The organism is Psychroserpens mesophilus, assembly GCF_050617655.1.
GTDB lineage: Bacteria > Bacteroidota > Bacteroidia > Flavobacteriales > Flavobacteriaceae > Psychroserpens > Psychroserpens mesophilus_A.
In genome coordinates this window covers 346,029-403,699 of record NZ_JBODQC010000001.1, presented here as the reverse complement: position 1 = coordinate 403,699, position 57,671 = coordinate 346,029, and the positions used below count along the sequence as shown (strand labels likewise).

The 57,671-nt window shown below is 32.9% G+C and carries 53 protein-coding genes and 2 tRNA genes (2 of these 55 cut by a window edge); 33 read left to right on the top strand and 22 right to left on the bottom strand.

The genetic code is table 11. The features are described from left to right. On the bottom strand, positions 1-290 hold the 5' portion of the coding sequence (locus ACRHNM_RS01775; RefSeq protein WP_431133038.1) for an ATP-binding protein. 3,187 nt of this gene lie to the left of the window's left edge; 290 of the gene's 3,477 nt are visible here — the first part of the coding sequence; it begins with the start codon at positions 288-290; its stop codon lies off the left edge, out of view. A gap of 120 nt (positions 291-410) precedes the next feature. On the opposite strand from ACRHNM_RS01775, the gene ACRHNM_RS01770 reads away from it, so the two are divergent. Together ACRHNM_RS01770 and gltX are read left to right on the top strand one after the other, a co-directional pair. Next, positions 411-1,454, top strand: a complete 1,044-nt coding sequence (locus ACRHNM_RS01770; RefSeq protein WP_431133036.1) for an alkane 1-monooxygenase — start codon at positions 411-413, stop codon at positions 1,452-1,454. Positions 1,455-1,543: 89 nt separating this feature from the next. Then, on the top strand, positions 1,544-3,121 hold the full coding sequence (gltX, locus tag ACRHNM_RS01765) for a glutamate--tRNA ligase (protein WP_431133034.1): 1,578 nt from the start codon (positions 1,544-1,546) through the stop codon (positions 3,119-3,121). A gap of 96 nt (positions 3,122-3,217) precedes the next feature. On the opposite strand, the gene ACRHNM_RS01760 is transcribed toward gltX, so the two are convergent. Further along, on the bottom strand, positions 3,218-3,901 hold the full coding sequence (locus ACRHNM_RS01760; protein WP_431133032.1) for an outer membrane beta-barrel protein: 684 nt from the start codon (positions 3,899-3,901) through the stop codon (positions 3,218-3,220). A 76-nt stretch (positions 3,902-3,977) separates the two neighbouring features. On the opposite strand from ACRHNM_RS01760, the gene ACRHNM_RS01755 reads away from it, so the two are divergent. Continuing rightward, complete coding sequence (locus ACRHNM_RS01755; RefSeq protein WP_431133030.1) at positions 3,978-4,904, top strand: SPFH domain-containing protein; 927 nt, start codon at positions 3,978-3,980, stop codon at positions 4,902-4,904. A gap of 31 nt (positions 4,905-4,935) precedes the next feature. Here ACRHNM_RS01755 and ACRHNM_RS01750 read toward each other — a convergent pair whose 3' ends face one another. The 4 genes from ACRHNM_RS01750 to ACRHNM_RS01735 all read right to left on the bottom strand — a co-directional run bounded on the left by ACRHNM_RS01750 (position 4,936) and on the right by ACRHNM_RS01735 (position 9,076). After that, on the bottom strand, positions 4,936-5,139 hold the full coding sequence (locus ACRHNM_RS01750) for a hypothetical protein (RefSeq protein WP_431133028.1): 204 nt from the start codon (positions 5,137-5,139) through the stop codon (positions 4,936-4,938). A 79-nt stretch (positions 5,140-5,218) separates the two neighbouring features. Continuing rightward, positions 5,219-6,379 (bottom strand): GNAT family N-acetyltransferase, encoded by a 1,161-nt coding sequence (locus tag ACRHNM_RS01745; RefSeq protein ID WP_431133026.1) that lies wholly within the window; start codon positions 6,377-6,379, stop codon positions 5,219-5,221. Between the two features lie 66 nt (positions 6,380-6,445). After that, positions 6,446-6,928 (bottom strand): DUF1761 domain-containing protein, encoded by a 483-nt coding sequence (locus tag ACRHNM_RS01740; RefSeq protein ID WP_431133024.1) that lies wholly within the window; start codon positions 6,926-6,928, stop codon positions 6,446-6,448. 144 nt (positions 6,929-7,072) lie between these two features. Continuing rightward, positions 7,073-9,076, bottom strand: coding sequence for a glutamine--tRNA ligase/YqeY domain fusion protein (locus ACRHNM_RS01735; RefSeq protein ID WP_431134003.1), 2,004 nt, complete (start codon positions 9,074-9,076; stop codon positions 7,073-7,075). A 66-nt stretch (positions 9,077-9,142) separates the two neighbouring features. On the opposite strand from ACRHNM_RS01735, the gene folB reads away from it, so the two are divergent. The 3 genes from folB (at position 9,143) to ACRHNM_RS01720 (ending at position 10,869) form a co-directional block, all read left to right on the top strand. Beyond that, complete coding sequence (gene folB, locus ACRHNM_RS01730; RefSeq protein WP_431133022.1) at positions 9,143-9,505, top strand: dihydroneopterin aldolase; 363 nt, start codon at positions 9,143-9,145, stop codon at positions 9,503-9,505. A 68-nt stretch (positions 9,506-9,573) separates the two neighbouring features. Then, positions 9,574-9,644 (top strand) — tRNA-Cys (locus ACRHNM_RS01725). Positions 9,645-9,819: 175 nt separating this feature from the next. Continuing rightward, positions 9,820-10,869 carry a T9SS type A sorting domain-containing protein gene (locus ACRHNM_RS01720; RefSeq protein ID WP_431133020.1) on the top strand — a complete coding sequence of 350 codons (1,050 nt, stop codon included), beginning with the start codon at positions 9,820-9,822 and terminating at the stop codon, positions 10,867-10,869. A gap of 6 nt (positions 10,870-10,875) precedes the next feature. Here ACRHNM_RS01720 and ACRHNM_RS01715 read toward each other — a convergent pair whose 3' ends face one another. From ACRHNM_RS01715 to ACRHNM_RS01700, 4 genes are all read right to left on the bottom strand, one after another. Further along, positions 10,876-11,550: a LysE family translocator gene (locus ACRHNM_RS01715; RefSeq protein WP_431133018.1), complete on the bottom strand. Its 675-nt coding sequence runs from the start codon at positions 11,548-11,550 to the stop codon at positions 10,876-10,878. A gap of 66 nt (positions 11,551-11,616) precedes the next feature. Beyond that, a complete protein-coding gene (locus ACRHNM_RS01710; protein ID WP_431133016.1) occupies positions 11,617-12,291 on the bottom strand; it encodes a head GIN domain-containing protein in 675 nt (224 codons plus the stop codon). 93 nt (positions 12,292-12,384) lie between these two features. Next, on the bottom strand, positions 12,385-12,681 hold the full coding sequence (locus ACRHNM_RS01705; RefSeq protein WP_431133014.1) for a YbjQ family protein: 297 nt from the start codon (positions 12,679-12,681) through the stop codon (positions 12,385-12,387). 166 nt (positions 12,682-12,847) lie between these two features. Further along, a complete protein-coding gene (locus ACRHNM_RS01700) occupies positions 12,848-15,094 on the bottom strand; it encodes a ribonuclease R family protein (RefSeq protein ID WP_431133012.1) in 2,247 nt (748 codons plus the stop codon). Positions 15,095-15,972: 878 nt separating this feature from the next. Between ACRHNM_RS01700 and rpiB the strand changes: the two genes are divergently transcribed. The 3 genes from rpiB to ACRHNM_RS01685 all read left to right on the top strand — a co-directional run bounded on the left by rpiB (position 15,973) and on the right by ACRHNM_RS01685 (position 17,848). Further along, positions 15,973-16,407, top strand: a complete 435-nt coding sequence (rpiB, locus tag ACRHNM_RS01695) for a ribose 5-phosphate isomerase B (RefSeq protein ID WP_431133010.1) — start codon at positions 15,973-15,975, stop codon at positions 16,405-16,407. Continuing rightward, a complete protein-coding gene (locus ACRHNM_RS01690) occupies positions 16,408-17,319 on the top strand; it encodes a cation diffusion facilitator family transporter (protein WP_431133008.1) in 912 nt (303 codons plus the stop codon). It abuts the gene before it with no gap. A gap of 85 nt (positions 17,320-17,404) precedes the next feature. Beyond that, a complete protein-coding gene (locus tag ACRHNM_RS01685) occupies positions 17,405-17,848 on the top strand; it encodes a GNAT family N-acetyltransferase (protein WP_431133006.1) in 444 nt (147 codons plus the stop codon). On the opposite strand, the gene ACRHNM_RS01680 is transcribed toward ACRHNM_RS01685, so the two are convergent. The 7 genes from ACRHNM_RS01680 to ACRHNM_RS01650 all read right to left on the bottom strand — a co-directional run bounded on the left by ACRHNM_RS01680 (position 17,845) and on the right by ACRHNM_RS01650 (position 26,061). Continuing rightward, positions 17,845-18,693: an OmpA family protein gene (locus tag ACRHNM_RS01680; RefSeq protein ID WP_431133004.1), complete on the bottom strand. Its 849-nt coding sequence runs from the start codon at positions 18,691-18,693 to the stop codon at positions 17,845-17,847. The genes ACRHNM_RS01685 and ACRHNM_RS01680 overlap by 4 nt on opposite strands. Positions 18,694-18,759: 66 nt before the next feature. Further along, positions 18,760-20,397: a S41 family peptidase gene (locus tag ACRHNM_RS01675; protein ID WP_431133002.1), complete on the bottom strand. Its 1,638-nt coding sequence runs from the start codon at positions 20,395-20,397 to the stop codon at positions 18,760-18,762. A 12-nt stretch (positions 20,398-20,409) separates the two neighbouring features. Further along, on the bottom strand, positions 20,410-20,787 hold the full coding sequence (gene rnpA, locus ACRHNM_RS01670) for a ribonuclease P protein component (RefSeq protein ID WP_431133000.1): 378 nt from the start codon (positions 20,785-20,787) through the stop codon (positions 20,410-20,412). Further along, positions 20,788-21,588: an XRE family transcriptional regulator gene (locus ACRHNM_RS01665; protein ID WP_431132998.1), complete on the bottom strand. Its 801-nt coding sequence runs from the start codon at positions 21,586-21,588 to the stop codon at positions 20,788-20,790. It lies immediately after the preceding gene. A 97-nt stretch (positions 21,589-21,685) separates the two neighbouring features. After that, positions 21,686-23,563, bottom strand: coding sequence for a M1 family metallopeptidase (locus tag ACRHNM_RS01660; RefSeq protein WP_431132996.1), 1,878 nt, complete (start codon positions 23,561-23,563; stop codon positions 21,686-21,688). A 22-nt stretch (positions 23,564-23,585) separates the two neighbouring features. After that, complete coding sequence (locus ACRHNM_RS01655; protein WP_431132994.1) at positions 23,586-25,199, bottom strand: S8 family peptidase; 1,614 nt, start codon at positions 25,197-25,199, stop codon at positions 23,586-23,588. A gap of 1 nt (position 25,200) precedes the next feature. Next, a complete protein-coding gene (locus ACRHNM_RS01650; protein WP_431132992.1) occupies positions 25,201-26,061 on the bottom strand; it encodes an MBL fold metallo-hydrolase in 861 nt (286 codons plus the stop codon). 140 nt (positions 26,062-26,201) lie between these two features. Between ACRHNM_RS01650 and ACRHNM_RS01645 the strand changes: the two genes are divergently transcribed. The 3 genes from ACRHNM_RS01645 (at position 26,202) to ACRHNM_RS01635 (ending at position 30,423) form a co-directional block, all read left to right on the top strand. Beyond that, positions 26,202-26,546 (top strand): DUF202 domain-containing protein, encoded by a 345-nt coding sequence (locus ACRHNM_RS01645; protein WP_431132990.1) that lies wholly within the window; start codon positions 26,202-26,204, stop codon positions 26,544-26,546. 21 nt (positions 26,547-26,567) lie between these two features. After that, a complete protein-coding gene (locus ACRHNM_RS01640; protein WP_431132988.1) occupies positions 26,568-28,346 on the top strand; it encodes an SLC13 family permease in 1,779 nt (592 codons plus the stop codon). A 241-nt stretch (positions 28,347-28,587) separates the two neighbouring features. Next, positions 28,588-30,423: a cation:proton antiporter gene (locus ACRHNM_RS01635; protein ID WP_431132986.1), complete on the top strand. Its 1,836-nt coding sequence runs from the start codon at positions 28,588-28,590 to the stop codon at positions 30,421-30,423. A gap of 54 nt (positions 30,424-30,477) precedes the next feature. Here the strand turns inward: ACRHNM_RS01635 and lepA are convergent, their stop codons facing one another. Beyond that, positions 30,478-32,274, bottom strand: a complete 1,797-nt coding sequence (lepA, locus tag ACRHNM_RS01630) for a translation elongation factor 4 (protein ID WP_431132982.1) — start codon at positions 32,272-32,274, stop codon at positions 30,478-30,480. Between the two features lie 153 nt (positions 32,275-32,427). Here lepA and ACRHNM_RS01625 point away from each other — a divergent pair, with 153 nt between their 5' ends. Further along, positions 32,428-34,842, top strand: coding sequence for a TonB-dependent receptor domain-containing protein (locus ACRHNM_RS01625; RefSeq protein WP_431132980.1), 2,415 nt, complete (start codon positions 32,428-32,430; stop codon positions 34,840-34,842). Between the two features lie 66 nt (positions 34,843-34,908). Here ACRHNM_RS01625 and ACRHNM_RS01620 read toward each other — a convergent pair whose 3' ends face one another. After that, positions 34,909-36,021 (bottom strand): TolB family protein, encoded by a 1,113-nt coding sequence (locus tag ACRHNM_RS01620; RefSeq protein ID WP_431132978.1) that lies wholly within the window; start codon positions 36,019-36,021, stop codon positions 34,909-34,911. 88 nt (positions 36,022-36,109) lie between these two features. Here ACRHNM_RS01620 and ACRHNM_RS01615 point away from each other — a divergent pair, with 88 nt between their 5' ends. Continuing rightward, entirely contained in the window at positions 36,110-37,345 is a 1,236-nt protein-coding gene (locus ACRHNM_RS01615; RefSeq protein ID WP_431132976.1) for a M28 family peptidase, read from the top strand. Positions 37,346-37,375: 30 nt separating this feature from the next. Next, on the top strand, positions 37,376-38,371 hold the full coding sequence (gene dusB / locus ACRHNM_RS01610; RefSeq protein ID WP_431132974.1) for a tRNA dihydrouridine synthase DusB: 996 nt from the start codon (positions 37,376-37,378) through the stop codon (positions 38,369-38,371). Between the two features lie 107 nt (positions 38,372-38,478). Here the strand turns inward: dusB and ACRHNM_RS01605 are convergent, their stop codons facing one another. Both ACRHNM_RS01605 and rbfA read right to left on the bottom strand, forming a co-directional pair. Then, on the bottom strand, positions 38,479-39,684 hold the full coding sequence (locus ACRHNM_RS01605) for an ABC transporter permease (protein WP_431132972.1): 1,206 nt from the start codon (positions 39,682-39,684) through the stop codon (positions 38,479-38,481). Between the two features lie 24 nt (positions 39,685-39,708). After that, positions 39,709-40,107 (bottom strand): 30S ribosome-binding factor RbfA, encoded by a 399-nt coding sequence (rbfA, locus tag ACRHNM_RS01600; protein ID WP_431132970.1) that lies wholly within the window; start codon positions 40,105-40,107, stop codon positions 39,709-39,711. A gap of 190 nt (positions 40,108-40,297) precedes the next feature. Between rbfA and mce the strand changes: the two genes are divergently transcribed. The 6 genes from mce to ACRHNM_RS01570 all read left to right on the top strand — a co-directional run bounded on the left by mce (position 40,298) and on the right by ACRHNM_RS01570 (position 46,546). Continuing rightward, positions 40,298-40,702, top strand: coding sequence for a methylmalonyl-CoA epimerase (gene mce, locus ACRHNM_RS01595; protein WP_431132968.1), 405 nt, complete (start codon positions 40,298-40,300; stop codon positions 40,700-40,702). A gap of 57 nt (positions 40,703-40,759) precedes the next feature. Beyond that, positions 40,760-40,833, top strand: a tRNA-Ile gene (locus ACRHNM_RS01590). Between the two features lie 578 nt (positions 40,834-41,411). Beyond that, positions 41,412-42,140, top strand: a complete 729-nt coding sequence (locus ACRHNM_RS01585) for a hypothetical protein (RefSeq protein ID WP_431132966.1) — start codon at positions 41,412-41,414, stop codon at positions 42,138-42,140. 116 nt (positions 42,141-42,256) lie between these two features. After that, on the top strand, positions 42,257-45,304 hold the full coding sequence (locus ACRHNM_RS01580) for a ligand-binding sensor domain-containing protein (RefSeq protein ID WP_431132964.1): 3,048 nt from the start codon (positions 42,257-42,259) through the stop codon (positions 45,302-45,304). Position 45,305: 1 nt separating this feature from the next. Continuing rightward, positions 45,306-46,055: a LytR/AlgR family response regulator transcription factor gene (locus ACRHNM_RS01575; protein WP_431132962.1), complete on the top strand. Its 750-nt coding sequence runs from the start codon at positions 45,306-45,308 to the stop codon at positions 46,053-46,055. Positions 46,056-46,342: 287 nt separating this feature from the next. Further along, positions 46,343-46,546, top strand: coding sequence for a PID-CTERM protein-sorting domain-containing protein (locus tag ACRHNM_RS01570; RefSeq protein ID WP_431132960.1), 204 nt, complete (start codon positions 46,343-46,345; stop codon positions 46,544-46,546). Here ACRHNM_RS01570 and ACRHNM_RS01565 read toward each other — a convergent pair. After that, positions 46,543-47,142 (bottom strand): riboflavin synthase, encoded by a 600-nt coding sequence (locus tag ACRHNM_RS01565; RefSeq protein ID WP_431134001.1) that lies wholly within the window; start codon positions 47,140-47,142, stop codon positions 46,543-46,545. The genes ACRHNM_RS01570 and ACRHNM_RS01565 overlap by 4 nt on opposite strands. 125 nt (positions 47,143-47,267) lie before the next feature. On the opposite strand from ACRHNM_RS01565, the gene pdxA reads away from it, so the two are divergent. From pdxA to ACRHNM_RS01505, 12 genes are all read left to right on the top strand, one after another. Beyond that, positions 47,268-48,314: a 4-hydroxythreonine-4-phosphate dehydrogenase PdxA gene (pdxA, locus tag ACRHNM_RS01560; protein WP_431132958.1), complete on the top strand. Its 1,047-nt coding sequence runs from the start codon at positions 47,268-47,270 to the stop codon at positions 48,312-48,314. Between the two features lie 73 nt (positions 48,315-48,387). Beyond that, entirely contained in the window at positions 48,388-48,930 is a 543-nt protein-coding gene (locus ACRHNM_RS01555) for a YceD family protein (RefSeq protein WP_431133999.1), read from the top strand. Positions 48,931-48,938: 8 nt separating this feature from the next. After that, positions 48,939-49,142: a 50S ribosomal protein L32 gene (gene rpmF / locus ACRHNM_RS01550; RefSeq protein ID WP_204344563.1), complete on the top strand. Its 204-nt coding sequence runs from the start codon at positions 48,939-48,941 to the stop codon at positions 49,140-49,142. 178 nt (positions 49,143-49,320) lie between these two features. Further along, entirely contained in the window at positions 49,321-50,316 is a 996-nt protein-coding gene (locus ACRHNM_RS01545; RefSeq protein ID WP_431132955.1) for a beta-ketoacyl-ACP synthase III, read from the top strand. Positions 50,317-50,351: 35 nt separating this feature from the next. Next, positions 50,352-50,831: an acetyl-CoA carboxylase biotin carboxyl carrier protein gene (gene accB / locus ACRHNM_RS01540; protein ID WP_431132953.1), complete on the top strand. Its 480-nt coding sequence runs from the start codon at positions 50,352-50,354 to the stop codon at positions 50,829-50,831. Between the two features lie 83 nt (positions 50,832-50,914). Beyond that, entirely contained in the window at positions 50,915-52,267 is a 1,353-nt protein-coding gene (gene accC, locus ACRHNM_RS01535; RefSeq protein ID WP_431132952.1) for an acetyl-CoA carboxylase biotin carboxylase subunit, read from the top strand. Between the two features lie 217 nt (positions 52,268-52,484). Next, the gene (locus ACRHNM_RS01530) at positions 52,485-53,600 is read left to right on the top strand and encodes an NAD(P)/FAD-dependent oxidoreductase (protein WP_431132950.1); all 1,116 of its coding nucleotides are present in this window, start codon (positions 52,485-52,487) and stop codon (positions 53,598-53,600) included. 3 nt (positions 53,601-53,603) lie between these two features. Next, positions 53,604-54,311, top strand: coding sequence for a monofunctional biosynthetic peptidoglycan transglycosylase (gene mtgA / locus ACRHNM_RS01525; RefSeq protein ID WP_431132948.1), 708 nt, complete (start codon positions 53,604-53,606; stop codon positions 54,309-54,311). Beyond that, positions 54,295-54,756 (top strand): 3-oxoacyl-ACP synthase, encoded by a 462-nt coding sequence (locus ACRHNM_RS01520; RefSeq protein ID WP_431132946.1) that lies wholly within the window; start codon positions 54,295-54,297, stop codon positions 54,754-54,756. The genes mtgA and ACRHNM_RS01520 overlap by 17 nt, the downstream gene beginning before the upstream one ends. A 54-nt stretch (positions 54,757-54,810) precedes the next feature. Beyond that, the gene (locus ACRHNM_RS01515) at positions 54,811-55,950 is read left to right on the top strand and encodes an NAD(P)/FAD-dependent oxidoreductase (protein ID WP_431132944.1); all 1,140 of its coding nucleotides are present in this window, start codon (positions 54,811-54,813) and stop codon (positions 55,948-55,950) included. An 8-nt stretch (positions 55,951-55,958) separates the two neighbouring features. Then, positions 55,959-56,666, top strand: coding sequence for a methyltransferase domain-containing protein (locus tag ACRHNM_RS01510; RefSeq protein WP_431132942.1), 708 nt, complete (start codon positions 55,959-55,961; stop codon positions 56,664-56,666). After that, positions 56,663-57,671, top strand: partial view of a type III polyketide synthase gene (locus ACRHNM_RS01505; protein WP_431133997.1) — the 5' portion only. Its footprint extends 44 nt past the window's final position; only the first 1,009 of its 1,053 coding nucleotides appear in the window; it begins with the start codon at positions 56,663-56,665; its stop codon lies beyond the right edge, outside the window. The genes ACRHNM_RS01510 and ACRHNM_RS01505 overlap by 4 nt, the downstream gene beginning before the upstream one ends.

The window sequence follows — 57,671 nt, the reverse complement described above, 5'->3', positions numbered from 1 at the left end:
ATAAAGGACGCTTCTTCATGGTCAATTCCTTTTTGAAGCTTAAATAATTTAGCCAGAGGAAAAACAATAAATTTAGCAAATAAGGCTAATTCAACAGCTATAAACACCCAAAACAAAATAGTTCTTGCCGTAGGATTTAACCATAAGACATACTCAACTAATAATGTCACAATTAAATACAGAAAGCCAATGGCAAAAAATAAAATAGCGCCTTTAACTAATTCATTAGTATAGTATCGTCTAATGAATTGCTCTAATTTAGATTGTATGGTTTTGAAATTATTCAACATTAACTATTTAACTCACTAAACTACAATTTTATTTTAACCTGCAAATGCCTAAATTTGGTAAGATTCTGTTAATTTCGAGGAGTTGCGTTAAAATAAAGACAAACTCGTAATATTATTTTTATGAAAGATCTTAAATATCTCACTGCATTCTCGATTCCTGCAGTTGCCTTTATTGGACTATTTTTAAAAGGAAATTTTGTGTTTCTAACACCTGTTTATGCATTTGTAATGATTCCTTTACTTGAGCTTATTTTTCCTGTAAGTACCGATAACTTATCTACGGAAGACGTCGAAGACAAACTAAAAAAAACTGTTTTTGACTGGATGCTGTATCTTAATCTACCTGTTGTTTACGGATTAGTATTCTTTGGAATATATCAGGCATCGATAACAACCGTTGAAACTTATGAACTTGTCGGAATGATTCTGTCTGTTGGTATCGTTTTAGGTGTTAATGGTATCAATGTAGCACATGAACTCGGTCACAGGCAAACCACAAATGAGCGTTTTATTGGAAAGGCATTACTTTTACCTGCGCAATACATGCATTTTTATATTGAACATAATTTTGGTCACCATTTGCATGCTGCAACACCTGAAGATCCAGCTACAGCCAGATATAATCAAAGTGTGTATTCATTCTGGTTTACGTCCATTTTTCGCCAATATGTGAACGCATGGAAAATTCAAAAAAAACTATTAAAAAACAGCAAAAAAGGATTTCTTTCTTTAAAAAATGACATGCTTTGGTTTCTTTTATTCCAAATTAGCTATCTATTAGCCATTTTAGTTGTTTTCGGCACGATTGGATTACTTTTCGCTTTTTCATCTGCAATTGTTGGAATTTTACTCCTGGAATCTGTAAATTATATTGAACATTATGGTTTAGTAAGATTAAAAACCAAGTCTGGTCGATATGAACGCGTAAAAGAAATGCATTCCTGGAATTCTAATCATGTTATAGGAAGAATTGTGCTTTACGAATTAACACGACATAGTGATCATCATTTTAAATCCTCAAAAAAATATCAGATTTTAGATTGCCATGATGAGAGTCCGCAAATGCCATTTGGGTATCCAACCTCAATGGTTTTGGCTATGATTCCACCATTATGGTTTCGCATTATGAATAAACGGATACCAAAGGAAATGATTTTATGTTGAGATAAACGTTCAAACCATTTCGTCTTTGTCCTATTTTCTTTGTTCTTTCCTTAACTCTATTCTATCTTTGCACCTTCAAAACAAAAACCATGACCACAGACGTTCGCGTGCGATTTGCACCAAGCCCAACAGGACCCTTACATATTGGAGGTGTTAGAACAGCACTTTTCAACTATTTATTCGCAAAAAAACATAATGGAACCTTCGTGCTTCGTATAGAAGATACTGATCAAACCCGCTATATTGAAGGTGCTGAAGATTATATCGTTGAGTCTTTAGATTGGTGCAATATACCATTTGACGAAGGACCGAATAGAAATGAAAAATTTGGACCATATAGACAAAGCGAACGTAAACACTTGTATAAAAAATATGCGGACGAACTTATTGAAAAAGGGCATGCCTACTATGCTTTTGATACTTCTGAAACTCTTGATTTCCACAGAAAAGATCATGAAGCTAAAGGAAAGACCTTTATCTACAATTGGCACAACCGATTAAAATTGAGTAATTCTTTGTCACTTTCTAAAGACGAAGTAAACGCTAAATTAGAAGCTGGTGACGATTATGTAATTCGGTTTAAATCACCTCAGGATGAAACATTGCACCTTACAGATATTATTCGTGGTGATATCAAAATAGACACTAATATTCTTGATGACAAAGTACTGTTTAAAAGTGATGGGATGCCAACCTATCACTTGGCAAATATTGTAGATGACCATTTAATGGAAATTTCTCATGTAATTCGTGGTGAAGAATGGTTACCATCTTTAGCATTACACTTTCAGTTATATGCCGCTTTTGGTTGGGAAGCACCTCAATTTGCGCATTTACCTTTAATATTAAAACCCACAGGAAAAGGGAAGTTAAGCAAGCGTGATGGAGATAAATTAGGCTTTCCTGTATTTCCTTTAGAATGGAAAGACCCTAAAACAGGAGATATTTCAAGAGGTTACAAAGAAGATGGGTATTTTCCTGAAGCCATGGTTAATTTCTTATCCTTTTTGGGCTGGAATCCAGGAACAGAGCAAGAAATTTTCAGCTTAGAAGAACTTGTTAATGCTTTCGACTTAGAGCGTGTTAATAAAGCTGGAGCACGATTTGATCCTGATAAAATTAAATGGTTTAACCATCACTACATGCAAGAGCAAGACAATTATAGTTTGGCAAAACAATTTAAGTCAATTGTTGATGATAAGTTAAATGTCATTCAGGGCAAAACCGAAGAATCTAATAATAAAATTGTCACGTCGCAAGCTCCTCACAATGACATCGATGTTAATTTTGTTGAAATGGTAGTTGCTTTAATTAAGGAACGTACCACATTTGTTAGCGATTTTTGGGAACTGAGTGGTTTTTTCTTCGTTGCTCCATCTAAGTATGATGAAAAAGCACTTAAAAAAGCTTTAAAAGATGACACTGCTGAGATTTTAACTAAGGTTAAAGAGCTTGTTGATGGCGTTGAGGATTTTACAGTGAAAAACCTTCAGGATGCTGTTAAAAATTGGATAACCTCCAACGAAATTGGTTTTGGAAAAGTAATGATGCCTTTACGTTTAGCACTTGTTGGAGCATTACAAGGTCCTGATGTCTTTGATATTATTTATATGATTGGAAAGGCGGAAACCATTTCACGTATTGATAATTTGATTGCTAAAGCTTAAATAGTGTTGTTCAGAGTTATAACGAAGAGTCTATTTTTATTATGAGATTCTTCAGTCATACCGCCTTCTGAATGACAACAAAGCATTTAAACATATTTAAAACGTAATCATTAAAGCAACAGCCAACATTGTTTGATTGCCTTCAAACTTTTTAGAAGTAGGTGTGGTAATTAAGTCTTCGTCGTTAAGTTTTCTAAATATATTAGTAAACCCATAACTATACGTCGCTCTTAACTTAAAACTCCCTATTCCTGCTGATGCGCCTACTACTCCATTGACATTAAAAGGAGAGATATCACTTATGTCTTCTGCTAGTAGAGTATCGTAACCATTAATTAAAAATCCTTCTTGATTACTGCTTTTAAGATCTAATTGACCATTATACTGTAATTGTGGTCCAACATCCAAAGTGATATGATTACCAAGTAGTTTCACGTGGAGCATAAATGCCAATTGTACTGCCATTAGGTCATATTCTAATTGTTCAACTTGAAGAGGGTTTGTTAACGAACGACCTTCAATTTCAATAGAATTTTGCGACAATTGTAAGCCGTAACTCACTGTAAACCATTTCTGAGGAATATCAACAGTTGCAATCATGCCGCCTAGAAAACCTGAACCGCTTTTAGTTTTAAAATTATCGGTTGTAATATCGTATTGGGTAAGACCTCCTACAAGTCCTATTCCATTTTTAATGGTATATCGCTTATGCTGCGCTGAAGATATTGTCATAAAAGCAACACAAAACACTGCTAATAGTATAAACTGTTTTTTTTGCATCTTTAAAGTATGTGATTTGAACAAATATAACTTAATTTAGTAACTCATTATTTTCTTAACCATTTAAAAAACTGTCATGGGTTCATTCGTTTTTATTCCAATTCTATTTTTCGGCTTAATTATTTTAATTTCGTCTTTCTTCGTTGTTAAACAACAAACCGCAGCAATTGTTGAGCGTTTTGGTAAATTTCATAGCATTAAACAGTCTGGTCTTAAGCTTAAAATCCCTTTAGTTGATAAAATTGCAGGCAGACTAAGCCTTAAAATTCAACAATTAGACGTCATCATTGAAACAAAAACTTTAGATGATGTATTTGTACGATTAAAAGTATCTGTTCAGTATCGCGTTATTAAAAGTAAGGTCTATGATGCTTTTTATCAATTGGATTATCCTCATGACCAAATTACCTCTTATGTTTTTGATGTGGTTCGTGCAGAAGTGCCAAAAATGAAGCTGGATGATGTCTTTGTTAAAAAGGATGATATTGCATTAGCGGTTAAAGCAGAGCTTAATGACGCTATGCTTGAATATGGATTTGATATTATTAAAACCTTGGTCACAGATATCGATCCTGATGCTCAGGTGAAATCAGCAATGAATAGAATTAATGCGGCTGACAGAGAAAAAACTGCTGCGCAATACGAAGGTGATGCCGCTCGTATTTTAATTGTTGAAAAAGCCAAAGCGGAAGCCGAAAGCAAACGTCTACAAGGACAAGGTATTGCTGACCAGCGACGTGAGATTGCTCGTGGTTTAGAAGAGTCTGTTGATGTATTAAACCGTGTTGGAATTAACAGTCAAGAAGCATCAGCTTTAATTGTAGTGACACAACATTATGATACGCTACAAGCTATTGGTAGTGAAACCAATAGTAATTTAATTTTGTTACCTAATTCACCTCAAGCTGGAAGTCAGATGTTAAATGATATGGTTGCTAGCTTTACGGCAAGTAATCAAATTGGTGAAGCCATGAAAAACGCAAAAAAGAAAAGCGATGAATAATTGAATTTGTGATTGATAACATTTAAGCTTTTTAATGTTTTTCTTTGTATTTGTTAATCATTTCTTTTAAACTGTTTAAATAATTTTGAAGTTCTTTCTCTGTAGAATCGGCATTATAAGGCTTAGGTAGTGTGCTTCTGGTTTCATCCAGATATTTTTGAAGTTCTGGATGATTCTCCTGTATATCTCGTGTAACTTCAGATATTTCGGTAAGAATTTTACTTGTATTTTCCATTGTGTTGTGTAGTTTTATCAAATTAAAGTACATAAAAAAAGACCTAATGCAAAGCAATTATTAGGTTTTAACGTTGCTTTCACATTTTAAAAGGGTGTCTCTCGTCCCAGTCTCTTACTGGATTAGCATATTTTACAGCCAATTTTAAAACCGTATTAGCAATGATATTATTGGTGTGTTTTAAATAAATGTGCATGTTATAAGGTTTAGCACCAATTGAACTCTTAATTTCCATGGCTGTTCTTGCAAAAACAACGTGCTTGAATTGATGTTGAATGCCGAAAAAAGCCATATCAAATAACATGTTTAAATACATTTGATACTGGTGTTGCAAATCGTGATTATATCCTAAAAAGTAAGTTTCAAGTGTCTCGTGATTTTTAATTAAAGAATAAAATCCTATGAGTTGTTCTTCTAAGAAATAACCAAAAATTTTAAAGTTATCTTTAAGTTCTTTTTTAAGTTGATAAAAATGATGTTGATGTAATTTAAATGAATTTACTCCTGCGTTATCAGACACATTTTCGTAGAGTGTATAAATTGTATCTGAAAGTTGATGAACATCTTCTAATTTAAGTTCTCTACATTCAATATTCTGACTTTTTTTACGAGCAGTTTTAAAACGTCTTTTATACTTTTTATTAAAGTCAGCAACATATTTTTCTGGTGAAGACCAATGAGGTTTTATCTCTAAAATCATGTTGGGTTGTGCTTGAGCTTTGTATAGTTTTTGTTTTTTGAAAAAGTCTTTATTTAGATTAAAAGAATCATTTTCAAAATAATCTTTAAAAGCTACAATTCTTATTTTTTTATCAAACTGAAGTTTGATACTCTGCGATAATTCTTCAAGACCCAAAGAAACTACATTTAAAAACGCCTTTTGAGGAAGTGCTTCAGAATTAAAATACATACCATGTTGACCAGTATGCATAAGGTTTCCAACAATTAAAGCATTGCCTTTAACAATTTTTGAAATGAGAGCTTTTCCACAGCGCTTAAAAAACTGATTAGAAGTTTTTCTAAAGACATCATTTATATACATTTCGACACGTTGAATGATAGCAATACCAACTAAAACTTCCGAAGAGAAAACACCTAAAAAACAGGTTGAAATATTAGATGGACTAGACAATTCTAAGGCTTTTAAAAAAGGGGTTTTTAAAAATAGGTCTTGCACTGGAAGTGTGTCCCAAGATTCAGGTAAGTCTGTTGCAGAATAATATAATTTAAAGTGTATCAATATGATAAAATAAAAAGACTGAAAACTCAAGTTATCAGCCTTTAAAAGTTCTAGAATGTTGTAAAATTAAACCCAACCACAAACAATAGCTCCCATAATTGTTATAGCTACTGTCCAGAATAATCCGTTTATGAGAATATATTTCCAGCTTTTACGTTCAAACAAGGCATTGATAGCAATAACAGGAACGAACATAAATATTCCAGCCATAGCACCATGTAACGCACCATGTTTATAGGTTCTGAAAGCATTTCCATAGTCTGCCATAAAGGCTTCATAAGATGGTTCTGCGATAGATGGGTCACCTCCTACCATGCCAATCGCTCCAAATTGGTGAATGGTAAGCATCTGAACAAAAAAAGCAAGTATAAAAGAGAGCATTAGCGATACTATGAAAGTAACAGGTACATTTCCTCTTTTCATTTTTTCTTCGGTCATTTCTGCTTCTCTTGCCCAAAGAATTCCGAATGTTTTAGGGTTATACCAAAAAAATCCAAGAATTATTGGTACGATTGCAGCAACTAAAATTGCTAAAAAATTAAATTCCATGATGTGTGTTGATTATAGTTAGTGCAATAAATATAGTTAAAATCAAGAATTTAGGTTTTTTTTTAACGTTTGTTGTCTTCTTTTTTAAAAAGAAAACCCATAAAATTAATGCTTTTATGGGTTTTAAAAATTATAAGGTTTGCACTAAACAGCCTTAGCCTCTTTTACCAAGAGTTCATTTGAATCTTCTTTAGCTTTATCAATAAAAGCATTAATATCGGCATTTCGTTCTTGTCCGTTTTTAAGCAACACACCTAAAGCAATCATGGTTGCAATACGAGTACCTGCTTTTTTTACAGCTGTATTGAATAAGGGTTGCAACTCCATATAACTAATGTCTTCTGCTAATTTTAAAATTTCAGCTTTAGACTTTTCTTGCTTAGCTTCTGGAAGATTTGTATATTTTTTACCTAGCTGTTTAATCACTTCAATTGCTGGACGCTTTTGTTGAGACTTCTGAGGCTTATTTTGATGTTGTTGTGGTTTAGGCTTTTGTTTAGCCCAAGAATCTCTTAAACCAACCGTTTTATTAAATATCAAATGATTTGAGGTCGAATCATTATCTACATTAAAATATCCAATACGCTGAAATTGAAAACGGTCACCTGCTTTAGCATTTGCAAGACTTGGTTCAACATATGCTTCGACAATTTTTAAAGAATTAGGGTTGATAAACTCCATAAAATCCTTCTCATTATGACTGTCTGGCGCTTCGTCTATAAAGAGCCTATCGTATTCTCTAACTTCAGCCTTAACAGCGTGTTTTATAGATACCCAATGTAATGTTCCTTTGACTTTCTTCTCTGTATCTGTTGAATAGGTACAATGAATCTCCGTAATATTGCCTTTAGCATCTTTGACAACGCTTTCTCCTTTAATGATGTATGCGTTTTTTAAACGCACCTCACCTCCTAATTTTAATCTGAAGAATTTACTTCCAGCCTCTTCTTTAAAATCATCACGTTCAATATACAGTTCTTTAGAAAAAGGTACTTTTCTGAAACCAGCACTTTCATCTTCAGGATTATTTTCAGCTTCAAGCCATTCTTCTTTATCATCAGGATAATTAGTGATAACTAATTTTACTGGATCTAAAACAGCCATTACTCTTGGCGCTGTTTGATTTAAATCTTCCCTAACACAAAACTCTAAAAGGGAAACATCAATCACATTTTCACGTTTAGCCACACCAACCTTTTCAACAAACTGACGAATAGAGTTTGGTGTATAGCCACGACGACGTAAACCTGAAATTGTTGGCATTCTAGGATCGTCCCAACCAGAAACATGACCTTCATCAACCAACTTGAGTAATTTTCGTTTACTCATGATGGTATAACTTAAATTTAATCGGGCAAATTCACGTTGTTTAGGAAGCATAGGAAGCGTTTCTGAAGCATAATCGTAAACGTGTTCCTTAAACCAGTCGTAAAGCTCTCTATGAGGCTTAAATTCAAGCGAACATAAGGAATGTGAAATTTGTTCGATGTAATCGCTTTCACCATGCGTCCAGTCGTACATTGGATAAATACACCACTCATCTCCTGTTCTGTGGTGATGCTTCTTTAAAATACGATACATGATTGGATCACGCATTAGCATATTTGGATGTTGCATATCGATTTTAGCACGAAGAATGTGTTCGCCTTCATCAAACTCACCATTTTTCATGCGCTCAAACAAGTCGAGGTTCTCCTCTACACTTCTGTTGCGATACGGACCATCTACACCAGGTTGTGTTGGTGTTCCTTTTTGTTCTGCCATCGCTTCACTAGACTGAGAATCGACATAAGCTTTTCCATCTTTAATAAGCTGAACAGCCCATTCATAAAGTTTATGGAAATAATCTGAAGAATACAGTTCATTTGCCCATGTATAACCTAACCATTTAATATCCCGTTTAATTGCATCAACATACTCCTGCTCTTCTTTAGCGGGATTAGTATCATCAAAACGAAGGTTTACAGGCGCATTATAAGCTTCACCTAAACCAAAACTAATTCCGATGGCTTTGGTGTGACCAATATGTAAATAGCCATTAGGTTCTGGAGGAAATCGAAAACGAAGTTTATCTTTTGATAATCCATTAGCTAAATCCTCTTCAATGATATGCTCAATAAAATTAAGCGATTTTGTTTCTTCAGACATGTTTTTAAAATAATAGACAAAGTTATTAAATATTTGCGTCATATATTTGCTTTAAAATAGAATGCTTTGGGAATAATTAAAGTTGAAAATATACGTGTTTATGCCTTTCATGGTTGTTTAAATGAAGAAACCAAAATTGGTAGTAACTATCGGGTTGATTTGGAAGTTAAAGCAAATTTAAAAGCTTCGGCAAGCTCAGATAAATTAAGTGATACTGTTGACTATGTGCTTTTAAATAAGATTGTTAAGGAAGAAATGAAATACCCTTCAAAACTTCTAGAAACAGTTGCAAAACGCATTTTGAAACGTATCTTTAAAGAAGACGCTTTGGTAAAAAAAGCAACAATTAGTGTGAGTAAACTTAATCCTCCAATTGGTGGAGATGTTGAAATGGTAACGATAAAAATGACCGAAAGACGAAAAAACTAAGGGTTAATAGTGTAAAATGGTAATTTTTTTTACATTTGCGACTCTCTAGGAATAACGAGATTTATATTGGCATCTTGGCCGAGTGGCTAGGCAGAGGTCTGCAAAACCTTCTACAGCGGTTCGAATCCGCTAGATGCCTCAAAAAACCTTCAACTGTTGTTGAGGGTTTTTTTATTTTTATAAACAACTAAATACTTTCATTATTAATCAATTATAATAATTGTTTGCCATTGCAATTAAAGAAAATACGACAAATGACGTATTTTAGAAACTAGGATGTAATTATAGTTTTACAGCTTTTAAAACTAAACGCAATGAAAAAAAATTACATTTTATTTATTCTATTAACTTTTTGTTTCAGTAATATTCACAGTCAGGTCAATACGGTAGTAAATGGTTTTAATGGTCCAACCGAAATGGTTTTGAATGGTAATGATTTATATATTGCCGAATTTTTTGGAAATAAAATTTCTAAAGTAGATCTTTCTTCAAGCTCACCGAGTCCTGTTACAGTTCTTAATAACGTCAATTCTCCTTATGGTCTTGCATTAAACGGGAATGACTTATATATTGCTGAAAGTGGTTCCAACAGAATTGTTAAAATAGATATAACACAAAGTAATCCTATAGTTTCTACTGTTGTTACAGGTGTGAGTGTGCCTTATGGTTTAGCTTTAAATGGCAATGACTTATATATTGCTGAATTTAATGGTAACAAAGTCTCAAAAATAAATATTGCAGATAACTCACCTACCCTTGAAACTTTTATTTCCGGTCTAACAACACCTTCTAGTCTTTTAATGAACAATACTGAATTATATATTTCAGATTATAATGGAGGTAAAGTTGTAAAAGCTGATACAACAACAAACAATCCTTCTGCATCAGATGTTATTACTGGCTTGAATAATGTATTTGGGTTATTTTTTGATAATGACCTTTTATATATAGCTGATAATAATGGTCGAGTTTCTAATGTAGATATTAATGCTGGTTCACCATCATTGAATGTGATACAAACCGGGTTACTTTATCCAGTGGGATTTGTTAAGTATAACAATGAATTGCATATTACGGAATTATTAGGAAATAGAGTGATTACTTTAGATGCAGTTACATTATCTTTTGAAGATATAAAAATAGAAAATAACTTATCCTTATGGCCAAATCCAGTTCAAAATGAATTACATATTAAAGGACTTAATACAGATGCTACTTATTTGATACTAAGCGTAAATGGTATGGAAGTTCTCTCTGGTACTATAACTAAAACAATCAATACGAATACCATAAATCCTGGAATATATATTTTAAAGATTAAAAATGGTTCGAAAATGTTTCATTATAAGTTTATAAAAAATTAAAATTGATTACAAACGATGCTCGATCTCTTCCTGAAGTCGTTCTTTTCCCTGTGGAAACAGACCTTGAACTAACAATAAAATACCAAAGCCCAAAATCACCAGAGCAATAATTTTTTTTGTTTTAAATATTAGCCTTGGAGTTAACCTATTTCTAAGTCGTTTTGCTACAGCTATTTTAACCAGGTCTGTTAAAAAATAAACAATAAGTATGGTGGCAACAAACACGTAAAGCCCTTCTTTTGTTTCGGTTAAAGAGTTTCCTGCAGCTATAAACACAAGCCAACCGATTAATACACCAATATTAACGAAATTAAGAAAAAAGCCTTTGATGAATAATTTGCCGTAAACATTTTTTTTAATTTCTACTTTATGATATTCCCTAACGATTGATCTGAACGATTTAGATGTTTTAGTAAAAGAGATAATTCCGTAAGTCACTAATAAAACACCTCCAAAAATGACAAAGTTGGGATCATCTTTAAGTTTATCCACTATCTTATTTGTACTGTAAAATGCGAGAAGAATAAAAATAATATCTGCAAAAATAACGCCTAAATCAAAAATTAAAGCGCTTTTAAAGCCTTTAGTAGCACTGGTTTCGAGCAGTACAAAAAATACTGGACCGATAGTGAAGGCGAGAAATATTCCGAAGGGAATGGCAGCTAAAATATCATCAAACATATGAATTGCATCGCTTTCTTACAAAACTAAGAAAAAAAGACGCTTTATCAACTTAATAGCTTAGGATTAGTTCATGCGCTTAACGCGACCACCTAAGGTTGTTTTTTCCTGAATATTTTCTGGATTACCATAAATAAATACGTCACCTCCAGCAAGCACTTTTGCAGTCACTTCATTTGATGCATAAACGTCGGCCTCTCCAGCAGCTTTGATATTTACAGATGTATTTTTGGTTTCAAAAGATCTCCCTTCATAAATACCTCCAGTATTTAACGTAATATCTTGTGAAACAGCTTTACCTCTGGTTTCGATAATGCCACCAGTAACAGCTCTTATATCTACTTTATCGACATCTAAACCAATTTTAAGACGTGCGCCTTCTTGTGCTCTGAGCTCGATATAATCTTGTGTAATTAATTCGTTCGAAGAGATAAAAGCACCTTCATTACCATCGATGACATTCAGCTTTGTATAATACACTGCTACAAATGTTTTATCACCATTAAAGATTTTATCAAGTTTCATTCTAATTTTTAGCTTGCCATTTTTATTAAGAACCTCAACATCTTCAATATCATCACCAGTAATTTCAACTTTATCAACATCAGATTTAATTAAATTAACTTCGATTAAATCGAATACTTTGACTTCGGAAAAATCGCCAACACCTTTTTCTTTAGGATTTTGAGCTGATAATAAAGTGCTTAAAAAGAGTAATGTAATAGCTAAAAAAGTTCTCATTTGAATATGTTTTTTTGTATGTGATACATGTTTCTGTTACTAAAGAGCTCACAAAAACAAAATTGTTACAGTTTTTAAAAAAAACGAATACAACTAAGCCACAGAAACTGCCGTTCCTGTAACAGAAACCATAGCAGTATTACTTGTGGTTAATTCAATTTCAACTTTGATACCTACAACAGCATTAGCACCTAATTTTTTTGCATTTTCTGTAAGAGTCTGAAATGCCTTTTCTTTAGTAGTATCTATACTATCCTGAATGGATTTAAGATACTTTGACATACTAAATCCCATTGCAATCTTTCCGTCAAATAATGAAACACCTGTTACAATACCTTTGTAATCTATTATTTTAAAGCCTTCAATAGAATTGGTTGTGGTTAGAATCATGATAATGAGTTTTTTTTATTTGTAATGTCTTTACTATAAATGTTACATAGTATACCTAAAACATCATAAAAAGTAAAATGTCGCGTTAAGGATAGGAGTGGCATCCTTTTGGTTGTTTACCAAAAGATATAACGGATAGCCTGACCTTTAGGTAACGCCATAATTATTAATCTTCTGCATGTTTTCCAATCAATGTAAAATCTAGATGCTTCTTAACCAAATCGGTGTTTTTTACTTTAACAACTACCTCATCTCCGAGTTGATACATAGTTTTAGAGTTTTTACCTACCAAGGCATAATGATCTTCATCAAAAGCATAATGGTCATCTTTCATGTCTCTGACGCTAACCATACCTTCACATTTATTCTCGATGATTTCAACATAAATTCCCCAATCTGTCACACCAGAAATCACACCTACAAAATTTTCATTTTTATGATCTTCCATAAAGCGAATCTGCATGTATTTTATAGAATCACGCTCAGCTTTTGTCGCCAGATTTTCCATATTACTAGAATGGTTACACTTGTCTTCATAAATGGCTTCATTTGCAGATGTACCTTTATCGAGATAATGCTGTAACAAACGATGTACCATCACATCTGGATAACGACGAATTGGTGATGTAAAATGTGTGTAATAATCGAATGCTAATCCGTAATGTCCGATATTATGCGTGGTATACTCGGCTTTACTCATCGTACGAATGGTAAGCGTATCGACTAAATTTTGTTCTTTTTTACCATCTACCTCTTTTAATAAATTATTTAAAGATGATGCCACTGTTTTTCGATCTTTAAGATTAAGTTTATATCCGAAACGACCTACGACATTTTGTAACGCAGCCAATTTACTGTCATCGGGCTCATCATGAACACGATAGACGAAAGTTTTCTTAGGGTTTTGTTTACCGATAAATTCAGCTACTTTTTTATTCGCCAAGAGCATAAATTCTTCAATTAATTTATTAGCATCTTTACTGGTTTTAAAGAATACACCAACAGGATTAGCGTTGTCATCTAAGTTGAATTTAACTTCTACCTTATCAAAAGAAATCGCTCCAGAACTCATACGTTTACGACGCATGATTTTAGCTAGCTCGTCAAGTTTTAAAGTGGCTTGAGCAACTGATTGAGTGGTTTTGTATTGTTTTCCTGTAAGTGAAACCTCTTTAGGAATTGTTACCTCAATCTTATTAGGATTCTTAAGTACTTCTACTCCACTCAATGTGGTATTTTGTTCAATAATTGCTTGTGCTTCTTCATAGGCAAATCGCGCATCAGAATAGGTAACAGTTCTTCCAAACCATTGGTCTTTGATTTCAGCTTTGTCATTCATTTTAAATACTGCAGAAAAGGTATATTTCTCTTCATGTGGTCGTAATGAACACGCTCCATTTGATAAGATTTCTGGAAGCATTGGCACAACTCTATCAACTAAATAAACTGAGGTTGCACGTTCATAAGCTTCATCATCTAAGATGGTGTTTTCTTGTAAGTAATGCGACACATCAGCAATATGAATTCCGATTTCAAACAAGCCGTTATCTAAGACTTTAAATGAAAGCGCATCATCAAAATCTTTTGCATCTTTAGGATCAATGGTAAGGGTTAAATCTTTGCGCATATCGCGACGTTTTGCGATTTCTTTTTTAGTAATTGTTGTATCAATTTTGTTAGCAAATTCTTCAACGTCGTGAGGAAATTCAAGAGGTAAGCCATATTCGGCTAAAATAGCGTGAATTTCAGTGTTGTGCTCTCCTGGTTTACCGAGCACTTTAAGAACGCGCCCATGAGGAGAATCGGCTTTTTCTGGCCAATCTTCTAAGGATACTAATACTTTATCACCATCTTCCGCTTTATTAATTTTATTAATAGGTACGAAAATATCAGTGTACATTTTGTTACCATCAGGAATCACAAATGCAAAGTTTTTCTTATCATGAATTTGAATCACACCAACATATTCACTTTTAGCACGTTTAATAATGCTTGTGATTTCACCTTCAAGCTTGCCTCGTTTTCGACGTTTATACGCGTAAAATTCGACTTCATCACCATGAAGTGCTTTATTCATATTATTTGAGGCGATGTAGACATCATCTTCAAAATCGTCACTAATAATATAGCCTGAACCTCGAGACGCCATATCGACACGACCAGTATGGTATTCGGTATTTACTATGGCTTTAAATTTACCACGATCTACTTCTTCAATCTCTTGTTTTGCTTTGAGTTGTTGAAGTTTCTTTATGATTTGATTTCTGCTACTGGCATCGTTAACACCAAGTATAGCAGCAATTTGTTTATAGTTAAACGTTTTAGTTCGTTCTTTTTTTAAAATACTAAGAATGGTATTTGTAAGGTTGGAAATCCTGTTATGAGATGGCTTCCTTTTTTTCTTTTTTGTCATTTAATTTGTAATCATATTTCGTTTCCTAAAAGTGTTAGGAATTCTTTCTTAATTCACTTAATACAAGGAGGAGTGAAGATATTAAGTTTCTGCAAATCTACGGTTTAATTATTTAATAGTGTTTAGGTACTGTTAAATTAATGAAAAAGCGCTGTAAAATTTACAGCACTTTTGATAAAACTTCTCGATACAATTCCTTATGCTTCGGAATCCACTCAAGATGACGTATAATTATTCAATAATGAATTTTTTTGAGGTCTTTATAAATAAAAACAACTTTACTATTTTTAAAAGAAATCATTCCTAATCATAAAAAATGTAGTTATCAACATATATATATATAATCTTTTTTCTTTTAAAAATTTAAAAAATAAATAATGATTATGATAGCTTGTTAATAGCGGTATAACTTTAATTCAATTTATTTTGATTAGTGATTTATAGAATTCAATGAATAGTTAGTTAACATTAAATTTACATTTAAAAGACTCATTTATAACGTTTTTTTGAATGCTATTAACAGCTGTTCATAACTGATGTTGACAACTCATATTTAATAAGTAATTTTAATTTTAGTGTTGGAATCTATGTCTTTTAAGACTGATAACTTCACCAAAAAAAATGAGTAAGTTTTTAGGTCGTTTCATTTTAGTTTTGGTTTGAAAAAATTCCTAAATAATCCTAATAAAAGTTTTAAATACTTAAGAGAAGATATGAACAAGTAATGAGCTGTAAATCTAAAGATGTTAACATGCTTTATAAGTAAAGAATCCCATTTTAATTTCAAACCTAAACATTATGGATAACTAACTTTAATATCCTTCGGATTATTTGTGAGCAATTATTAACTTTATACTTTTAAACAACACTATATAACCATGACAATCTCTATAGGTAACGATCACGCAGGAACCGAATATAAACAAGCTATTTTAGAACATTTAGAAGCTAAAGGTTATACAGTTAATAACTACGGAACCAACTCAACTGATAGTGTTGATTATCCAGATTTTGTGCATCCTGTTGCTAAAGATGTTGCATCTAAAAAAGTCGATTTAGGAATCATTATCTGTGGCAGTGGAAATGGTGCAAATATGACTGCCAATAAACATCAAGGTGTACGATCTGCTTTATGCTGGACTAAAGAAATAGTAACATTAGCTAGACAGCATAATAATGCTAATATCTTAAGTATTCCTGCACGTTTTACAGCAAAACAACAAGCTATTGAAATGGTTGATACTTTTTTAAATACTGAATTCGAAGGAGGACGTCATCAAAATCGTGTAGATAAAATACCTGTTTCATATTAAATGGGTCATTCTCATAATCACTCACATTCTCATAACGATTTAAAAGGTAGAAATCTTTTAATTTCTATTGTATTAAATATTGTAATCACAGTTGCTCAGGTGATTGGTGGACTACTTTCGGGTAGTTTGTCATTACTGAGTGATGCACTTCATAATTTTAGCGATGTCATCTCTCTTATAATAAGTTATATTGCTGACCGACTTTCTAAACAAAAAGCATCTTTAAAAAAAACATTTGGTTATAAACGCGCAGAAATTTTAGCAGCTTTTATAAATGCTGCAACGCTCATTATTGTTGCTGTTTTATTAATTATAGAAGCTGTTGAACGTTTTTTAAATCCGCAAGAAATTGAATCTAATGTAGTTATTTGGTTATCATTTGTTGCGATTTTAGGAAATGGATTTAGTGTATTACTTCTTAAAAAAGATAGTCATACAAACATGAATATGAAAAGTGCTTATTTACACTTGCTAACCGATATGATGGCAAGTGTTGCAGTATTGATTGGTGGTTTATTAATGAAATATTATCAGTTGTTTTGGGTAGATAGTGTTTTAACGTTTGTAATTGCTATGTATCTTATTATAATGGGATATAATTTACTTAAAGATTCGTTCAAAGTATTGATGCTGTTTACTCCTGAATCAATTGAAGTAGAAGACATTGTTAATGTGCTTCAAAATATTGAATTAATAAAAAATGTTCATCATGTGCATATATGGCAATTAAATGAAGAAGAAATTCATTTAGAAGCACATATAGATTTTAAAAAAGATATTACCTTATCACAATTTGATACCATTTTACATAAAATAGAAGATTTAGTATTCAATAACTTCGGAATTAATCACGTAAATATTCAACCAGAATTTGGAAAATGTGATGATAAAGATGTTATTGTTCAGGATTGATAACCAGAAAATTGACATTTTCACTGATGCAGAATCCAAAATAATGAGATCTTGAATCGAGTTCAGAATGACGAAAAGCGTAATTATGCTAGAGACTACAATAAAAACCTTTCAGGAATTAACAACACAAGAGTTGTATGATGTGCTTCAACTAAGAAGTGAAGTTTTTGTTGTGGAACAAGATTGTGTCTATCAGGATATTGATGGAAAAGATCAGAAATCACTTCATGTGTTGGGTTATAAAAATAAGACTTTAGTAGCTTACACAAGACTCTTTAAACCAGGTGATTATTTTAAAGAAGCCAGTATTGGTAGAGTAGTGGTTAAACACTCTGAACGTCAGCATCAATATGGCTATGATATTATGAACGCTTCAATTGAAGCTATAAAAAACCATTATCAGGTTACTACTATTAAAATATCTGCTCAAACGTATTTAAAACGTTTTTATAATAATTTAGAATTTCATGAAATAGGAGAGGAGTACCTTGAAGATGGTATTCCGCATATTGGGATGATTAAACGTTAATTACGTTGATTAACTTCACCAACGTAAGTCACTAAAATTTCAACACGACGGTCAAATTTTGGTTCACCTCCTAACGGAAATTTTCGTCGCATACCAACGTATTTCATGCGACGTTTATTAACCCCTTTTTTGGCTAAAAAGTCATAGATATATTTTGCTCTTGCCACTGAAAGATTTCGTTTTTTAGTTTTTCGGTCTATGGCATCTCTACTGTTTTGTGTACAACACACATGACCTTGAATGGTAAAATAAATATCTTTTCGTTCTAATAGTGCCTGAGCTATACTTTCGAGAGTTGCTTTAGACTCTGGTAATAGTTTACTGTAACCTGTTTTAAAAAGAATGTTATCTAATGTAAATTTATCACCTGCTTTTAATTCTCCTTTTATAATATCTTCAACCTTAGGTTTTTTATCGACCACTTTTTGAACACGTGAAGGATTATACGGTTCTACAATAATTTCAACCTTTCTATTAAGGCCTCTAATTTTATGAATATCTTCTTCTTTAACAAGTTTTAAAAGAACCTCACCTTTACCATCCACATTGGTAATGATAGATTCGTCAAATTCATTATTTGAAAAAATGGTTTTTATTGAATTAGCTCTATTTTGAGATAAAACCAAGTTATAAGAGTCACTGCCTCTATCATCTGTAAACCCATAAATAGATACTTTTTTGATATCAAGTGTTTCTATTTCAGACAAGAATAATAGTAGCCGATAGTGTTCTGTTGGAGGAATTTCAAATTGATCTGTTTCAAAATATACCTCATGCGTTTTTATTTCTGTTTGGGCAAACAAAAAAGAGCAAAAAAGTAATATGACAAGAGGTATTTTTTTCATGCTGTATTTAAAACAAGGTTTCTAATATAGTTTATTTTGATTTTTATATCAAAATTCTATGATTTTTTAATCTAAATAACCTTGATAATTAGAAGATGAATTAAGTATTTCTTTACCTTTTTGAATTTCAGGGTTTGTAGCTTTATAATAAGTGTATAGCCCTTCTCTATAAAAATAGCGTTTTATAATTTCATCTGATAATAAAGCCAATATTTCATTTTTATTAGCATCAATAGCTTGTGTTTTATAAGCATTTAATGCATTTAATAAATCTTCGTAATCGGAATCTATAGCTGTTCCTATTTTTTCTTCTTTAGCAATTAAATAGGCTTCAGCAAAGGCTTTTTCAGCTTTTGTATCAAAATTAAAATGATTACTTATTAAGAAATTTTTAAAACTAGAAAATTCAGCATCTGTTAATTCAAATTGTGTAATATCTGTTGGTTCAGGATGATTGTAATAATAATTTGTAGCGTATTTAAAAATTAAATTTTCAGCTAAAATGGCATTTGTAATTGGGCTTTGTTTTGAAGCTTCTAACTCTAAATCAGGTTGAATTCCTCCACCATCATAAACCGTTCTTCCTTTTTTTGTCTTGAAAGCGTTATAGTTTTCTCGTTTTACACGTGTTGCTTTTCCGTTTTCATCTCTATTCCAGTAATCTAAAGCTTGTATACATCGACCAGAAGGTGTGTAGTAACGTGAAATGGTGACTTTAATTTGTGTACCGTAAACCAGAGGTTTTGGACGTTGAACCAATCCTTTTCCGAAGCTTCGTGCTCCAATAACAACACCTCGATCTAAATCTTGAAGTGCACCAGCAATAATTTCGCTTGCAGATGCGCTACTGCCATCAATAAGAACAACAATGGGAATTTCAGTATCTACTGGCTCTCTTTGAGTATAATAGGTTTTATTGTATTTTTCTACTTTAGATTTTGTAGTAACGACCAGTTGGTCTTTAGGGACAAAAATATTGGTAACATTAACGGCTTCAGTTAGTAAACCTCCAGGATTTCCCCTAAGATCTAAAATGAGTTGTTTGGCACCTTGATTTTTTAAAGACCTAACAGCACTTTTGGTTTCAGAAGAGGCTTTGCGAGTAAATTTACGAAGCACTATATACCCTGTTTGATCGTCAATCATTGAAAAATGAGGAACAGCATTAATATCGACAGCTTCACGCTTAATCGTAGCAGTTTCAGTTTTCCCCTGTCTTATATAAGTAACTTTTACCTCAGAGCCTGCAGCACCATGTAGAAGGTTTCCAGCGTCATCTTTAAAATCTGCTACAACAACATTATCTACCTTTATAATTTCGTCACCAGCTTTTAAACCGGCTTTGTCTGCTGCATAATCTTTATAAGGCTCAACAATAACCAATTTATCTTTAAGTGTTAAAACATTAGCACCAATACCTGTATAATCTCCTGAGTTATTAATTCTAGACGCTTCTACATCTTGTTCGTTATAATAGTTGGTATAAGGGTCTAAATCTTCCAACATGCTTTTAATCGCAGTATCCATTAAATCTCCAGGATTGGTATCATCAACATAATTCATGTTGAGTTCTTTAAACACAGTCGTAAAGATTTCAATTTGTTTAGCTATTTCAAAAAAGTCGCTTTTAAAAGCGGTTCCTCCAAAAAATACAGTAACCGCAATTAGCGGAATAAGAATTCGTTTATGTAGTATTCTTTTCATCATGTTCGGTGTTTAGTTTTGGGACACTTTTTTTGAAAAAGCATCTAAAAGTTGTTTCATTTTCAGGTCAATAGACTCAAAATCTGTTCCATCTTTACTAAGGTACAAAATCATTAACGCATAAGATCCAGAAATGTTGTTAAAATGTGCAGCTTTATTAAGTCTGTAAGCTTCTCTGAGTAGGCGTTTGATGCGATTTCTATCCACTGCATTTTTGAAATTTCGCTTACTGGTTGAAACACCTGTTTTAAACTTTGCATCATCTTTAAAGTCTGTTTTTAAATAGACCATTCTAAGTGGAAAAACAGACACAGATTTCCCTTCAGAAAATAGTTTCTCAACTAACTTCTGATGTTTCAGTTTTTCCTTTTTTGGATATGAGAATGACATTTAATGCTTTTCAATTTTATGTTCAAGGTTCATAATCTTGCTTTCAAGTTCATGTAATTTGTCAAAGACATCAACAGGTTTAGGGATTTGTTTTGATGCGTACATTGTTACTTGCCAAACCTCCATAATATCCTCTGAAAGGATGCTGTAATCGGGAAAATTACCATCTTTATTATCACTTTTCAGAATGAATTTTTGCTGGTTTTTAGACTGATGAATAAGGCGTTTTAAAACCACACCATCATTTTTACTTACCACGACATAAACCTCGTTGTCTTTGATATCTGAAATCGCTTCAACATATTTTCCGAAGACCAGATCACCATCGTAAAATGTTTGTACCATTGAGTTACCCTGAACTTCAAAACACCTGAATGTTCCGTTGGTTAATAATGGCATTTTAAACGATGGAAGCGATTCGATATAATCGACATCTCCATAACCGCTCAAATAGCCAGCTCTTGCTTTGGTTGATACGAAAACAACATTTTCATTACCTTCAGATGTTGTAGAAATTACTTGAGGTATTCCTGAATATGTTTGAATGGGTTTTACTTCAGATGCCAGCATGATATCGTTTTTTCCAAATAGATAATCAGGATTGATATCAAATTCATTAATAATCGCTAAAAGCACATCATAACCTGGCTTGGTTTTTTTTCTTGAACCATCTTTTTGCGGACGACCATTAACTATACTATCTATTGTAGTACCTGTTACACCAATACGTTTTGAAAACGCATAGTTATTAAGGTTAAACCGATTGATAATTGCTGTTATTTTCTCACCTATATGTAACATAGTGCAACGTATTGAATCCTGTGCTTTGATGTAAGAGCCAAGATAGTAAAAGCACATTAAAATCAAACATTTGTTATACTATATTATGAAGCACTACTCAATTCTTTTTGTCTCTATAAGATAGATTATTTTCAGTATTTACATCTGCCATTAAGCCTGATGGATCAATCTGGACAGATTCAATTTTTTTTGAGGTCTTAAAGCGATACGTTGGAAACACCCAAGCCCAGTCTTCAAGAAGTGTTGCTGAAGTAGGCTTTTCTCCTCGCATTTGTCGTAATGGTATGTAAAAATTCTCGGTTGATTTATCTGTATAAGTTACAGTGAGATCTAAAGGCATTGGCATTAATCCGATACGCTCAAGTTCAACAGTTTTTTTATCAATATGTTTAACAGCATAATCTATAGTGTTTGTGGTTTGTGTGAAGTCGATTAAATACCAATCGAGTTCAAGTCCTGAAATTTTTTCTGCACTTCGAATTATATCGAACGGTTTAGGGTGTTTAAAAACAAAATCATTATAATATTTTTTGATGGTTTTATTTAAGTTATCTTCACCAATTACATAACCCAATTGCGATAAAAAGACACATCCTTTATGATAAGAAGCAGTGCTGTATATGCTGTTTAATTCATATTTATCGGCATAATTAGTTTGTGGTTGTTCCAAACCAGAATTTGCAATTTCTATATAACGTGTATATAATTTTTCCCATGGATTTGTTTTATTTTCGTTATAAAAATCATTCATTGCTTTATATTCAATATAAGTAGCAAAGCCCTCATCCATCCACTCATGTTTGGCTTCATTTGAAGCTAATAAAAACTGAAACCAAGTATGAGCCATTTCATGAGATACTGTAGATTTAAACATGCTTTCAAGTTCAACTTCACCTCTAATAAACGTACACATTCCATATTCCATACCAGCATCTCCTCCTTGTATTATGGAATATTGCTCATAAGGATATGGTCCTACCAAATTACTGTAATACGTCATTAATTTTGCTGCTTTAGGTTGTAGCTGTTTCCAGTTCTCTAATTGTTGTGGAGACATAGTATTCTTATAGAAGAAATGAAGCGCTGGTCCGTTTTCAACTTTTAATATATCATGGTTATAATCTGGATCTGCAGCCCAAGCAAAATCATGAACATTTGGCGCTACAAAATGCCAAGTGAGCTTATCACTTTTTGTTTCAATAGTTTTTTTAGCATAACCATGACCAATTTCGTTTGCATTTTGAAGATAACCTGTTCCACCAATGATATAGTTTTTGTCAATGGTAATTTTTACATCGTAATTTCCCCAAACACTGTAAAATTCTCTTGCGATATACGAATAAGCATGCCATCCTTCGTCGTCATATTCTGCTAATTTAGGATACCACTGACTCATTGATAATGCAACTCCTTCTTTATTGTACCTTCCAGAACGTCGAATTTGAACAGGCACCTGTCCGTTAAAAACCATATCAAAATTCACTTGCTCTCCAGGTTGTATAGGTTGATTGAGTTTCACTTCTAAAACAGTTCCAACGACATCATAAGTAAGTGGTTTTTCATTTTGGAGCAATGACTCGATTTTAATATACCCTATTTCATCTGGTTGCAGCTTCGCAATTCTACTTTTATAAACAGGTGTTTCTTTTGTACCAACATTTGGGGCTAATCGTCTGTCTGGATCTAAAATAGTCTGTGCTCTAATATCCATCTCACTACCTGGTTGAAACGCATTAAAATATAAATGATAAAACACTTTGTCTAATTCATCAGGAGAATTATTTGTGTAAACGATGTTTTGTTTGCCTTTAAATTGATTAGATGTCACGTCCATATCAATATCCATAGTATAGTTTGCTTGTTGTTGCCAATAGCCCTCTGTTTTGTAAACGATTTGAGGTGTTTGTGCTGAAGTTTCAGAATTAGCGAAAAGAAAGCATAAAGATGATAAGATTAAAACAATGAGGTATTTCATTGATAGAATTTTGAATTTATTATTACTGATTTACCACTTGCGACGCCATAATTAGAGCGTTATAAGCATTAACAATTTTTCCAGATTTAGAGATGTCTGTAAGGTTTTCTATAGATCTGGATTCACCAACAATGACTTTAGTATTTATTGGTAATCCTGAATCCATAATAATTTGTTTTACCTGAGGAGCTGATAAGTTTGGGTATTGAGATCGAATTAAAACTGCAACACCAGCCACATTTGGTGCAGACATTGAGGTTCCGTTTTGCAGTTTGTATTCGTTTTCAGGCATAGATGAATAAATTTCAGAACCAGGAGCAAACACATCGACGTTAATTTTTCCGTAGTTAGAATAATCAGCAACCATATTTGAACCATATCTAGGTGTCAAAGCACCAACAGTAATGAAATTATCAGTAATTTCTTCTCCTGTACCAATGGCATCATTAGGATAATTTTTATGTACATCAATACTATGAGCATCATTTCCTGCACCATGAACAATTAGCACATCTTTAGAGGCAGCATACCGAATAGCATCTCTTACCCAATCACTATGAGGTGAAAAAGATTTACCAAAACTCATATTGATAATTTTTGCACCATTATCTGCTGCATATCTGATAGCCAAGGCGACATCTTTATCATATTCGTCACCATTAGGTGTAGATCTGATAGCCATAAGTTTCGCATTATTAGCAATACCTTTTATGCCTTTATTATTATCGCGTTCGGCTAAAATGATACCACTAACGTGTGTGCCGTGACTTTCTTTTTTTACAGTTGGTCTTGGGTTATTGTTTCCGTAACCAACATCTGAAATATTATTTGGATTATCACCCGTTTTTCTGCCCTTAAAATTTTTGTTTAAATGGTAATCTAATCGTGTATTAATAATCACTAAATCACTTTCAACAGCTGTTTTAAAAGCTTCAACAGTATCATAATCAAGACTCAATATGTAACGCATCAATAAAACTGAATCTTGAAGTGCTTTGTCTTCAGTTTTAATAGAATTCACGTCTTCTTTAGTATAATTTTTCTTCTTTAAATGATTTGAAATGGCAGTATCTGCATTAATAACTTCTTGTAATAATTGTGAAGAATTGGTCTTGAGCTGAGCATATTTTTGATATTCGGCATTATATTTTTCTTCTGCTTCAGCATATCTGGGATTGTTTTTATCACCAGAAGCTAATAGTCTTACATATTCTAATTGTTCGTAATAGGTATCACCAATAAAATTCCAGCCATGAATGTCATCAATATAACCGTTGTTATCATCATCTTTTCCATTATTTGGAATTTCTTTTTCGTTGGTCCATAACACATCATCTAAGTCTTCATGATCTATATCAGTTGCAGAATCAATAACCGCAACAATTACAGTTTTACCTTTTTTATTTTTAATAAGTTCATCATAAGCTTTTTCAACACTCATTCCTGGAATAGTGTCTTTCACTAAGTCTAAATGAGACCATTTATGAAGTTCTGTTTCTGTTAATTTTGAAACTTTTAATGGCGAACCGTCAATGTTTTCAACAGGAGTAGAAATAATACTTGACGAACTACCACAACCATAAAGTAGTACTGAAAAGCAAACGTATAAAGTAAAAGCCTTAATGTAATTATTCATTTTAATTAAAAATATCATTCGTAGTGAATACATTTTTTAATCTGACACCTTTTTCTGTATGTTGCACAGTGATAATTTCATTGTGTGCATCGTGTTCTAAAAACAAATAATAATTATGATCTGCTGCCAGATTAAGAAATTTTTCTTTTTCATCTAAAGTTAGTAACGGTCTCGTATCATAACCCATTACAAATGGTAGCGGTAAATGACCTGCTGTAGGCAGTAAATCTGCCATAAAACAAATGGTTTTGTCCTTATATTGAATCATAGGAATCATTTGTTTATCGGTATGGCCATTAGCAAAGAAGATATCGAAACCAAGTTCCGAATTTTTAAGAATGTCTAATTCTGGAACGGAAGTAAATTTTAACTGACCACTTTCTTCCATGGGTATAATGTTTTCTTTTAAGAACGACGCTTTTTCACGATTGTTTGGTTCGGTTGCCCATTTCCAGTGATCTTTATTACTCCAAAATTGTGCATTTTTAAAAGCGGGTTCATAACCTGTTCGGTCTTTATTCCATTGAATACTACCACCACAATGATCAAAATGCAAATGTGTCATAAATACATCTGTAATGTCATCACGATGAAATCCATACCTTTTTAGAGAGTTGTCAATAGTATCATTTCCCCATAGGTAATAGTAGCCAAAAAACTTATCACTTTGTTTGTTTCCCATACCAGTATCGATTAAAATTAGTCGATTTCCATCTTCAATTAACAAACATCGGGCTGCAATATCAATCATGTTGTTTGTGTCTGCAGGATTAGTTCTTGTCCATAAAGATTTTGGAACCACACCAAACATGGCACCACCATCAAGTTTAAAATTTCCAGCGTTTATAGGGTACAAATTCATATAAGAGGATAATTAAGATGCAAATTACTAAAAGCAATAAACATTATTTCATTAAAGCACTGTTAATTGAGGGATTTTTAACATTTTTACTAAATTTCGTATCTTAAGCATACGCGTTTTATAAATGAAAATTTAATCAGATGAAATCTACTCCTAAAATTAAAAAGATGAAATTGTTACGGTTTGGTAGAGATTTTAAACCAGATGAACAAGTTATATTGAGAGATTATCTGGCAATTGAGCGCACACGATTAGCTAATGAACGTACACTATTGTCTTACATAAGGTCATCACTTTATTTACTTTTAGGAGGTATCGCATTTTTTCAACTTAAAGAATTTACAAATTTTAAGTACTTGGCATTGTTATCTTTAATTTTTAGCGGAATTTTTTTTGTTATTGGAGTATATAGATTTACCTTATTAAAAAAGAGCTTAAAACGAGTATATTATAAATCTGAAGAAAAGGTTAAGGATAGTAATTAGAACCAATAATTTTGGTCTACAATGGATTTATTGATAACATTTGCTATAATTCTAGTTGGTGTTTTTCTCTTTGTGAAAGACTACTTTTCTATTGATACCACTTCTATACTTATTATGGCAATGTTTATCGTTGCTGGTGTCTTAAGTCCAGAGGAAGGTTTTTCGGGTTTTAATCATCCTGCAACGATTACTTTGGGCTGTATTTTTGTTGTAAGTGGAGGCGTTTTTAATTCGGGAATCTTAGATGGCTTAAGTTTTAAAATAATTAAACTGGCAAAAACACATTATAGTGTTGCTCTTATAGTGTTTTGCAGTATTTCAGGTTTTTTTTCTGCATTTGTTAATGATACAGCAGTTGTTGCTTTATTACTTCCTATTGCTTTAACGGTCTGCAGAGAAACGAATATTAGACCCAGTATGCTTTTGATACCTATTTCTTTTGCTGCATTATTTGGTGGCACTTGTACATTAATAGGTACGTCTACAAATATATTGGTAAGTAGTTATGCTAAAAAATATGGCGTTGAAGAGTTTGGTATGTTTGAGTTTAGTGGAGCAGCATTATGCTTGTTAGCTATTGGATTTGCCTACCTATTTATAATCGGACCATTGTTGTTACCAAAAAACAGAGGAGATAACAATGAATTCACAAAAAAAGCAGAGTCTTATATTACAGAACTTTATATTGAAGATAACTGTGAAGACCTTAACAGACTTCTGGGAAAATCTCAACTTGTTACCGATTATGGTGTTAATGTGTTGTCAATACTTAGAAACGATGTACTAAAGCACAACTTTGGTCTAGATACCAGATTATTAAAAGGTGATATATTAAAAATCATTGTACCACCAGAAACACTATCCAGACTTTTAGATTTAGAAGGTTATAGTGTCAAAGGCTCTAATCGTATGAAGGTTGCCGAAGAAAAATTTAAATCCTTTAATCTTTACGAAGTCATCATTCCTTATGGTTCTAGTTTATCAGGAGTATCCTTAAAAGAAATTGATTTCAGAAAACAGTATAAATCCTCTGTAATTGCATTGAGGCAAAGAGCAAAAAATAAGTTCGATAAATTAAGTCATATCAAATTAAAGGAAGGTGATATGTTACTCATTTTAGGCCAAAATGAGGATATCAATAATTTGGAATCCAATAAGATTATCGTCAGACTTTCGGAATACGTAAAGAAAAAAACCGATTATAAAAAGGCCATACCAGCAGTATTAATAGGAATTGGTGTTGTATTAGCTGCATCGCTCAACATCACCTCCATATTAGTTAGTGCAATGATTGGTGCATTACTGATGATATTGATTGGAATATTGAAACCGATTGAAGCCTATAAAGCGGTAGAGTGGAAGGTCATTTTTATGATGGCTGGTGTGCTTTCTATGGGTACAGCATTGGAGAAGGTAGGAGGAGCAACACTTATAGCAAATTATATAAAAGAAACCCTTGGTCAATACGATGCTCAAATTACCTTGAGTTTACTTTACTTAGTCACTTTTATTTGTACCAATCTTATATCTAGTAAGGCAACAGCTGCTTTAATGGCTCCTATAGTCATCAGCTTATCTGAAGCCATGCAAATTAGTAACCGTCCGTTTTTAGTGGCTGTGATGTTTGCATGCTCATTAACATTTATGACACCAATGAGTTATCCAACCAATACTATGGTTTATGCGCCCGGAAATTATAAGTTTACTGATTATTTAAAAATTGGAACACCTCTTAATATTATTATTTGGATAGCAGCATCGTTCATTATTCCTTATTTTTTTCCTTTTGAATTAAGTTAGCAGTACATAAAAAAAACCACTCTTAATACTCAACTGTATAAGCATCAAAAGTTAAGATAAATCAAAGTCTGATACATTTATTTTAATGCTTAAAAAACGATCTCTTCTAAATTTTAAATTTTGAAAGCGTAATATATTGCTGTTTTGCACATTCCTTAAACGGTTAATTCCTCAAGTTCTTTTCTGATGTTTTTTAAGTTGTTAAAATTGATTTACCTTTAGCTTTCAAAATTTTTAAGGTATGGTAGAATTAGCAGGAATAATCATTTTGGGTATATTGGCACAATGGGTTGCTTGGAAATTTAAAATACCAGCAATTTTACCGTTGATTTTAATCGGACTTTTAGTTGGACCTATTGCTGCCGAATTTTTATCAGAAGATGGAACCAAATGGATTGAACCTATATGGAACGGAGAAAAAGGATTATTTCCAGGAGAAGGTTTATACTATTTTGTATCTCTTGCTATTAGTGTCATTTTATTTGAAGGTGGCTTAACTTTAAAACGATCTGAAATAAAAAATGTTGGACCATCCATTACAAAATTAATTACCTTAGGTTCTATCGTCACATTTTTTGGAGCAGCTATAGCATCTCATTTTATCTTTGGGCTGAGCTGGGAAATCTGCTTCTTGTTTTCTGCTTTAATTATTGTTACTGGACCTACAGTAATTACACCAATACTTAGAAATATTCCGCTAAAAAAAGATGTGTCTACAGTTCTTAAATGGGAAGGGATTTTAATTGATCCAATAGGTGCATTAGTTGCTGTTTTGGTCTTTGAATTTATTAGTGTTGGAGGTGATAGTGGTTTTACTAAAACGGCGTTTATTGAGTTTGGTAAAATTATTTTATTCGGAACGACTTTCGGATTTACATTTGCCCACGCCCTTGCATTTGCAATAAATAAAAACTTAATTCCTCATTATCTATTAAATGTTGTTTCCTTGTCTACAGTACTTTTAGTATATGTAGAGTCTGATGTTTTTGCTCATGAATCAGGTTTATTAGCAGTTGTTGTTATGGGAATGGTATTAGGTAATGGAAAACTTCAAAACATAAAGGAACTCCTTTATTTTAAAGAGTCTTTAAGTGTATTACTAATTTCTATTTTGTTTATTCTATTAGCCGCAAACATTAATATTGAAGATTTAATGTTGTTGTACAATTGGGAAACAGCTATATTATTTGCGATAGTGGTGTTTATTATAAGACCTTTAGCGGTTTTTTTAAGTACCTATGGTTCCAAACTTAAAACTAAAGAAAAACTATTTATTAGTTGGGTTGGTCCAAGAGGTATTGTTGCTGCCGGAATTGCATCTCTTTTTGGAAGCAAATTATTAAAACAAGGTGTTGAAGGAGCCGAATATATTACACCTTTGGTGTTTATGATTGTACTCGGAACCGTTTTATTAAATGCAACAACAGCTCGAGTATTTGCTAAAATTGTTGGTGTCTTTTTAACAAAGTCGGAAGGTATTTTAATCGTTGGAGCTTCTAAGTTTTCCAGATTAATTGGGCATTATTTAGAAGAGAATAACAGGCATGTTGTGATGATTGATAGCAATCAAACTAATATCAATAGCGCAAAAGAACTTGGTTTAGAAGCTATGAATGTCAATATTTATTCTGAAACATTAACCGATAATATTGAACTCAATGATATTGGTTACTTAATGGCAATGACAGGTAATTCAGATATTAATAAATATACCATCGATCGCTTTAGCAAAAATTTTGGCGAACATGGTAGTTTCAGATTGGTGTCAATAGACGAAATGAACGACGACAATAACAACCCTACAGAAGGGTTATTCTCTCACACTGATGATTATATAAAACTAACAGAAGTTGCTCGAAAATATCCTGCTATTCATGAAATAGATATTAATGACAAAGCACACTACGACTCTCTAATCGATGCCGCAAATAAAGATAAAAATGTAATTCCTCTTTTTATAAAAAGTGATGAAGGAGACTTACAAATCATATCTTCCTTCAGTAAAAATATAGACACCATTAAGGAAGGCTATAAATTGGTGTATTTAGGAAAGCACTTTGATGTAGAAGAAGTATAAAAAAACCGAAGTATAACACTTCGGTTTATAATATATAAAAATCTATTTGTAAGATTAATCATTCAATTTTAGTACAGCCATAAACGCTTGCTGAGGTATTTCTACATTTCCTACTTGACGCATACGTTTTTTACCTTTTTTCTGTTTTTCTAAAAGTTTACGTTTACGCGAAATATCTCCACCATAACATTTTGCAGTTACATCTTTACGTAAAGCTTTAATCGTTTCTCTAGCAATAATTTTTGCACCAATAGCAGCTTGAATAGGAATATCAAATTGTTGTCTTGGAATAAGTTCTTTTAACTTTTCGGTTATTCTTTTACCAATATGGTAAGCATTATCCGCATGAATTAAAGCTGAAAGCGCATCTACTGTTTGACCATTCAATAAAATATCAACACGAACTAATTTAGAGGCTCGCATTCCAATTGGAGAATAATCAAAAGAGGCATATCCTTTCGAAACTGTTTTTAAACGATCGTAAAAATCAAAAACAATTTCAGCTAAAGGCATGTCAAAGTTTAATTCTACACGTTCGGTTGTGAGATAGGTCTGGTTTGTTATGATGCCTCGTTTTTCAATACAAAGCGACATCACGTTACCAACAAAATCAGATTTTGTAATGATAGTTGCCTTAATATATGGTTCTTCAACACGATTTAATGTGGAAGGTTCTGGTAAGTCTGAAGGATTATTAACAATCACAATCTCATCAGTATTTTTATTAGTAAAAGCGTGGTAAGATACGTTAGGAACCGTTGTAATAACAGTCATATCAAATTCACGCTCCAAACGTTCTTGAATAATTTCCATATGAAGCATTCCTAAGAAACCACAACGAAAACCGAAGCCCAAGGCAGCCGAGCTTTCAGGTGTAAATACTAATGATGCATCGTTAAGCTGAAGCTTTTCCATGGAGGCACGAAGTTCTTCGTAATCTTCTGTGTCTACAGGATAAATTCCAGCAAAAACCATTGGTTTTACATCTTCAAATCCTTCAATTGGATTGGTTGTAGGGTTTTTAGCATCTGTAATGGTATCACCAACTTTTACTTCTTTAGCCTCTTTAATTCCAGTAATGACATAACCCACGTCACCAGCTTTAATCTCCTGTCTTGGGAATTGTTTTAGTTTTAAAGTTCCAACTTCATCAGCACCATAGGTTTTACCTGTTGCTATAAATTTGATTTCCTGATTCTTCTTGATTGAACCATTAATGACTCTAAAATAAGTTTCAACACCTCTAAACGGATTATAAACAGAATCAAAAATTAATGCCTGAAGCGGTTCATCTACATTTCCTTTGGGAGCAGGAACACGTTTAATAATGGCTTCTAAAATATTTTCAACTCCAAAACCTGTTTTTCCACTGGCATGGATTACTTCTTCTGGATCGCAACCTAAAAGGTCTACAATATCGTCTGTTACTTCTTCCGGATTAGCACTAGGTAAATCAACTTTATTAAGTACAGGAATAATTTCTAAATCATTTTCTAAAGCGAGATACAGGTTTGAAATCGTTTGTGCCTGTATGCTTTGTGCTGCATCAACAATTAATAACGCACCTTCACAGGCAGCAATAGATCGCGACACTTCATATGAAAAATCAACATGACCTGGAGTGTCAATAAGATTTAACACATAGTTTTCACCTTCAAAGATATATTCCATTTGAATGGCATGTGATTTAATGGTTATACCACGTTCACGCTCCAAATCCATGCTATCTAAAAGCTGGTCTTGCTTTTCACGAGCAGTGACAGTGCCTGTGAAATCTAACAAGCGATCAGCTAATGTGCTTTTTCCGTGATCAATATGTGCAATAATGCAAAAGTTTCTGATATGCTTCATAAATCAAATCTCCTTTAAAAGATGCTGCAAATATAATTGATTTCTTACGCATTAAATGCTATATGTGTTTACAAAAAGCCTAAGAAGTATGGAAAATCAGTAAATAGGATTTAAAAACAAATGTTATATTGCGTTTAAAAACCCTAATTAAATTTGAAATCCCTACGTATATTTTCGTTTTTATGGTTGTGTTCATTAATGAGTTTTGGGCAAAGTTTATCTATTTCAGGAACTGTAATTGATGCTGATAATCATCCAATTGAATTTGCCAACGTTATCATTTTAAACGAAGATGAAAGTGAAATTTTAAAAGGAACTTCCACTAATGATAATGGCTTTTTTGACATTCTAAACTTAGAAGCCAATACCTATGTATTAAAAATCAGCTACATAGGTTTCGAAAATTTTAATCAAAAAATCATACTTACTGGACACCTAGATTTAACAACAATTCAACTTCGTCAGGTTTCAGAAAGCTTGGATGAAGTTAGTATTCTTGTGAAAAAACCAACAATAAAGCGAGAAGCTGATCGACTGGTGTTTAACATCGAACAAACAGCTCTGGTTGAAGGCAATATGCTTCAGGTTTTAAAAAGTACACCTGGTGTTTTGGTTATAGGAGATGAGATTACAGTTAAAAATTCAAATCCTACAGTTTATATCAACGATAAAAAAGTCAATTTATCTGCTGAAGACTTAAATCAGCTACTGGCAGGTTCATCAGCTAATGCCATAAAGTCTGTTGAGGTCATTACAAACCCTTCAGCAAGATATGATGCCGAAAGCGGAGTGGTTATAAATATCATTATGAGCAAAAACCTTGTTACAGGTTATAGAGGAAGTATTTTTACCAACTACACTCAAGGTGTCTTTCCTAATTATACTGCTGGAACCAGTCATTTTTTTAAAAATGAAGACATTAGTTTGAATGTGAATTATAGTTATTCAAAAGATAAGATTAACAGAAATGGAGATGACACCGTTAATTTTTTAGATGACTCAAATAATACCGAGCAGAGTTGGCGTTCAATTACCAATAGAAATACATGGTCTGAAACCCATAACCTTAATGCAAATTTTGATTACTTTATTAACGAAAAGAACACATTAAGCTTGTCTTCTAATTCTTTGTATATTCCTTATTTTAAATACAAAATTGCTAATAAGACGACTATCAGTGATGTAAATGGTAATTTTTTATCTCGATTTACTGCAGATAATTTATCTAGAGACACAAAATATAATTTGGCATTTGATGTCGATTTTAACCATAGCTTTACAAAAGGTGTTTTAAGTGTAAACGCACATTATACGACTTATAACTATGAGAGAAATCAAAGTGTAATTAGCAACAATTTTGGTATGAATGATGCCTTTTTAGGCGCAAGTGCATTTAACACAGAAAACGATCAAGGCACTAAAATTCTTGCTGGAAAAATAGATTATAGCTTACCTCTTAATGAATCGTCAAATTTTGAAACAGGACTTAAATTTTCTAGTACAAATACTGAAAGTGAGATTACTCAATTTGATGTAAATATTAACACAGGAACAGAAACGATTGACGCCTTAAATTCTGATGCCTTTAATTATGATGAGCGTATTTATGCTGCATATGCAAATTACGATTTGAGTGTTGAAAAGTGGAGCATCAATGCTGGTTTACGAGTAGAACAAACCAATATTGAAGGCGAATCTCCTTTAACAGATATTACCAATACACAAGACTATTTAGAGTGGTTTCCAAACGCAAGTTTGCAATACACAATTTCAGATGATTACAATGTAAAACTAAATTATAAGAGAAGCATAGCACGACCAAGTTATGCAGCTTTAAATCCATTTCGTTTTTTCTTAAATGACAATTATGTGGTGTCTGGAAATCCGTTTTTGGTTCCAACCTTTGTCGATCATGCTGTCATAGGAACAAGCCTGACAGATTTTTTCACCTTTGAAGCCTATTATAAAAATTATGATGGTGCCATTTCTGAAATTCCCAGACAGGATAATACATCAAATGTTATCGAATACATCTCAGTTAATTTTGATAAATCAGTTGAGTTTGGTTTTGATTTTATCACCAATTTTGATGTTACTAATCGATGGTCTGTGTATGCAGTAACGTCGTTTTATAATTTTGAAGAAGAAACTGATTTTGGACAAGGTTTTGTTTCAAAAAATCAGTGGTCTAACTATTCAGTGTGGCAAAACGATTTTACCTTCTTAGAAGACAATAGTTTAAATGTAAACCTTGCGCTTACTTGGGTTGGTAAAAGCTTACAAGGATTTCAAATTGTTGAAGATCGATTATTCTCTGAGTTAGCCATTTCTAAAACAATTTTAGATAAGAAAGGAGTCATCTCATTATCTGTGAGTGATTTATTTAATATGCATGATTTTGATGTTTCTACACAATATCAAAACCAATTCAGTACACAATTTGTTGATGTCGATGATCGCTTTGTAAGACTCGGTTTCAGATACAAATTTGGAAACACAAAGCTAAATAGCAACGCTCGCGCCATTGATACAGAAGAACGCGAACGTTTAGAAAAGAAAGAGAAATAAAATTACTTTGCATGTCATTCAGACGATATGAGGAATCTCAATTGAGTAAGTAGTATTAAAGATTTTTTAGTCTTGCCACTCAGCAATAAACAAATTCGTGTCTCTTCCGCCTCCATTATTGCGGTTTGAAGAAAATGCTAAATATTTCCCGTCATTAGAAAATACAGGAAATGCATCAAAGGTTTCACCATGCGTTACACGTTCTAGATTTTTACCATCAATATCAATTAAATATAAATTGAATGGGAAACCACGTTCTGCTTCAAAGTTGGAAGAAAACAACACTTTTTCTCCTGAAGGATGAAAAAACGGACTCCAATTAGCATTTCCTAAATCGGTTAACTGACGCAAGTCACTTCCATCTGCATTACAAATGTATAATTCCATGTCTGTTGGTTCTACCAAGCCTTCAGCTAATAAATCTTTGTAATCTTTAATTTCTTGTTCTGTTTTTGGACGTGAAGAACGAAAAATCAGTTTGGTACCATCAGGAGAAAAGAAAGCACCTCCATCGTAACCCAATTCGTTGGTAATTTGTTTTACATTGCTTCCGTCGATATTCATGGTGTATAATTCTAAATCACCACTACGTGTTGAGGTAAATACAATTTTATCACCTTTAGGAGATACTGTTGGTTCAGCGTCATAACCCACTTCATTCGTCAATTGCTTCACAATATTCCCTTCTAAATCTGCTACAAAAATATCGTAGCTATCATAAATTGGCCAGATGTATTTTCCGTTTTTACGTAATGGTGTTTCAGGACATTCATCTTGTTTTAAATGTGTAGAGGCATAAATAATATGTTTGTTATCTGGTAAAAAATAAGCACATGTGGTTCGTCCTTTTCCTGTACTAACCATAGGAGGTACATTGCCTTTAAATGTGTCATCCGCATTCATTAAAAACATTTGATCACAACCAACATTCCACGCTTTATTATTAGATTGAAACACGAGTTGTGTATCATCAAAACTCCAGTAGGCTTCTGCATTATCTCCTCCAAAGGTCACTTGACGAATGGATTTAAAATGTTTTTCTTCGGGATAAATTAAACTGTCTTTTGTTGTTTCTACAGTTTCTGATTTTGCCTCTTTTTCACTTTCTGAAGCCGGTTTCGCATCGTTTTTACAACTCAAAATTAAAACACTTAAAATTACAACGGAAAGATATTTCATATTTAGACTTTATATTGCAAGGTTTTCAAAACCTTGTAGGTTTGATTAGATTATTAACTAAATTTGTCCAAAATTAAGATTTCATAAGATGAAAAACATATTATTTGTATTTTTTTTGATGCTTTTTGTGGCATGTAAAACCAATTCAGAAGAGAAAATAAAACCAGTCACAATTAAAGAGGATGTTTCTTTTTTAGCAGATGATAAGCTTGAAGGCAGACAAACAGGTAGTGATGGTGAGAAAGCTGCTGCAGATTATATTGCGTCTCGTTTTGAAAACTTAGGCCTTGAGGCTAAAGGAACAGAAGGGTATTTTCAAACGTTTACTTTTAAACCCAAAACAGATCCTCACCAGGAGGTGAATTATACAGTTAAGGATGGAGACAGTACAATTACAGGTACAAATGTTATAGCGTTTCTTGACAATAAAGCCGATAACACTATTATTATCGGAGCACACTACGATCATTTAGGTTATGGAGCAGAAGGGTCATTATTTAGAGGTGAATCTCAGGAAATCCATAATGGAGCAGATGATAACGCGAGTGGAGTTGCTGTGTTATTAAATTTAGCTGAAAAACTAAAAGAAAACAACACAGGTAATAACTACTTATTTATGACATTTTCTGGAGAAGAAATGGGATTATTGGGTTCCAATTATTTCACTAAAAATCCAACTATCAATTTGTCAAAAGCAAATTATATGTTGAACATGGATATGGTTGGTCGTTTAAAACAAGATAGTACCTTAGCCGTTTATGGTGTTGGGACCTCGCCTATTTTAAAACAAGTTGTAAAGGCAAATAATTCGAAGTTTAAAATTATAGAAAACGAATCTGGTGTAGGACCAAGTGATCATACCTCGTTTTACAATAGCGACATACCTGTGCTGCACTTTTTTACTGGTCAGCATGAAGACTATCATAAACCAGGAGATGATATTGAAAAATTGAATTATGAAGGTATGGAAACGATTTCGAGCTATATTTTTGATATCATTTCAGACCTTGATGACAATGGAAAGTTACCCTTCAGAAAAACAAAAAATGAAAGTGAAGATGTACCGAGATTTAAAGTTGGTTTAGGGGTTATTCCAGATTATTTATACGACGGAAAAGGGATGCGTATTGATGGTGTGAGTGAAGATAAACCAGCTCAAAAAGCGGGACTTCAAAAAGGGGATATTGTTGTAAAACTTGGTGATAGTTTGGTTACAGACATGATGAGTTACATGAGAGCTTTATCGACTTTTGATACTGGAGACAAAACGAAAGTAACAGTAAAACGAGGTGATGATGAGGTTGAGACAGAGATTGAATTTTAAAGCATTAATTTTTCTAAAAACAGTTTAGGTTTGGTAAAAATAGGTGATATAGAACTTCCAGATTTTCCATTGCTTTTAGCACCAATGGAAGATGTTAGTGATCCTCCATTTAGGGCATTATGTAAAGAACAAGGAGCAGATGTAGTATACACCGAATTTGTATCTAGTGAAGGCTTAATTCGGAATGCTGCTAAAAGTGTTATGAAACTCGATATTTATGAAAAGGAGCGTCCTGTTGGTATTCAGATTTTTGGTGCTAATATGGAAAGCATGTTGCAAACGATTGATATTGTTGAGAAATCTAATCCCGATATTATAGATATTAATTTTGGATGTCCAGTTAAAAAAGTTGTCAGTAAAGGTGCAGGAGCAGGAATTCTAAAGGATATATGTCTAATGGAAAGCTTAACTGCAGAAATGGTAAAACGCACGAATTTGCCTGTAACTGTCAAAACACGTTTGGGTTGGGATCACGATTCTATAAAAATTATTGAGGTTGCAGAAAGGTTACAAGATGTAGGCTGTAAAGCGATTTCTATTCATGGAAGAACCCGAGCTCAAATGTATAAAGGTGAAGCAGATTGGAAACCTATTGCAGCAGTGAAGAATAATCCGAGGATGCATATTCCTGTATTTGGTAATGGTGATGTTGATTCTCCAGAAAAAGCGATGTTGATGCGTGATGGTTTTGGATTAGATGGGTGTATGATTGGTCGAGCCTCTATTGGAAATCCTTGGTTTTTCAAGCAAGTAAAACACTATTTTAAAACTGGAGAACATCTGGCTCCAATTTCTTTAGCAGAACGAGTCGATGCTGCCAGACGTCATTTACAGATGTCGATTGATTGGAAAGGTGAAAAGTTAGGTGTTTTTGAAACCAGAAGACATTATACTAATTATTTTAAGGGCATTCCAAACTTCAAGGAATACCGAATGAAAATGGTGACTAGTGATGATTCAAAAGATGTGTTTGATGCCTTTGATGAGGTGTTAGATAAGTTTTCAGGTTACCAATTTGCTACTTAGTAGGTTTTTGCAAGAAGGATGGAGCAATCTGTTTAAGCTCTCTAGACTTTTTGGTCTAGAAGCGAGTTGCGAGAGCTTGTTTGCTTTAGCAACTTGCCCAGATACATTTAATTAGAGTTCACTAAATTTTTTGTAATACGTTGCGATGCCAGCTTTGATGCCAGTAATCCTAAGGTTGTGATGGTGACCAAGACAAGTATAAAGTTGATGGCCTTAATGACAACAGGATAAGGCTCTGAAGGAATAATCATGACCAAAGCAAACTGTTGTTGTAGAAAAACAATAATAAAGCCTAAAAACAGACCAATAATCCCTCCAAAAATGGTCATTAAACTTCCTTGAAGAAAGAAAATACGTCTAATTTCTGTTGTGGTTGCACCTAAATTGAAAAGCGTGTGAAGTGATTCTTTTTTATCGAGAATCATCATAATTAAAGCACCAATAACATTAAATAACGCAATGATGATGACTAAAGTAAATATGAGATAAACCGCTACATTTTCGGTATTCAGCATTTTATAAAGCGCATCGTTGAGTTGTGCTCTGTTTTTGACCAGAATATCATTTCCTAGAATGGTTTGTAAGGTTTGAGAAACTTCAGTTTCATCTGCATTGGGCTTTAATTTAAATTCTAAAGCAGAAACTTGATTTTCGTTGTAATTTAGTAGTTGTTTTACTGTTTCAATATCGGCATAAATGTATTCATAATTTAATGTTTCATTGATATTAAACACACCAATATTGAATACTTTAACGGTATTAAAAGCACCTTTTACAGAAGTAATTTGTCCTTTTCCTGGTTTGGGAACAGAGATGGTTAGGCTTTTGGTGATGTCTAAAACACCAAATGATAATTTATTTGAAATTCCTCCACCAGATACAATTTGAGACGTACCATTTTCTAACCAATTGCCATACATGATCATAGAGTCTATAGAGGTCACTTTTTTGTAGTTAGCATCTACGCCTTTTAAGGTAATAATTTGCTGTTTTTGATCGAACTGTACAATGGCACGTTCTTCAATAATTTTGGAATAGAATGCAACAGCATCAATAGTGTTTAACGCATCTAATTGTTGTTTGGTTAATAAAAATGATTTGCCTTGAGCAGGAACCACTTTTAAATCGGGATCGACATAGGAAGAAAACCGAAGACTAAATTCTTTTAATCCAGCAAAACCAGAAAGCACAATAAACAAAGCAGCTGAAGCAATTATAGTTCCTGAAGCAGCAATGATTGTCATTATATTAATAGCATTATTACTGCTTTTTGAAAACAAGTAACGTTTGGCTATGTATAATGAGAAGTTCATTTTTGTGGTTTAAAAAACAGGAACTTAAGATTTTTTACGTCTACCTAAAAGATTTTCATCTTTTATAGGGTTTTCTTCACCTTTAAGTGATTTTTCAATACCATCGATGTATTCTAAGGAGTCATCTATAAAAAACTCTAAATTAGGCATACGACGTAATTGGTTTTTAGTGCGTTGCGCCATTTCATGACGAATTAAAGGTGTGTTTGAGCGAATCCCTTCAATCAATTCTTTTCCTTTATTATTTGGAAACACACTAAGGTACACTTTAGCAACCGATAAATCTGTGGTTACATTTACTTTACTTACTGAAATAATGACACCTCGCAATCCACCATCAGTTACTGCTTTTTGTAATATATCTGCGAGATCTTTTTGTAAAAGTCCGCCAATCTTTTTCTGTCTTTGGGTTAATTCTTCCATAGTTTTAAATTTAAGTCATTTTCAATCTGTCATCTTTTTTCTAATATAGCGACTATACTCAAGTTTTTAAATAAGCGTTATTATAAATTGTCACATTCATTTGCAAAAGTAGATGATATTTAAAGATTATCTTGTTTTTGGCAGCAAAATTCATACCTTAGAATTATAAAGGGAAACTTAAAAATGAGAAATGAAAAAAATTGAACATATAGGAATAGCTGTAAAAGATATTGAAGCTTCTAATGATTTATTCGGTAAATTATTTAATCAAGAGCATTACAAAACAGAAATAGTAGAAAGTGAAGGTGTTATGACATCGTTCTTTAAAGTTGGTCCGAATAAAATTGAATTACTTCAGGCTACAAATGAAGAAAGTCCGATAGCAAAATTTATTGAAAAAAAAGGAGAAGGTATTCATCATATTGCTTTTGCTGTTGAAAATATAGAAGCTGAAATTGAACGATTACAAGGAGAAGGGTTTAAATTGATTCATGAACAACCTAAGAACGGAGCTGATGACAAATTGATTGCTTTTTTGCATCCTAAAGGAACAAATGGCGTTCTCATTGAGTTGTGTCAAGATATTGACAAATAATATTGATGCAAATTTCTTGTAGAGTTTTAAAATATGTAGTAATATTGCAGCCTTATTGGTCCCATAGCTCAGTTGGTTAGAGCACCTGACTCATAATCAGGTGGTCCTTGGTTCGAGCCCAAGTGGGACCACTATTAAAATTAAGCCTTACAGAGATGTGAGGCTTTTTTGTGTTTTTATTAACATTGATTCTTACCAACAACTAGTCATCGTATAAATGACGACTGTTATGTTATATTTTCAAATTAATTTAAACTAAACCCAAACCCAAACAGTTAAAGTTAATTCTCTTGTTGTATTTATCAAAATCACTGAATTAAATAGTATTACGAAGACTTCCTCAGCATTGTATTTGACACAGCCAGCCGTTTTATCCGATTTAAAAACTTTCAAGATCAGTTCCTGATTCCACTAACAGAAGAGATAGGAAGACAGCATCATAAAACAAAGATTTCTCTGGAGTACTGATAATTAATCCTTTCACCAATCGTAGTGATTCTTGGCAATTTCTAGGTTTATAAAGTTTGTAATAAGAGTGATATCACTTTTATACACGACGTAGAGAAAGGTGTGGTTTATTGTTTCAAAAATCAAAATATCAACGAATTCTAAACCATTCTCAACGAATTCTAGAAGCCTCCAAATTTCACTGCGATGTCAATATATCTTTGAAGTATCAAAACAAGTTTAACCCAAAAAACAAGTCATTATGAAAACTTTAAAAAACACCCAGGAACACAAGACAAGTACTATCAACAGAATTTTTCAAACCTTATTAATTGCTGCAATATTATTAATTGCTTCAGATGTGTTTTCACAAACAAAAGAAGTCGAGTTTGATGTGTACACAATATCAGCAACAAAAGCCTCAAAGTATTTATTAGCAGACGATGTGGCTCTTCGTGATTGTCCATCAGTACAATGCGAACAATTAACAACAATTAATATTGGAACTAACGTAAGACTATTGGCAAAGAGCGACACACCACATATTATTAATGGAATTAAAAGTAGATGGTATAAAGTGAAAATGGGACCACAAATAGGCTGGATTTGGGGAGGAATGATTTCTCAAAAAACCATAATAAGTACCACTCATCCAGAAATAAAGTTTGTTTTTGGTGAAGCGGGATTTGACTACAAAGGCAACAGACAATTTCAAGTAAGAGCTATAAAAAATGGAATTCAGGTTGATAAAATTGTATTTCAATCAGAAAAATTAAACCATAATAATATCTCTTTAATGAATCGTAAAGACACAAATATGGATGTTATCGCTCTAAACGACATAAAAAAGAATGATAGTATTAATACCGCATCTTACATAGTGTTTAAAAATAATAAACTCCAGAAAACAAACAGTTTAGTGGCTAGTACTAATACTAAGCCAATATTCACCGAACTGTCATATATATCTTGTGACGAACAAGACAATTAATTAATGTTGTAGTTGATGTTTTTAGCGTTGCGTTTCTCTAAAGAGCGCGACGCTTTTTTACCTACCATTAAAAATGTATATACTTCAACGCTCAAAACTGCGTTCAAAATTGTAAGTTGCACCTAGATTCTTATACCATATTGAAACCTGTTTTATCATATTATTTCTTAAGTATTTGCTTATTTTTTGTTGTCGATTTACAATCTCAAAACATGCAATTAAGAGCCTATACCTTAGAAGATGGCTTACCTCAATCTCAGGTATATGCTTTAACATTAGATACTAAGGGGTATTTGTGGTTAGGCACTCAAGGAGGAGGTTTAGCACGTTTTGATGGAAATGATTTTAAAGTATTTAATACAACTCACGGACTAGCATCCAATTACATTCAAGCTATTAAGGCTTCAAACGACACCTTGTATCTGGGAACCAGAAAAGGACTTTCTGTAAAAACTAAAGATACTTTTTATAACATTGAAATTCCTCAGGTAAACGAAGTTTTAAAATTTGGAAACACCGTGTATCTGTTAACCTATAACGGACTTTATAAATTAGCCAAAAACCTTTCCGTAGAAAAATTAAAAATACATTCAGGTATAAATGATAGTCAAATCAATGATTTGGTTTTTGATGGTAATTATTACTGGTTAGCCACCAATAACGGCCTTTGGAAGTTGAATAATCTTCATTCTGAAGCGAAAACGTTACAGCAACTCGATTACAATGATTATATAAGTCTTGCTATGGTAGGTTCTAAGGTTTTTGCGTCTACCTTCAATAACGGAACACTAGTGATTGATAATCATAATTTTGAAGATGCATATTTAATTAGAAACCCTTTTCGAATAAATAACACCTCTGTTCAAAACAGTAATCAGCTTTGGGTAGCTACCGATAATAAAGGGATTTCTGTTATTGATACCGAAACGTACAAAACGCTTTTTACTATAAAAAACACCAACGGACTCTCAACTTTAGATGTTAGAGACGTTTTGTCTGATCAGCAAGGAAATATCTGGATTGGAACTTCTGGTGGAGGATTATATAAATATTTTCAAAACAGCTTTAAGCATTATACGACTGATACTGGTTTAAACGGAAATCGGATTTATGCTGTTCATTACACTGAAAACAATGTTTGGATTTCTAATTCTGAAGCTGGATTAATGCGAATTGATTCAATGGGAATCCATGATGTAAATCTGCCTGAAGCATTTTCAAAAGTCAAAATCAAGACCATAACAAGCGATAAAAACGGAAATATTTGGGCTGGTTCAGACGGTAAAGGATTGATGTTTAAGGGAAAAGTTTTATTAGATTCAATAGTTATTGATACTTTAAAAACAACAACAAAGAAAATTCCAGTTGAGCATATTAAAACTAAAGTATTCAACACAAAAAACGGGTTTCCTTTTGATTGGATAAGAACCATCCACACTGAAAACGATACGGTTTGGGCAGCAACATACTCTAAAGGAATTGTAAAATTTAATTACAATCCTAAGTTAGATGATTTAACCATTTTCAGAACCTATTCTAACCTAGAAGGTCTAGAGGACATGCATATTAAAGACATGGTTAAAGATGACCGAAACCTGTTGTGGTATGCTACTCAAAAGGGACATTTAGGATATTTAAAAGAAAATCGCATCACTCATTTAGGGCCAGTTTTAGACCAGAATATTTCAATCAATTCCATTTTAATTCAAAACAACACGATGTTTTTAGGCACAGCTGGTAATGGTGTTTGGTGGTCTGATGATTCTGATTTTACAGTATTTAAAAAGTTAAAAGGAGCCAAAGCCTTATCTTCTGAAAATGTTTACCAACTTATTTTTGACAATCAAGGTTATCTTTGGATTGGTTCAGAAAAAGGTGTAGATAAAGTAGAGCTAAGTAAAAACACTGAAATTAATGACGTCTTTTTCTTCGGAAGAAATGATGGCTTTTTAGGAATTGAGACGTGCTTAAATGCTGTAGATAAAGACCATAAAGGACACTTATGGTTTGGTGCTATCAATGGTTTAACCGAGTATCAGCCAATAGATGTTAGTTTTAACCTTAAGAAACCAAAACTTTTCTTTGAAGATGTTAAAGTGGCTTATAAAAGCATAGATACCATTAATTTATCTGTTTGGAGCAAATCAAAAAAGGTCTTAAAGTTACATCCAGACCAAAAGCAGGTCAGCTTTACTTTTAAAACCATTGATGTAGATCATCCCAACGGAATAGAATATCGCTATAAATTAAATGATAGTGATTGGAGTCCTTGGTCATTAAATAATACTCAAGATTTTTCTGAGCTCAATTATGGAGCTCATCAATTCGTTATTCAATCTAGAAATTACAGATGGATAGAAAGTGATCCAGCACAGTTTTTATTTTTTATCGAAAGACCATTGTATAAAAAAATATGGTTTCAATGGCTACTTATCACTATTACTGTAATGATATTAATAGTTGTAATAACCCTTTACATTAAACGCCTGAAAAATAAAAATATAGCAGAACAAGAGCGTCTACAACTAGAAAATCACTTATTAACGCTTGAACAGAAAGCTTTGCGTTTACAAATGAATCCGCATTTTATTTTCAATGTCCTTAATGGCATTAAAGCAATGGCACAAACCAAACCCGAAAAAATGAATAATACGGTTAATAGTTTTGCGATACTTTTAAGGGAAACTTTAGTGAATTCTAGAGAAGATAAAATTAGCTTAAATCAAGAAATAAAAACCTTAAAACATTATATTGAAGTTGAGCGTTTAATGGCTGAAAACCCTTTTGATTATGATATTATTTTAAATACCGATTTAGATGCAGAAGACATTCTAATACCTCCAATGTTAATCCAACCGTTTGTTGAAAATGCAATACGACATGGTATTTTAAAAGGTCCAAGAAAAGGAGAACTCAAGGTTCAGTTTGATACGACAGAAGAAACTTTAAAAGTAACCATTCAGGATAATGGTATTGGTATTTATAACTCACAGCAACATAAACCCAAAACAGACCATCAATCTATGGCACTCAAAGTAACAAGAGAACGATTAGAATCTATATCAGGTAAAAGTGCTATAGAAATTAAAGAATTAATACAAAAAGACGGAATAATAGAAGGCACTTTAATCGCATTTAAAATTCCGTTAGAAACAGATTATTAATATGTTAACAGCAATTATAGTAGAAGATTTAATGGATGCAATGCAACTTTTAAAAAGAGATATTGAAAGGCATCATCCAGAAATAAAAATCATACATACAGCTCAAAGTGTGGTTGAAGCCGCAAAAGTGCTTCGCAATAATGAACCAGATATTTTGTTTTTAGATATTATGTTGGGTGATGGCACTGGATTTGATATCCTTGAGATCTTTCCAGAATTAAAATCAAAAATCATTTTTGTTACTGCTAGCGATGAGTTTGCCATCAAAGCATTCAAATTTGCAGCAATAGATTATGTTTTAAAACCTTATGCTCAAGAAGAATTATCAAAAGCAATAGAAAGAGCTAAGCAGCAAATTCAACCAAATAAAGAACGACTTAATATCTTGAAACAGACCTTAAATTCACCTGATAAAAAACCAGATAAAATATCGTTACACACATTAGATAAAATTATAATTGTCAACTTAGATGATATTATTCGTTGTGAATCTGATAGTAACAATACGATGTTTTATCTTAAGGACGACAAAAAAATTTTTGTAACTAAAACATTAAAGTACTTTGCAGATTTATTAAAACCTTATGGGTTTTTGAGAGTACACCAGAGTCATTTGGTAAATCTCCAATGTATAAATGCCTTTATAAAAACTGATGGAGGGTATTTAATGCTTAAAAATGGCAAAAGTGTTCCTGTATCAGTGAGAAAAAAACATGAGGTTATTGAAGTTTTAGATGAAATGCATAAATAGTAGGTTTTCTTATACTTTAAGATGAGTTTTGATTTTGAAATAAATAAAACCAAAGTATAGATAATATCGTATATATGATGATAGTAAAATACAACATAACAACGTATTAAAACTAAAATAATGTTGAATTGCTTTTAAATGTGTTAAAAAAGCATATATTTGACATTAGGAAAATTTTAACGATTTTAAGACAAAAAAATACATTTAATCGATGTTTTTCGTCTTTTAGAGAGGAGTTTTCATATTTTATTTTGTTGACACAGTTTTTTTTATACTTTTACGACCTAATGAAAATACAAAACAGGAAAAATATAGCCTCAATCTTATTTGTATTAATAAGTTTTGTATGTAGTGCACAGCCAGATACTGCACCACCTCCTCCTGTCCCACCACCACCTCCAGGTATGCCTATCGATGATTTTTTACCAGTATTATTGGTAATAGCACTTGTTTATGGTATCGTAAAGCGATTTAAATATTCAAGACGTTAAGAAGATATAGCATTTATATCATACAATCTTTTAATGTATTTTCCAACAACATCAAATTCTAAATTCACAACAGTTCCTTCAGTAAAGATGTTAAAATTAGTGTGTTCATATGTATAAGGAATAATAGCTACACTAAACATGTGTGTTTTAGAATCCACAACAGTCAAACTCACACCATTTACTGTAATTGACCCTTTTTCAATAGTGATATTGTTTAAAGCCTTATCATATTCAAAGGTAAATACCCAACTGCCATTTGTGTTTTTAATATGCTTACAAACAGCGGTTTGATCAACATGACCTTGTACAATATGGCCATCAAGTCTGTCTCCTAATTTCATAGCACGTTCAATATTAACTAGATCACCCGTTTTTAGTTGACTAAGATTCGTCTTATCTAAAGTTTCTTTTATAGCAGTAACAGTATAGGTGTCATCGTCAATATCTACAACTGTTAAACAGATGCCATTATGAGAAATGCTTTGGTCAATTTTTAATTCATGAGTTATTTTAGAACGCATGGTCAGATGAAGGTTTTCGTTTTCGTTTTCTAATTTGGTTACAATACCTAAATCTTCAATAATACCTGTAAACATAATGTCAATTAAATGGTTAAATTTGTAATCACAAAAATACGCACAAAAGATAGCATTTAATTGATTAGACATATAAATTTCATCCAAAATTATGGTGAAAATGTGCAGAAGTTAAGGATTATTACATGAAGAAAGAACATAAAATAAAACTAGGAATTTCAATTGGAGACCTCAATGGTATCGGTTCAGAAATCATTATAAAGACGTTTGAAGACAATAGAATGTTGGAGTTTTGTACACCAGTTATTTTTGCCTCAATAAAAACAATGTCTTTTTTCAAAAAGCATTTTGGAAGCGCGATTAATTTTCACGGCATTAATCATATCAATCAAATCGTTGAAGGTAAAATCAATGTGCTCAATGTTTGGAAAGAAAATATAACAATCAATTTTGGTGAAGAGGATATTAAAATTGGAGAATATTCTGTTAAATCTCTCGAAAAAGCAACAGAAGCATTAAAAAACGAAGCGATAGATGTCCTGGTAACAGCGCCAATTCATAAACATAATATTCAATCTGAAAGCTTCAAATTTCCAGGCCATACCAATTACTTGGCTGAAAAATTAGGAGGCAAAAGCCTCATGTTCATGGTTACCGAAAACCTAAAAGTAGGATTGCTTACAGATCACGTTCCTGTAAAAGATGTTCCTGAACAAATAACTTCTAAACTTATTGAAGAAAAGGTGGAAACTGTTTATAAGTCATTAATTAAAGATTTTAGAATAAGCAAACCTAAAATTGCAGTTTTAGGTATCAATCCACATGCTGGAGACAATGGTGTAATCGGAAATGAAGACGAAAAAGTACTAAAACCAACATTAGAAAAAATAAGAGCTAATAAAAAACTTGTTTACGGACCATATTCTGCCGACAGTTTTTTCGGTTCAGGAAATTATAAAAATTTTGATGCCGTTATTGCCGCTTATCACGATCAAGGATTAATACCTTTTAAAACAATCGCCTTCGGAAATGGAGTTAATTATACAGCAGGACTCAACAAAGTAAGAACATCTCCAGACCATGGAACTGCTTTTGAAATTGCTGGAAAAGGAGAAGCAGATAACGGCTCGTTTAAAGAAGCTGTTTTTACAGCCATCCAAATTTTTAAGAATAGAAACGAATTTCAAGAAATCTCAAAAAACCCTTTAAAACCAAGGTCAAAAAAGATATAAACATTTTTTTGTTTATAACACCTAAAAAATAAATAATAATATATATATTTGCAGGCTCAAAATGAATGCGATGATGAAGCCCTTAAAAGACTATACCATACCTTATGTTGGTCTCAAGATAGGAAAGCACCATTTTGATTATCAAATTGATAAAAAGTTCTTTGAACATTTTGAGTATGATGATTTTAATGATGTAAATGTTAAAACAGAGTTGACTTTCGAAAAGAAAACAACACTGTTGGAGTTACATTTTCAAGTTTTAGGTGTGGTAAATGTCAATTGTGACCTTACAAACGAACCTTATAACCAGAATATAAACGGTGAGTTTGATTTGGTTGTGAAATTTGGAGATGAATACAATGATGATTTTGAAGACATAGTCATTTTACCACATGGTGAATACGAAATAAATGTTGCGCAGTATATATATGAATTAATTATATTATCTATGCCAGCAAAACGAATTCATCCAGGAGTAGAAGATGGTACATTGGATTCAGACATACTTAAAAAATTAGAAGAATTAAGCCCAAAAGGTTTAGAAGAAAAAGAAGAAACATCTGAGGAAATTGATCCTCGTTGGAATACATTAAAAAAACTATTAACGGATAAATAATATATAAAATGGCACATCCTAAAAGAAAAATATCTAAAACAAGAAGAGATAAAAGAAGAACACATTATAAAGCATCTGTTCCTACAATTGCTACGTGTCCTACTACAGGAGAAGCACACCTTTACCATAGAGCTCACTGGCACGAAGGTAAATTATATTACAGAGGTCAGGTATTGATTGATAATTCTGAAGCTGAAGAAAACTTAGCATAAATACTATGCACGCATATAATAAAACGCTCAACATTGAGCGTTTTTTTTATGTTTAATTTCTATAAGTCTTAAAAACGACTTAATTTGCATCATATTCGTTCAAAATTTAGTAAATTCATTAAAATTTTACCTTTTTTCGACGTTTTTTGTCTTTTTGGGACTGTTTTAAAAATACAATATGAGTAAAATCACAGCCGCAATTACTGGTGTAGGAGCTTATTTACCTGAATATAAATTGACCAACCAAATTTTGGAAACCATGGTTGATACTAATGACGAATGGATTACAACTCGTACAGGTATTAAAGAGCGAAGAATTCTTAAAGGCGAAGGCAAAGGAACATCTTTCCTTGCTATAAATGCTGCTAAAGATCTCATTAATAAAAAAGGTATTGATCCTAAAGAGATTGAATTGGTCATAGTTGCAACAGCAACTCCAGATATGAAAGCTGCTTCAACTGCAGCTTATACAGCTACTGAAATAGGTGCTGTAAACGCTTTTTCGTTTGACTTAGAAGCGGCTTGTTCTAGTTTTCTTTTCGGAATGTCTGTTGCTTCAGGTTATATTGAATCTGGTAAATACAAAAAGGTACTGCTTATAGGAGCTGATAAAAACTCTTCATTCATAAACTATAAAGACAGAGCAACTTGTATCATTTTTGGAGATGGAGCAGGAGCTGTTCTTTTTGAACCTAATGAGGAAGGTCTAGGGTTACAAGATGAATATTTGAGAAGTAATGGTGAAGGACGAGAATTTCTTCAAGCAACTTATGGTGGATCTTCATATCCAATTACTGCTGATACCTTCAAGGAAGGAAAGCATTATGTTTTTCAAGAAGGGAAAACAGTATTTAAAAATGCAGTATTTAACATGGCAGATGTTACCGAGCGTATCTTAGAAAGAAATAACTTAACTAAAGAAGATATTGCCTGGTTAGCAGCACATCAAGCTAATAAAAGAATTATTGAAGCTACCGCTAACAGAATGTCATTAGAATCAGAAAAAGTGATGATGAACATTCATAAATACGGAAATACTACTTCAGCAACACTACCATTACTGTTGCATGATTACGAATCACAACTAAAAAAAGGTGATAAAATTATATTCGCAGCATTTGGAGGCGGATTTACTTGGGGCTCAATCTATTTGAAATGGGCTTATAATTCCTAACGTTTAAACTAACTAATTAAAAAGACTAAATAATTATGGATATTAAGGAAATTCAAAACTTAATCAAATTTGTTGCCAAATCTGGAGCAAGTGAGGTTAAATTAGAAATGGATGATATTAAAATCACCATAAAAACAGGTGCAGATGACAAAGGAGAATCTACTACTTATGTTCAGCAAATACCAATGAATCAACCAGTAGCTCAGCCTGTCGCTGCTGCTGCTCCTGTTGCAGAACCAGCAAAAGAAGCTCCTGCAGCTTCTGAAGACTCAAAATTTATTACCATAAAATCACCAATCATAGGTACATTTTATCGTAAACCATCTCCAGACAAACCTATGTTTGTTGAGGTAGGATCTAAAATAGGAGAAGGTGATGTGCTTTGTGTGATTGAAGCAATGAAATTGTTTAATGAAATTGAGTCTGAAGTATCTGGAAAAATCGTTAAAATTTTAGTTGACGATTCGTCTCCAGTAGAGTTTGATCAACCATTATTCTTAGTTGATCCATCATAACAATTGAAAATTCCAATCCACAAATCCCAAAACCCAATTATTGGAATTTGGTGCTTGGAAATTGAATTTTTTAAATAGAAGTTATGTTCAAAAAAATATTGATTGCTAATAGAGGAGAAATAGCACTTCGTGTTATTAGAACCTGTAAAGAAATGGGTATCAAAACCGTTGCGGTTTACTCAACTGCTGATGCGGAAAGCTTACACGTAAAATTTGCCGATGAGGCTGTTTGTATTGGTCCACCAGCAAGTAGTGAGTCCTACCTTAAAATATCAAATATCATTGCAGCAGCAGAAATAACTAATGCTGACGCGATACATCCAGGCTACGGTTTTCTATCTGAAAATGCGAAGTTTTCAAAAATTTGCCAAGAACACGATATTAAATTTATTGGAGCTTCTCCTGAAATGATTGACAGGATGGGAGACAAAGCTAACGCAAAAGCAACTATGCTTGCTGCAGGAGTGCCCTGTGTTCCAGGAAGTGAAGGTATCATAGAAGATTTTGAAGAGTGTAAAAAATTAGCCAAAGAAACCGGTTACCCAGTCATGCTTAAAGCATCTGCAGGTGGAGGTGGAAAAGGGATGCGTGCCGTTTGGAAACCTGAAGATTTACAAAATGCCTGGGAATCTGCACGAACAGAATCTAAAGCTGCCTTCGGAAATGACGATATGTACATGGAAAAATTGATTGAAGAACCTCGTCACATTGAAATTCAGGTGGTGGGAGACTCAACAGGTAAAGCATGTCACTTATCTGAGCGTGATTGTTCGGTACAACGTCGTCACCAAAAATTAACCGAAGAAGTGCCATCGCCATTCATGACCACAGCCTTACGCAAGAAAATGGGACTTGCAGCAGTTAAAGCAGCAGAATACATTAAATATGAAGGTGCAGGTACTGTAGAGTTTTTAGTAGATAAGCATCGTAATTTCTACTTTATGGAAATGAATACTCGTATTCAGGTTGAACACCCAATTACAGAACAGGTCATTGATTTTGATTTAATTCGTGAACAAATTTTAGTAGCTGCAGGCGTACCAATTTCTGGAAAAAACTACACTCCTAATTTACATTCTATCGAGTGTCGTATCAATGCAGAAGATCCTTTTAACGATTTCCGACCTTCACCAGGACGCATTACAACATTGCATGCTCCAGGTGGTCACGGAGTGCGTTTAGATACGCATGTTTATGCTGGATATGTAATTCCGCCTAACTACGATTCTATGATTGCTAAGTTGATTACAACTGCACAAACACGTGAAGAAGCCATCAACAAAATGAAACGTGCTTTAGATGAATTCGTCATTGAAGGGATTAAAACAACCATTCCTTTTCACAGACAATTGATGGAGCATCCCGATTATCTGGCTGGTAATTATACCACGAAATTTATGGAAGATTTTAAAATCAAACCTGAAACAGAAGATTAATGCAACAACTCCGAAATTAACGTTTCGGAGTTTTTTTTGGCTGTTACCCTTTTCCGCAAAAGCTCCAAAGCGTCAGGCTATCCGCTAAATCTTTTTTGAAAAAGCAAAAAAGGATACCGCTTCTATCCTTAACAGAAATGACTGCTAAAATCTAGTTTGTATATTTTCATATTAAGCAAACCAAAAATCACTATTTTTACTCAACAACTCAACAACTGTGAACTTATCCTACTGGGAAATAAAATCATGGCTAACCAATGTAGATTATACCATCGTTGGTAGCGGAATTGTAGGTTTAAATTGTGCACTACAATTAAAGCAGCGCTTTCCTAAAGCGAGTGTTTTAATTCTTGAAAAAGGAACGCTACCTCAAGGAGCAAGTACAAAAAACGCAGGTTTTGCATGCTTTGGAAGTTTAAGTGAAATCATAGATGATCTGAAATCTCATTCTGAAGATGAGGTCTTTCAATTAGTGAAACAACGTATTAACGGATTACAATTACTACGACACACATTAGGCGACAGCAATATCAACTACCAACAATTAGGAGGCTTTGAATTATTTTCAAACTTCGATGATTTATTAGAGGAATGTAAAGCCAGACAAGACCAGATAAATTCTTTTTTAAAACCCTTGTTTCATCAGGAGGTATTTCGTTTTGAATCTGATGCCTTTGGTTTCAAAAATTGTAAAAGCACATTAAGCGTAAACCAGTTTGAAGGTCAGATAGACACAGGAAAAATGATGATGTCATTAATGCAACTCGCATTAAGTTCTGGAATTAAAATATTAAACAATATTACTGTAGAAGAATTTTCAGAAGATACCACATCCGTAAAAATCAAAACCAATCAGTTTGAATTCAACACATCTAAATTGCTAATTGCTACCAATGGATTTGCTTCCGTATTAAACATTTCCGAAGTCAAACCAGCTAGAGCTCAGGTATTAATCACAAAACCAATCGATAATTTACATCTAAAAGGAACATTTCACCTGGATCAAGGCTATTATTATTTCAGAAATATAGAGGATAGAATTCTATTTGGTGGTGGAAGAAATCTCGATTTTAAAGGCGAAGAAACTACAAAATTAAGTCAAACGACATTAATCCAAAATAAACTGGAAGACCTTTTAAAAACCACAATTTTACCAAACACACCTTTTGAAATTGAACATCGTTGGAGTGGCATTATGGGAGTTGGACAACAGAAAAAGCCCATTGTACAACAGATGAGTAATCACGTATTTTGCGGAGTGCGTTTAGGAGGAATGGGAGTTGCTATTGGAAGTTTAGTTGGTAAAGAATTAGCCGATTTATTGCAAAAGTAAACCATGAAATTCATAAAACGTTTCTTCAAATTCCTTTTCAAAACATTGTTTTGGCTCATTGTATTTTCAGTGGTTGTCGTTTTTGTATTTAAATGGACTCCAGTGCCAATGACACCTTTGATGGTGATTCGAAATATAGAGCAAACAGACCCTAATAAAGAAGGTTGGAAACATGACTGGATGCCACTTGAAGACATCTCTACAAATTTGCAATTGGCTGTAATCTGTAGTGAAGACCAAAACTTTCTAAAACATCATGGTTTTGATATTAAAGCTATTGAAAAAGCTTATGAAAACAATAGAAAAGGCAAAAAATTAAAAGGTGCAAGTACCATTTCTCAACAAACTGCAAAAAATGTATTCCTCTGGCCAAAAAGAAGCTGGACGCGAAAAGCATTAGAAACCTATTTCACATTTCTTATAGAGTTAATCTGGAGTAAAGAACGCATCATGGAAGTCTATTTGAATAGCATTGAAATGGGACCTGGAATTTATGGTGCTGAAGCTGCATCTCAATATTGGTTTAAAAAATCAGCATCAAAACTATCGAAATATGAAGCAGCTGCAATTGCGTCAATTTTACCAAGTCCATTAAAATACAGAGCTCGTCCAGCGTCACCATACATAGAAAGTAGAAAAGTATGGGTTGTTAAACAAATGAATTATTTTGGACCATTAAACTACCCAAAGCGAGATGATAACAACAAATAATTTGAAAACAAAATTGTATATTCAATGTCAGGAGTTTATTGATACTCGCTTAAAAGCGATACAAAACACCATTAATGAAATTCAAGAATCACTAACCTCTGAAACCAAAAGCTCTGCTGGAGACAAACATGAAACAGGTCGTGCAATGTTGCAATTAGAACGCGAAAAAGCGGGTCAGCAACTGGCAGAAATTCAAAAAATAAATCAGGTACTTTCTAAAATTGATGTATCAAAAACGTCTTCGGTTATCGGATTAGGAAGTGTCGTCTTTACAACACAGGCTAATTATTTCATAGCCATAAGCGCTGGCGAAATCAAAGCACAAAACCAATTGTTCTATGCGATTTCTGCAAATACACCTATTGCTAAATTACTCTTAGGTAAACAAGTTGGAGATTATATTGAGTTTAGGAATCAGGTGTTTGAGATTATTAAGATTATCTAAATTTATTCTAAATTATTTTCAGCGTATCTTTAAAAAAAGATTTAGAAAAAGAAATTGAATAAGAGTTCGTCAACATTTGATGTTATTATCGTTGGTGGTGGATTGGCTGGTTTATCAAGTGCCATTCATTTATCAAATGCGAACTTGCGTGTGTTAGTGATTGAAAAAAACAGTTACCCAAAACATAAGGTTTGTGGTGAATATATTTCTAATGAAGTCTTACCATACCTCAAATTTTTGGATATTGATGTGTTTTCATTAGGAGCAAAAAGAATCAATAAATTTCAATTATCAACAACCCAAAGCAAACTAATTTCTACAACACTACCTTTAGGTGGTTTTGGGATTAGCAGGTTTTGTTTAGACCATGCCTTAGCCAATAAAGCACATGAAGTTGGCGCTGAAATCCTTCAGGATTCAGTTGAAGACATACAGTTTTTAAATGATGAGTTTTCAGTAAATACTAAAAACACTGAGCTATTTAAAGCTAAAATTGTCATTGGTGCCTACGGAAAACGTTCCAATCTAGACATCAAACTCAATCGTCAATTTATAAAGCGTAAGTCGCCTTATCTAGCTGTGAAAACGCATGTAGCAGGAATTTTTCCAGATGATGTTGTAGCACTTCATAATTTTGAAGGAGGTTATTGTGGTGTATCTAAAGTTGAAAACGACAACATAAACGTATGCTATATTACGAACGTTAATAGGTTTAAAAAGTATAAGAACATTGATGAATTTCAACAGAAAGTCTTATGTCAAAATATGTTTCTAAGACACATTTTCAACAGTACAAACCCAGTGTTTGAAGAACCCTTAACGATAAGTCAAATTTCTTTTGATGCTAAAAAGCCTGTTGAAAATCACATTCTTATGTGTGGTGATACAGCAGCTTTAATTCATCCGCTTTGTGGAAATGGTATGAGTATAGCGATAAGAAGTGCTCAAATGGCTTCTGTATTAATTATCAACTATTTTAATTCGGAAACTTCCGATAGAGATGCATTAGAAAAGCAGTATCTTAGAGAATGGAATGTTGCGTTCAAATCGCGCTTAAAAACAGGCCATATGGTTGCTAATGTATTTAATCAGCCTAAATTATCTCAAGTATTAATGCATGGTCTTAAATGGTTTCCAGCCATTTTACCGTCCATTATTAAACGAACACATGGTAAAATAATGACAATAGAATGAGTTTGTTGGTGAATACAAAATACAGAAGCGAAGCAGAGGAAATTATGGACGATTTAGATTATAATGGTCCGATACTTCATGATGCATTAGATAAACTCGCAAAAATAAATCAATGGCTTGGCGGAAACAAGGTCACCATTAACGGATTAAAAAAAGCACTTAAAAACCATCCGAAAAGTGAAGCCATAACCATTATCGATTTAGGATGCGGAGGAGGTGATATTTTGAGACAAGTATCACGATTTGGAAAGAAAAATGGTTATCAATTTCAGTTGATTGGAATCGATGCAAATCAGCATACAGTTGATTATGCTTATTCGCAATCAAAAGCTTATGATAATATTGAGTTTAAAGCCTTAGATGTTTTTTCAGAGGAATTTAAAACTCTAGATTACGATTTGGGACTGACGACCTTATTTCTGCACCACTTTAAAAATGATGAGTTAGTATCGTTTTTAAAACCGGTTTTAGAAAAGGCAACATTAGGAATCGTGGTAAATGATTTACACCGACATAAACTAGCTTATTATTTGTTTAAATTACTCTGTGTAACGATTACCAACAAAACGATTGTTGAAGACGGATTAACATCTGTATTACGAGGATTTAAGCGACAGGAATTAGTGGAGATGTCACAGCAATTAAACGCAAATTATCAAATACAATGGAAATGGGCTTTTCGTTTTCAATGGATTCTGAAGAACAAAAATATATGAGTGTAAAAATTATATCAGTAGCAAAACAACTACCAAAATACACCAGAGAAACCAAGGATATCATTCCGTATTTAAACATCTGGTTATCTGGTCAGGAAGAGCGGTTTCAACGAAAAGTAATCAAGCTTTTTGAAAATGCTGGAGTCGATAGACGCTATTCTATTATGGATGCTGAAGAGGTGTTTTTGAAAACATCTTTTGAAGAAAAAAATGATATTTATGCTCGTGAAGTTGTAAAATTAGCTGAACAGTCTTTGGTCAAAGCACTTGACAAATCCAGTTTAAAACCAACAGATATTGATTATATTATTACGGTAAGTTGTACAGGAATTATGATTCCCTCAATGGATGCATATTTGATTAACAACCTCAAAATGAAGCAGGATATTGTTAGACTTCCTGTGACCGAAATGGGTTGTGCAGCTGGTGTTTCAGGAATCATTTATGCGAAGAATTTTCTGAAAGCAAACCCAAATAAACGCGCAGCAGTTGTTGCTGTAGAATCGCCAACAGCAACATTTCAACTGGATGATTTTTCAATGGTCAATATAGTGAGTGCAGCCATTTTTGGTGATGGAGCAGCAAGTGTTATTTTGTCGTCTTATGAACATGAAGAAGGCCCGAAAATAATTGATGAAGCCATGTATCATTTTTATGATGCTGAAACCATGATGGGTTTTAAATTGGTGAATACAGGTTTACAAATGATTTTAGATAAAGCTGTTCCTGAAACAATTTCAGAACACTTTCCAAGGATTGTATATCCGTTTTTAGAACGAAATAATATCACTATTGAAGATGTAGATCATCTTATTTTTCATCCTGGCGGAAAGAAAATTGTGCAAACCGTTGAAGATTTATTCGGATCTTTAGGAAAGAATATCGATGATACTAAAGAAGTTCTTAAATTGTATGGAAACATGAGCAGTGCAACGGTTTTATATGTTTTAGAGCGTTTTATGGATAAACAATTACCGAAAGGCGATTTAGGATTAATGTTGAGTT

Excerpts from the sequence above, each read along its gene's own strand:
- gltX (WP_431133034.1), top strand. The coding sequence starts at position 1,544 with ATGACCACAGACGTTCGCGTGCGATTTGCACCAAGCCCAACAGGACCC.
- ACRHNM_RS01620 (WP_431132978.1), bottom strand. The coding sequence starts at position 36,021 with ATGAAATATCTTTCCGTTGTAATTTTAAGTGTTTTAATTTTGAGTTGT.
- ACRHNM_RS01710 (WP_431133016.1), bottom strand. The coding sequence starts at position 12,291 with ATGAGAACTTTTTTAGCTATTACATTACTCTTTTTAAGCACTTTATTA.
- ACRHNM_RS01660 (WP_431132996.1), bottom strand. The coding sequence starts at position 23,563 with ATGAAATACCTCATTGTTTTAATCTTATCATCTTTATGCTTTCTTTTC.
- ACRHNM_RS01615 (WP_431132976.1), top strand. The coding sequence starts at position 36,110 with ATGAAAAACATATTATTTGTATTTTTTTTGATGCTTTTTGTGGCATGT.
- ACRHNM_RS01770 (WP_431133036.1), top strand. The coding sequence starts at position 411 with ATGAAAGATCTTAAATATCTCACTGCATTCTCGATTCCTGCAGTTGCC.
- rpmF (WP_204344563.1), top strand. The coding sequence starts at position 48,939 with ATGGCACATCCTAAAAGAAAAATATCTAAAACAAGAAGAGATAAAAGA.
- ACRHNM_RS01715 (WP_431133018.1), bottom strand. The coding sequence starts at position 11,550 with ATGTTTGATGATATTTTAGCTGCCATTCCCTTCGGAATATTTCTCGCC.
- ACRHNM_RS01655 (WP_431132994.1), bottom strand. The coding sequence starts at position 25,199 with ATGAATAATTACATTAAGGCTTTTACTTTATACGTTTGCTTTTCAGTA.
- mce (WP_431132968.1), top strand. The coding sequence starts at position 40,298 with ATGAAAAAAATTGAACATATAGGAATAGCTGTAAAAGATATTGAAGCT.
- ACRHNM_RS01755 (WP_431133030.1), top strand. The coding sequence starts at position 3,978 with ATGGGTTCATTCGTTTTTATTCCAATTCTATTTTTCGGCTTAATTATT.
- ACRHNM_RS01705 (WP_431133014.1), bottom strand. The coding sequence starts at position 12,681 with ATGATTCTAACCACAACCAATTCTATTGAAGGCTTTAAAATAATAGAT.
- mtgA (WP_431132948.1), top strand. The coding sequence starts at position 53,604 with ATGAAATTCATAAAACGTTTCTTCAAATTCCTTTTCAAAACATTGTTT.
- lepA (WP_431132982.1), bottom strand. The coding sequence starts at position 32,274 with ATGAAGCATATCAGAAACTTTTGCATTATTGCACATATTGATCACGGA.
- ACRHNM_RS01585 (WP_431132966.1), top strand. The coding sequence starts at position 41,412 with ATGAAAACTTTAAAAAACACCCAGGAACACAAGACAAGTACTATCAAC.
- ACRHNM_RS01645 (WP_431132990.1), top strand. The coding sequence starts at position 26,202 with ATGAAATCTACTCCTAAAATTAAAAAGATGAAATTGTTACGGTTTGGT.
- ACRHNM_RS01685 (WP_431133006.1), top strand. The coding sequence starts at position 17,405 with ATGCTAGAGACTACAATAAAAACCTTTCAGGAATTAACAACACAAGAG.
- ACRHNM_RS01575 (WP_431132962.1), top strand. The coding sequence starts at position 45,306 with ATGTTAACAGCAATTATAGTAGAAGATTTAATGGATGCAATGCAACTT.
- ACRHNM_RS01565 (WP_431134001.1), bottom strand. The coding sequence starts at position 47,142 with ATGTTTACAGGTATTATTGAAGATTTAGGTATTGTAACCAAATTAGAA.
- ACRHNM_RS01665 (WP_431132998.1), bottom strand. The coding sequence starts at position 21,588 with ATGTTACATATAGGTGAGAAAATAACAGCAATTATCAATCGGTTTAAC.
- ACRHNM_RS01555 (WP_431133999.1), top strand. The coding sequence starts at position 48,388 with ATGAAGCCCTTAAAAGACTATACCATACCTTATGTTGGTCTCAAGATA.
- ACRHNM_RS01570 (WP_431132960.1), top strand. The coding sequence starts at position 46,343 with ATGAAAATACAAAACAGGAAAAATATAGCCTCAATCTTATTTGTATTA.
- rpiB (WP_431133010.1), top strand. The coding sequence starts at position 15,973 with ATGACAATCTCTATAGGTAACGATCACGCAGGAACCGAATATAAACAA.
- ACRHNM_RS01760 (WP_431133032.1), bottom strand. The coding sequence starts at position 3,901 with ATGCAAAAAAAACAGTTTATACTATTAGCAGTGTTTTGTGTTGCTTTT.
- rbfA (WP_431132970.1), bottom strand. The coding sequence starts at position 40,107 with ATGGAAGAATTAACCCAAAGACAGAAAAAGATTGGCGGACTTTTACAA.
- accC (WP_431132952.1), top strand. The coding sequence starts at position 50,915 with ATGTTCAAAAAAATATTGATTGCTAATAGAGGAGAAATAGCACTTCGT.
- ACRHNM_RS01650 (WP_431132992.1), bottom strand. The coding sequence starts at position 26,061 with ATGAATTTGTACCCTATAAACGCTGGAAATTTTAAACTTGATGGTGGT.
- ACRHNM_RS01640 (WP_431132988.1), top strand. The coding sequence starts at position 26,568 with ATGGATTTATTGATAACATTTGCTATAATTCTAGTTGGTGTTTTTCTC.
- ACRHNM_RS01750 (WP_431133028.1), bottom strand. The coding sequence starts at position 5,139 with ATGGAAAATACAAGTAAAATTCTTACCGAAATATCTGAAGTTACACGA.
- ACRHNM_RS01690 (WP_431133008.1), top strand. The coding sequence starts at position 16,408 with ATGGGTCATTCTCATAATCACTCACATTCTCATAACGATTTAAAAGGT.
- ACRHNM_RS01635 (WP_431132986.1), top strand. The coding sequence starts at position 28,588 with ATGGTAGAATTAGCAGGAATAATCATTTTGGGTATATTGGCACAATGG.
- ACRHNM_RS01735 (WP_431134003.1), bottom strand. The coding sequence starts at position 9,076 with ATGTCTGAAGAAACAAAATCGCTTAATTTTATTGAGCATATCATTGAA.
- ACRHNM_RS01545 (WP_431132955.1), top strand. The coding sequence starts at position 49,321 with ATGAGTAAAATCACAGCCGCAATTACTGGTGTAGGAGCTTATTTACCT.
- ACRHNM_RS01680 (WP_431133004.1), bottom strand. The coding sequence starts at position 18,693 with ATGAAAAAAATACCTCTTGTCATATTACTTTTTTGCTCTTTTTTGTTT.
- accB (WP_431132953.1), top strand. The coding sequence starts at position 50,352 with ATGGATATTAAGGAAATTCAAAACTTAATCAAATTTGTTGCCAAATCT.
- ACRHNM_RS01700 (WP_431133012.1), bottom strand. The coding sequence starts at position 15,094 with ATGACAAAAAAGAAAAAAAGGAAGCCATCTCATAACAGGATTTCCAAC.
- ACRHNM_RS01675 (WP_431133002.1), bottom strand. The coding sequence starts at position 20,397 with ATGAAAAGAATACTACATAAACGAATTCTTATTCCGCTAATTGCGGTT.
- rnpA (WP_431133000.1), bottom strand. The coding sequence starts at position 20,787 with ATGTCATTCTCATATCCAAAAAAGGAAAAACTGAAACATCAGAAGTTA.
- ACRHNM_RS01520 (WP_431132946.1), top strand. The coding sequence starts at position 54,295 with ATGATAACAACAAATAATTTGAAAACAAAATTGTATATTCAATGTCAG.
- ACRHNM_RS01605 (WP_431132972.1), bottom strand. The coding sequence starts at position 39,684 with ATGAACTTCTCATTATACATAGCCAAACGTTACTTGTTTTCAAAAAGC.
- pdxA (WP_431132958.1), top strand. The coding sequence starts at position 47,268 with ATGAAGAAAGAACATAAAATAAAACTAGGAATTTCAATTGGAGACCTC.
- ACRHNM_RS01740 (WP_431133024.1), bottom strand. The coding sequence starts at position 6,928 with ATGGAATTTAATTTTTTAGCAATTTTAGTTGCTGCAATCGTACCAATA.
- ACRHNM_RS01720 (WP_431133020.1), top strand. The coding sequence starts at position 9,820 with ATGAAAAAAAATTACATTTTATTTATTCTATTAACTTTTTGTTTCAGT.